The following is a 57,671-nucleotide window of genomic DNA, read 5'->3' as shown; positions in this document are numbered from 1 at the left end:
CGCATCCAGCTCGATTTTTGCCAGCACATTGCGCTTCAAATACGCGTCGCCGTTTTCATCTTCGGCCAGCGCAGCCAAATAATGAAACAACGACTTCAAGCTGGAAATTTTTCGGCTGATCGTCCGGTCGCTGTACTCTTTTTTCGCGCTGCGCGTCGGGTTGGTGAGCAGGGCGGAGCGCTCGTACAAGTGCGACTCCTGCAAATATAAGATGTAGCTTTCCACCGTCTCCTTTTTCAGCTCGTTCAAGTCGGAGAGGGACACGTCCTTGATGTCTGTTGCCGTGGTCAAGCCTTCGGTCATCATCCAGCGAAAGAAAAAGGCGATGTCGCGCAAATAGCCAAGCAAGGTGGAAGGCGAGCTTTTTTTCGTTTTTTTGTGGTCGATAAATTTTTCTACATACCAGGGAAACGATCCGACTGTCTGGAGCAACTGCAAGGCATCCCGCTGTTTGGTTACGGACATGTGATCCACCACCCGTCATTTTTGTAATCGTTGTGTACGAACATATATTCTAGCAAAAAGGCAACGTTCTGGGAATTGCAAATTGCGCTATTTACAGTCATGATGGGAAGCAGGTATAGTAGGAAGGTGTTTAAAACGTAATGATTACGATTTTTTGGCTGGGAGGGATGTAGAGTGGCTACATGGGATTTGTCGCGGACGCGCCACCATATTTTGCTCTGCAATGGCGGAAGCTGTATGCGCAGCGGGGGAGAAGAGGTCACCGTTGCGATTCGGGAAGCGATTGCGGAGGCGGGCCTGGATGATTACGTACATACAAGCCGGACGCGCTGCAACGGACGATGTGAGGATGCCTGTGTCGTGATCGTCTATCCGGAAGGCATCTGGTACCAGAACGTGACGCCAGAAGATGCGGGGCTGTTGGTCGATCAGCATTTTCGCCTGGGGCAGCCGGTCGAGTCGCTGATGACCCATCGGTTTCAAGGCGACGGCTTTGTCCGCACGTCGGACTGCAAGCCAGGCATTCTCAAATCGGAAAAAGTCAAAAAGTAGTCCAGGGCCGCGCTCCGTCTGATAAAGGGGGCGTGGTTTTTTTGTTCTTATCCAGTAGTCGTGCAACATAGCGGGACTTCGAGTGTAGGGGGAAAGCAAGCGTTGGGCCTTTGGGGACAGAGGTTTTTAGCGATTGCTTGGCGATTTGGTGCAGCTAAGGTGGTTTATATTTAGGCGAGAATGAGGTTTTTGTTACGGGCTGCGGGGATCAAGGCGGACTGGCAGCTTGGAATACGGTTGATCGTCGCGATAGTGGTGGGAGGAAACAGGAGAAAGCGCTACAGGTACTTGGGCCTCTAGCGGGGGAGCGGGAACTGTCCGCCTCCGGTGAAAAAGGAAAACCGCGTCAAAAGTAGAGGATTCAAAAGAAGTAGGTTCACGTTGACGCTTAAAAGCGTGTTTTCCTTTTTCCCCTCCTGCTCGGTAGGAGTCCCAAAGACCTTCGCTTGCTTTCTCCTGTTTCCTGTTTCTGTCGTTCGGGGGTGATTTTTGTGCGGAGTTCAAGAAGCAAGATGTCCAAGACAAAACGCGTCTCGAAATCATTTTTGTACGGTTGAGAGCAGGTACATTCATAGCTCTCAAAAAGGTTCGCAAAAGGGCCTATTCCCCTTAGCCCCTGACGAGGAAAGAGACGAAATCCGCGAAAGCTCTTTGGGCTCCCAACCGAGGCTCCGGGAAAAAAGCGAAACACGCTTTTAGCGTCCAACTCTGAGAGGCTACCTGAATCAACCACTTTTGGACGCGGTTTCGCTTTTTCCCCCGGAGCCGGGCAGTGATACCCCCAGCAGGGAGCCCAAGAAGCTACAGCGATTTCGTCTCTTTCCTCGCCACACCAAAGCCCCGATGAAGGAGGCTTTTAAAAGCCAAAGGCCCCACAACGTCATTTTCGAATCATCATGCCACGACACTACACAGCCAAATTTTCTAAGCCGCCGGGATCATCGCCGCTGTTTTGTCTAAGATCGCAGCAAAAGGAGAACTTATGAAAGAGCGCATTAGGCATTTTTGGTGAAAGCGCCACCATTTATGTCTTTGTCATATGGACATTTCGAGTAAATGGTGGTAACCTATCAGTAAATAAGGTTGATTTCATGCGATTTATACAAGAAAAATATGTCCGCATAGGGTGTACATTTGTTTTCGTGGAAATTACTTCCCCGATCGGACAGGTGTAAAGCCCGATGGCTGGATGCTGGAGGGATTCTCGTTGGCGAGCAAAACATTGGAGCACTTTTTACATGAAAATCTGGCTGATTTGAAAAGCAAAGGTCTGTACAACGTCATCGATCCTTTGCAAAGCGCAAACGGCCCTGTCATCACCATTGCGGGAAAAGAACTGATTAACCTGTCCTCGAACAACTACCTGGGACTGGCGACAGACCAGCGCCTGGTAGATGCCGCGATTGCCGCTGCGCAAAAATACGGAGTCGGGGCAGGAGCGGTGCGCACCATCAATGGTACGCTCGATCTGCACGTGAAGCTGGAAGAAAAACTCGCTGCCTTCAAACATACAGAAGCAGCTATCGCTTATCAGTCCGGCTTTAACTGCAACATGGCAGCCATCTCTGCCGTCATGGACAAGGACGATGCGATTTTGTCCGACGAGCTGAACCACGCTTCGATTATCGACGGCTGCCGTCTCTCGCGTGCGCAAATTATTCGCTTCAACCACTCGGACATCGACGACCTGCGCGCCAAAGCGAAGGAAGCAAAAGAGTCCGGCAAATATAAAAAACTGATGGTCATTACGGACGGCGTATTCTCGATGGACGGCGATATCGCCAAACTGCCGGAAATCGTGGAGGTTGCCGAAGAATTTGACCTCATCACCTATGTAGACGATGCCCACGGCTCGGGTGTGCTTGGCAAAGGCGCTGGAACCGTCAAACACTTTGGCTTGTCTGACAAAATCGACTTCCAGATCGGTACGCTCTCCAAAGCGATCGGGGTAGTCGGCGGCTACGTGGCAGGACGCCAGGAGCTGATCGACTGGCTCAAAGTGCGCAGCAGACCGTTCCTGTTCTCGACGGCGCTGACGCCAGCAGATGTGGCGGCTTGCATTACCGCTATTGACATTTTGACAAGCAGCACCGAACTGCACGACAAACTGTGGGATAACGGCCACTACCTGAAAAAAGGCTTGAAGGAGCTTGGCTTCAACATCGGGGACAGCGAAACACCGATCACGCCTTGCATCATCGGCGACGAACAAAAGACGCAGGAATTCAGCAAACGCCTGTACGAAGAAGGTGTGTACGCCAAGGCAATCGTCTTCCCGACCGTGCCAAAAGGAACAGGTCGCGTGCGCAACATGCCGACGGCTGCCCACACCAAGGAAATGCTGGATCGCGCCCTTGGCATCTATGAAAAAGTTGGGAAAGAAATGGGGATCCTGTCATGAAAAAGATTTTAGTAACGGGAGCATTGGGACAAATCGGCTCGGAGCTCATCATGAAGCTGCGCGAAGTGTACGGAGCCGATCAGGTTGTCGCGACCGACATCCGCAAAAAAGAAGACGATCCTGTGGTACAGTCCGGGCCATTTGAGATTTTGGATGTCACAGACGGAAACCGCATGTTCGAGCTGGCAAAAGCACACAAGGTAGATACGATCATGCATCTTGCTGCGCTGCTGTCGGCTACAGCCGAAGCGAAGCCGCTGCTCGCCTGGAACCTGAACATGGGCGGGCTGGTCAATGCGCTGGAGGCTGCGCGCGAGCTGAACTGCCAGTTTTTCACCCCAAGCTCCATCGGCGCTTTCGGGCCTTCCACGCCGAAAGACAACACGCCGCAAGACACGATTCAACGCCCGACGACGATGTACGGGGTGAACAAAGTGTCCGGCGAGCTGCTGTGCGATTACTACTATCAAAAATTCGGCGTAGACACCCGTGGCGTTCGTTTTCCTGGCCTGATCTCGTACGTGGCTCCTCCAGGCGGAGGCACGACCGACTATGCGGTTGACATCTACTACAAGGCGATTCAGGAAGGCGCGTACACGTCCTACATCGCCAAAGGCACGTACATGGACATGATGTACATGCCAGACGCCTTGAACGCGATCATCACCTTGATGGAAGCCGACGCCTCCAAGCTGATTCACCGCAACGCGTTCAACGTAACGGCAATGAGCATCGAGCCTGAAGATGTAGCGGCTGCGATCCGCAAGCACATTCCGGAGTTCACCCTCTCCTACGAGGTAGACCCGGTGCGCCAGGCGATCGCGGACAGTTGGCCAAACTCGATCGACGCGACCGCCGCCATGAACGAATGGGGCTTCAAAGCAGAGTACGATCTGGACAAAATGACCGAAGACATGCTCGCCAAACTGCGGGGAAAGCTGCTGCAGCAAGTCGGCTAAACGAATAGCATCACACACGAGACGAAACCGTCGCTTTGCGCAATGTGCAAAGCGACGGTTTTTTTGTACAGATAAGGCATTGATAAGATTGTTCCAGTATAAGGGCAACGAAGGCTCGCCAAGCCATTGGCGCAGCGAATTTTTCTAATGAAACCGCCATGAAGTCGTCCCCAATAGAGCAGTAGCAGGACTGTCGCCACTGGCGAAAGCAGCTCGAACGAAAGCCAATGGTCAAGCAAGCGAGAAATAACCCATGGAACACCTCCGAAGCGAGACGATCTCGTTACGAAAACATACGAAGCAAACGCAAAAAGGATCGGTTCTGTGACAGAGCAGATCGCAGGCGGGCATGATTCCAGACCGTTTGAGAAGCGGCCTCCGTGAATCTCGATTGCCGATCAGCAAAACGATATTGCATTGCAGCGCGCGTTCTTTTATAGTTGTAATATCTATTACTACTAAAAAGGAGTAGCTATGGAACCGTTACTGGACAAGTTTGAGGAAATCGGTTTTTCCAAAAATGAAGCGAAGGTGTACATGACGCTGCTGAAGGAGCCGCTTTTAAACGGGTACGAGATCAGCAAAAAAAGTGCCGTGCCGCGCTCGATGGTGTATGCGGTCATTGCCAAGCTGGTGAGCAAGCAGGCGATTGTCGAGCTGCGGACGGAGCCGCCGACTTATCGTCCCGTGCCGATCAAAGAGCTGATGACCAACCTGAAAAAGCAGCACGAACAAACGATTGACTATTTGGAGCAAGAGCTGCAAGTCATTGAAAAGCCGGTCGAGGTTCATGTCATCCAGCATATGGAGGAGCGGGCGAACATCTTGGCTGCCATGCAGAGCTTGCTGCGCTCGGCAAAAGAAGAGGTGTGGCTGTCGGCGTGGGAAGAGGAGCTGGACGAATTGCGCGAGGCTTCCGAGGAAGCGGCTGCCCAAGGAGTCAGAATGTTTTCGCTGCTGTTTGCCGACCAGGAAACGCCTTCGTTCGGGCACGCCTTCTATCACCGCCAGGACTCGTCCTCGATTGAGCGGCAGAGGATGGGCCAAAGGCTGACGATTGTCATTCAGGACGACAAAGAGGTGCTGATCGGCAGCTTTTTGGACGGGCGAGTGCCGCAGGCCATTCAGACGACCGACCCGATGCTGATTTTGCTGGCGAAGGAATACATCCGCCACGACATGGTGCTCAAGGTCGTGAGCGCCAAGCTGGGCAACGAATCGCTGGATTCCTTGTGGCAAGGCGACGATTTGCTGACGTACATCGTCCACAACATCAAAAAATAGGCACAGCGGAGCTACAGAGAGGAAAGGGTGGAGAAAGCATGGTGGAGTATCGTTTTTTGACCGAAGCAAACAAGGAAGAGCTCGAGGCAGTGAAGCAACTGTTTCGCGAATATACGGAATCGCTCGGACTCGATCTCGGCTTTCAAGATTTTGAAGCAGAGTGCAAGGCGCTGCCCGGCAAGTACGCAGCACCAGATGGCGCCCTGCTCCTCGCCTTGGTAGACGGGGAGGCGGCGGGCTGCATTGCCGTGCGCAAAAGCGACGAGCGGATTTGCGAGATGAAGCGGCTGTACGTCCGCGATCGGTATCGCGGCTTGAAAATCGGGAAAACGCTGATCCAGATGATTATCGAAAAAGCGGAGCAGCTTTCGTACGACTACATGCGGCTCGATACGTTGGCAAGGATGACCAGCGCGCAGGCGCTGTACCGCGCTTTCGGATTTTATGAAATAGAGCCGTACATCTTCAATCCGCTCGACGGCGCCATTTTCATGGAGCGAAAATTGCGCTAGGCAGCGCATGCCACAAAAGCCGAATGCCTCCGCAGTGCCAGGGAGGGAGTTTGGCTTTTGCTTTGGCGTTCGGCATTGCCCACCACGCTACCAGTACAGCGAGATAGCAAAAACGCCTCCGCAGCGTCTTCGGACAGCGGAGGCGTTTCGTTCGATTTTGTGGCCGTTCCAGCAGCAAGCGTTCAGGACAGCTTTGCCCGCACCTGCTTGAGCTTGATCGCGTTGGCGATCGCGGTCCACATGTCGGTTGACTCGGAGCCGACGTACCAATACGCCAGTCCCGGGATTTGCCACTCCAGACTCGCCTGGACCTTGAGTCCCATGGAGCGGCTTTCTTCCAGCCAGATCGTATGGGTTACGCCTTGCTTTTGGTAGGTCGAGCGGTATTGTCCAATGCTCGCATCCCAGACCGTGCTTGCCCTGTACTGGGAGAGCAACTGGTAGGAGGCAGGAATCGTCAGGTCTGTCGATTGCAGGCTGCCTTTTGCCTGATACCAGTCGCGGGTATAGAGCGGCAGGCCGACAATCAGCTTCTGGGCCGGAACTTTGTCCAACAGGTCGACGATCACTTTTTTCAACCATGGCAGCGAGGCTACTGAGCCTGCTTTCGGGCCACCCACCCAATGTTCCTCGTAGGCCATGACTACCAAATAGTCCGCAGATTTCGCCAGTTTGGCAAAGTCGTAAGGTTCACTCCAATCGGTTTTGGTATCGGGTGGAATGTCGACGGAGACGACAGCGCCTTTGGCGTGCAGGGCAGCCGACAGCTCCTGGATGAACAGGGTGAAGTTGTTGCGGTCGGCCGGGGAAAAGCCTTCAAAGTCGACGTTGATCCCGTCCAGTTGGTACTTGTCCACGTAGGCGGACAGCTTCTGGACGATGGCCTTCCGCTTTGCCGCATCCGCAAGCGCGGCATGCGTGGCGGCGGAGTCGAAGCGGTTCCCGAACAGCGGCCATACCTGCTTGCCGTTTGCATGTGCCCAGTGGATCAGGGCCGTGTCGGACAAGTCGCTGACCGTGCCGTCTTTTTGCAGGAAGTACCAGCGCGGCGACAAGGTGTTGACACCGCTTTTCTTGACCTGCGCGATAAACTCGTCGGTCGTGGACTGGTATTGCCAACCGAGCGAAATCAGCGGCTTGGCCGCCGCGCTTTGCGTCTTCAGCTCATCTGAAATGCGCTGCAAAATCACGGCCGTCTCTTCACGCGACAGCGCTTTTTGCGGGCGGAAGCTGCCTTGGTAGCCGACGAGCCATTTTTTCTGGATCGCTTTGGCGACAGAAGCTTTTGCCCAGCCGGAGACAGAAGCGGCATCTTGCACGGCCGGCGTCGCCTGTGCCGAAACGTTTTGCTCCAGGGCGCGCACCAAAAACGCGGCGGCTTCCTCGCGGGAGATCGTGCGCTTCGGCCCGAACGCCGTAGGACTGATCCCGTTGGCGATGCCGAGCGCAGCCGCAGCCTGTACGGACCCGTACGCCCACGAATTTTTCGGGACATCGGCATAAGCCGCGATATTGCCCGCCACAGGCTGGATGCCGAGCGTCCGCGTGAGCATCGCGACGAACTCGGCACGCGTCACCGGCCGCGTCGGATGGAAGTACCCGTTTTCATCCCCAGCGATCACGCCTGCCTTCTGCAAGGAGCGAATTTGCTCTTTGGCGTAGCTGTTGGCAATATCCTTCAGGCTGTTCGTAGATGCCGTGGACGCGGGAACCCCGACGGCCAGCGTGAGGCAGTATGTCAGAAATGCCAGAGAAACCAACCAAATATGTATGTTTTGTTTTTTCATCATACATCCAGTATAAGGAGGCAGAACCAATCTTTCATTGGTCATTTTTTGGTAAGAGTGGGGGAATGGCTGGACGGGACACACATCAAGATCAACGAAAGAGTGTTGGATATCAGGTCGGAAAAGTATGACAAGAGAACGATGGAGTAGGTGAGGCAAGCTTTTCGAATGTGCCAAGCCATACTAGGTTGGGTGAAGCTTTTTCGATCATGGCGGTGCGGTCAAGCAGGCAAGGGGACGGAACGGGTATGCAAAGCAAACACGGAAAATGATTGGGGGGGAATTCCAATATGGTATGATAAGATTGAAACGTGAGAGAAACAAAAAGCGAGGCGGAAGAGAAATGGAAGACGTACTGATTATCGGCGGAGGTCCTTGTGGTCTGGCGGCAGCGATCTCCTGCAAAAGAGCGGGACTCGATCCGCTCATCATCGAAAAAGGATCGCTCGTACATTCGATATATCGCTATCCGACGTACATGGTGTTCCACAGCACACCGGATTTGCTGGAGATTGGCGGCATTCCTTTTGCCACCGCCAACGAAAAGCCGACGAGACAGGAAGCGCTCAATTACTATCGGCTGGTAGCTTCCCGCGAAAATCTGCGGGTTCATGTTTACGAAACGGTGACCGAAGCGAAGCGGACGGAGGATGGCTTTCAGGTTGCGACGACAGACCGCTTTGCCAAGACGCATCTGTATCAGGCGAAGAAGCTAATCATTGCCACCGGCTACTTTGACAATCCGAACCGGTTGAACGTGCCAGGCGAAGACTTGCCGAAAGTCTCGTCCTTTTACAAGGAAGCGCACCCATACGCGGGATTGAAAGTCGCCATCGTCGGCGGAAACAACTCTGCTGTCGATGCCGCGATGGAGCTGGAACGGGCGGGGGCGCAGGTGACGGTGATTTGCCGCAGAACCGAGCTGTCCGACAAAGTGAAGGCGTGGACCCGGCCTGTCTTCGAGAGCCTGGTCAAAAAAGGGCGCATCCAGATGTTTTTCGGAGCCACTGTCGCTTCGATTGAAGAGCGCGCCATCCACGTCAACACAGCGGAAGGGCTGGTCACGCTTGCAAACGACCACGTGTTTGCCCTGATCGGCTATCGGCCTGACCGGACGTTTCTGCATTCGCTCGGGGTGCACACCGATGAGGAGACGGGCGTTCCGCAGCACGATCCGGAGACGATGGAGACGAACGTTCCCGGCCTCTACATAGCGGGAGTGATTGCGGCGGGCCACCACGCCAATGCCATTTTCATCGAAAACGGCAGATTTCATGGAGAAGGGATTGCCCGCCACATCGTCTCGCAAGGAAACGTTTAGGTTTTGTCTAACGCTAGAACTTCCACTCCAACTGTCTGCCGCCAATGAGGTGGTAGTGCAGGTGGAAAACCGTTTGCTGCCCATGCTGTCCGATGTTTGTCACAACGCGGAAGCCTGGCTCGGTTACTTCCATGATTTCGGCTACCTTTTGCAACGACAGATGCAGGTGGCCGATCAGCTCCTTGTCCTCAGGCTCGATGGCCATGACCGACTGGATATGCTTTTTCGGGATCATCAGGACATGTACGGGTGCGACAGGGTTAATGTCGTGAAAAGCCAGCACATGCTCGTCCTCGTACACTTTTTTGGAAGGAATATCCCCGTTTACGATTTTGCAAAAAATGCAGTCCATTTGCTTCTTCATCCTTTCTCAATCAATCGAAGGTATAAAGCCTACTTCGGCATGGAAGTAGGCTTTACCTGTTTGGGCGGGGGAAGTTTTTGGATGGGGGTGACTTCGGATTTTCAACAGAAACGAAAGGCGTTCGTTTTGGCTGAAACGGCAGCGCGCTGGCTGGCGGACATGCTGGGAACATGGATATATTCAATTCAAGCTATACAACTTAGAAAAGGAAATGCTGCACTATCTCGTGGCAACAAATCATTACAAGGAATCAGACACACTGGAAATAAAAGCAAAATATTCCAAAATGCCTACCTACTCGGTGGATGCCGTGTTCAAGGATGAACCAAATGTGACCTACAATTACACCTTGTATGATGGAAAAGAGTGGTTTCAACTGGGGCCAAGCGATGGAGAAATTGAGGGGAATCAAGACAAATACAAGCATATTGATACAAAAAGATTGCAAGGAACAGAGTAGGAGCCAATCCACGTCAAGAATGTCGGCGAAGTCAGGAGATTATCCTTACAGGGGGACGCTCTCCCTCCACTTGCGGGTTTTCGCAAAACGACATCTTTACGAAAAGCGCATCGGGATGACGTCCAATCGATTGGGAAAAATAATAGAAAGACGAGGAGACTGGCAGCGGAGTCGGAGGCAGTCTTTTCAAAATCATGGCCTCTTTCCTCGTGCGAATGGGGCCTTCTTTCATTCATTGGGGAAATGGTCTGGCAGGGACATCCATCCTAGCTTTTCCCACCAAGGATCACTTGCTTTCTTTCCGAAAAATTTCCTGTTTGGCTCCGAGCGCTGGCTGATAGTAAAGTAATTCTACTATAGCGAAACTCAAGAAGCTTGTTTCGAAAAGCGGCAAAGCTCACCTGCGAGATCGGCCGATCACTTTGGAGGCGAGAGAGCCTTGCCTTTCCTTTACTGGCAAGGCTCATCGGTGCAGTTCGCCCAGGCTTCTTATGAAAAACTCCGCTCCAAAAACCCCAACACCTCCTGCCACGAATGCTCGGAAGCGTGCGCATTGTTTTTCGGCGTTCCGCCGTTCAGTTGCGTCCGCGTGGTGGGGATATACGGAAAACGAATGCTGTGCCCCGTATCCGCGTAGCGCAGATGAACGACGGGGTGGGCAAACTGGTTGGCTTTCAAACGTTCGACCATCCGCTCGCAATGCTCGGCGGCGGGCCACCAGTGATCGTCGTCGGCAGACAGCAACAGAATCGGGCCGTTGATCTTTTCCACGGGAATTTCTGCGTCTTCGAGCCACTCGCAGGCACGCCAGGCCGCTTTGTGGATTTGGTCGATGCGCCGGCCGGCATCCAGCCGTTCGCGGGACTCCTGGCATTGCGCCTCGGTCCAGGTGACAAACGGGAGCGGTTCTCCGCGAAACGACCAGGAGGACTGCGGCGAAAACGTTTCCGCGTCCGTGAACGCCCGGTCTGTGCCGATGTTGACCGTGGAGCTGGGGCTGGACGCGATGACAGCGCGGATGTCCGGTTCGAGCGACGCGGTGACCAGCGCCAGCTCGGCGCCTTTGGAGCGGCCGAAAACGGCGATTTGCCCGGGATGCACCGTAGACTGCCGTTTCAGCCACTGGACGGCGCGCTGTACATATTCGATCGGGATTTGCTGGATGTCTGTCGGCAAGTCATCGCATTGAAAATAGGCGAGCGCCAGCGCCGGATAGCCATGAGAGGCGAACAGGGCGGCAAACTGGGAGCAGGAACCGATCCCGCCTTCGCTGCCGCCGAGCACGAGCACGGCAGGACGCGGCTCAAGATGTGGCTTGCTGAAAAAGAGGCCGACCAAGCCGTCCTCCCTGACTTTTTGGATGGAAACGTCGCGTGAGACGAAGATGCGCTTGACGACAGCCTTGGCGACAGGCTTTTGTTTCACCTCTGCCGTCAGGTGAATCTCTGTGGAGCGTGGGGTAAACTGAAAGTCTTCGAGGGAATAGGAGCTGTAATAGCGGAGCGTCTGCACGTTCATCGACCAGAACAGTCCCATGGGGTCAATGCCTTCGTACGTGCCGAACAGAGGCGCCTGGGACACAAGATCAACAAAGCCGTTCTCGTCTGCCTGGAAAATGGCATGGGAAGAGGCCGACATCTCTCCGCCCGGCAAACCGTTCGTCATGGTGGCATGAAGCGTGATTAATTGATGCGGCATAAAACCGCTTAGTGTAATATGGACAGGTACATCGAGTAAGGCCGTTGCTGGTGAGACATCAATCTGTGGATGCATCATGCAGGCAACACTCCCCATTGAAAATATGGAATCTGATAACAACGTAAATTATAGTAGAATTCACAAATGCGCCACAGGCGGAAATGTGACGGAACGGTTAACTTGACTTCCAAACAGGGATGTAACTATAATCATTACAACGAAAGGGTGACCGACATGAAAATCAGCAGCCGTTTCTCGATTGCGGTTCATATTTTATCTCTGCTCTCCATTGATGCAAATGCTCACCATACATCGGAATGGATCGCCGGCAGCGTGAACACCAATCCGGTTATTATCCGCCGCGTGCTCGGACAACTGAAAAAAGCAGGGCTTGTACACGTCCGGGCCGGGGCGGGCGGCGCAACGCTTGCGAAAGAGCTGGAGCAAATCACATTGCTGGACGTATATCGCGCCGTCGAGGTCGTGGAGGAAGGCCAGCTTTTTCACATCCACGAGCAGCCGAACCCTGCCTGTCCGGTCGGAGCCAATATCCAGTTCGTCCTGGAGCTGATTTTGCATCGCGCGCAGCATGCGATGGAAGCGATTTTGCAGAGCGTAACGATGCACGAACTGGTCACGGACTTGCGGGAAAAAATGACGGAGCAAGCCCGGTAAGCCATCTGCCATGGCTCGTCCAGGTGAAGGTGAGCCGAAGAAAACGCAGTGTACAGTACAGGAGCGGGACAAGGGGCAGGACACGCGAGTTCCCGTATCCAAAAAGGGCAAAAGGGCGGCAGACGATGACGCAAAACACGCTTCGTCCGCCCGGCTTCTCCTGCGAGAGAAGCCGGGAACAGCGGACAGGATTCAGGCTGGAAATGGCGAAAAATAATGGATATAATAAAAGTATTCAAAAAGCTGCGAAAAAGCCGACAACGGCGTCGGTGCAAGCTTGACATTTTGGTGAGCAGTTGGCACGTCCATTCTCTTTGATGGGAGGTGGAGTATTGCGTCATCGTTATCGAATTATCATCATAGACGACGACCCCATCACGCGAATGGACCTGGTCGAGATGTTGCAGGAACAAGGCTACAACGTTGTGGCTGACGGGAAAAACGGCGAAGAAGCCGTTTCTCTGACGCAACTGTGGGACCCGCACCTCATCATCATGGATGTAAAAATGCCCGTCATGGATGGATTGACGGCTACCGGGATTATCAAAGGGCAATCGGACGCTTCCATTTTGCTGCTGACGGCGTACAGTCAAAAAGACCTGGTAGCGAAAGCGAAGACAAAAGGCGTCTGCGCCTACCTGGTCAAGCCCGTCATGGAGGAAGAGCTGCTGCCCGCAGTAGAGACGATCCTGTTGGAAAAACAAAGTTCGCTGGAAAAGTGAATCGCAACAAAAGCAATGGCGCTTGAACGAAGACGGACTGCCGTCTCCTTTTTCAAGCGTCTTTTTGACGTATAAGAGCGAGAAAAAAAGCGCAAAGGAGCGCTCGAACAACTACCGGTTCTATCCCCACCAGGCAAATTTTGGGTCACATCATCTGCATGGCCGCGATTGCTCAACGACGAGCTGGTCCCGCACGAGTTTTTTCCGGGGAGAAACGCGAAAAAGCAGGATGACCGTTTTCGCTCCCATTGTGCCGGGCGGGCAGGAAAGCAAGGAAGCCCTACCAAAGAAAGCGAGTGAAGCGAGATGAAATTGGCATGCGTCATCCGTAAAGAACATTACCAGTTCACATCCGTTCGCGATGTATTGGCGAAAGCGAGCGAAGAGAAGTCTGGCGACCAGATGAGCAAAATTGCAGCCAACTCCGCACTGGAGCGGATGGCGGCCAAAGTCGTCCTGAGCGAGATGCAGCTCAAGGACATCTACGAAAATCCGGTGATTCCGTACGAAAAAGACGAAGTCACCCGCATCATTTACGACGATTTGAATTTGTCGATCTACAACGAAATCAAAAACTGGACGGTCGGGGAGCTGCGCGAGTACATTTTGTCCTTTTCGACAGGCATGCCGGAGCTTACCCGGATCAGCCGCGGCTTGACCAGTGAAATGATTGCCGCGACCGCCAAGCTGATGTCGAGCATTGACCTGGTGATGGCTTCGCAAAAAATGAGGCACCAGGCGTACTGCAACACGCTCATCGGCGAGCCGGGCAGACTGGCGTTCCGGTGCCAGCCGAACCACCCGATTGACGATCCGGAGGGCATTCTCGCTTCGATGAAGGAAGGTCTGTCCTACGGCTCCGGCGATGCCGTCATCGGGATCAACCCGAACAACGACTCGGTTGAAAGCGTTACCAAACTGCTCAAGATGTCCCACGATTTCATGCAAAAATGGGAGATCCCGACGCAAAACTGCGTCCTCGCCCACATTACCACCCAGATGCAAGCATTGCGCGGCGGAGCGCCGATCTCCTTGATGTTCCAGAGCCTGGCTGGCTCGCAGCGGGCGAATGAAGCGTTTGGCGTCTCCAAAGATTTGCTGGACGAAGCGATGGAGTTGATGCTGCGAAAAGGCACGGCTTCGGGGCCGAACGTGATGTACTTTGAAACCGGGCAAGGCTCGGAGGTGTCGCTGGACTCGCACGAAGGCGTGGACATGCAGACGCTGGAGGCGCGTACGTACGGCTTTTGCCGCCACTGGAAGCCGTTCATGGTCAACAACGTCTCCGGGTTCATCGGGCCGGAAACGCTGTACGACGGCAGACAGATGATCCGTGCCGACCTGGAGGATTTGTTCATGGGCAAGCTGCACGGTTTGCCGATGGGAATTGCCCCTACCTACACGAACCACATGTACGCGGACCAAAACGACCAGGAAATTGCCGGGATGCTGACGACGCTTGCCGGAGCGAATTTTTACATGGGCGTGCCCGGCGGCGACGACGTCATGCTGAGCTATCAGGATACGAGCTACCACGACGATGCCAGCTACCGCGAGCTTTTGGGCCTGCGCCCGTTGCGCGAATTTGAAAAATGGCTGGAAAAAATGGGACTGATGGAAAACGGACGGCTGACAGAGCGGGCAGGCGATTTATCGGTTTTCGACTAACGAGCGGGGAGGGCACACACGATGAAACAGATCAACATGGATGACCTGATCCAGCGGGTCATGGATGAGCTTTCCAAAAAGACGGGGGAAGTGATTCACTTTCCCGAGCAAAAGGTGCGCGGCGTAGAAAATCCGCACAATCTGGAAGCATTGGAGCGGGCGATGGCGAGAACGCCGGCGCGCATCGGGATCGGCCGCGCAGGGACCAGAATGAAGACGACGAGCTATTTGCAGTTTCGCATCGACCAGGCGGCGGCACACGATGCGGTCATGAAATCGATCAGCCCGGAATGGCTGCAGCGGCTGCAACTCCCGGAGCTGCATTCGCGGGCGACGAGCATGCAGGAATATTTGATGAACCTCGACTCGGGGCGGCTGCTGTCCGACGAGTCGGTCAGATGGCTGGAGCAGCACGGCGACAAAGGCAAAGACGTGCAGATCGTCATCTCCGACGGACTGAGCACGTCTGCCTGCGAGGCGACGATTCCGGATTTGCTGCCCGCCCTGCAGCAAGGATTGGCGATGCGCAACATCAGCGTGGGCAAGCCGGTGTTCATTCACAAGGGACGGGTGTGGATTCAGGACCAGGTCGCCAAAATCGTCAATTGCAAAGTCGTCATCTCCCTGATCGGGGAAAGGCCGGGGCTTGCGACGGCAGAAAGTCTCAGTGCTTACATGATTTACAAACCGGACGCCCATACGGTAGAATCAGATCGAACGGTTATTTCTAATATTCATCGGGGCGGGACTTTGCCGATTGAAGCGGGAGCCTATCTCGCAGAGCTGCTGGAGGACATTTTGAAGCACCAGGCGAGCGGAGTCAAATATATGCAACTCCGCGCCCAAAACAGTTAGATTCCTACTGGCACATCCTCCCGTCTTGCACTAGAATACATAGAAGATAACCAATTTCTATGAGGAGTTGCTACGCATGACGGAGCCAAACCAAAACGAACTGGAAACAAAAGCGGAAAAGCCAAAAATCAGCCTGCAGGAAGCGATGAAGCGCAAATTGGCGGAAAAGAAGCAGGCACAGGCCCAAGCGAACAACCCTGTGAACCAGAAGGCGAAAAACCAGTCGATGAAAAGCCAGTTGACGAAAAAGCCGAACAACCAGCGCAGACGTATGGGCGTCTAGTCTAGTTTTCAAGTGGAAAGAAACGAACAAAGGAGAATTTGCAGCATGGATTTTTTGCTGCGGATTCTCCTTTTTACACGTAAGAAAGCTCCGGTAGCGGAGCCGCCAAAAGGTGGAACGAGAGTTGAAAGTAGAACGATTGCTGGCGATTGTCATGATGCTGTTGAACAAACGCCGGATGAGCGCTCGCGAGCTGGCCGACCGCTTTGAAGTATCGCTGCGCACCGCGTGTCCACGTCCGGGTACGAGACATGTTTGATCCGCAAACGATTGAAACCGCGCCAAACGGCGAGATGACTGTCCGCACGACGATGGCAGACGATGAGTGGCTGACAGGCATGCTGCTCAGCTACGGCGACAGCGTGCAGGTGCTGGCGCCGGATTTCATCCGCCAGCGGATCGCGGATACGGCGAAAAAAATGTTGGCATGCTACGAGACAGACCAGAAACGTTGACAGACAGGTGTCAAGGTAGGATAGCTATACTAGGCATGTAATCCATTCTTTGAACAGGAGCGTGCAAACAGATGAATCCGACGATCGTCCAACTGGGGGAAATGCGTGTAGCTGGTCTGAAAATTCGGACCACGAACGAGGCTGAATGCGGAGCAAACGGGAAAATCGGGCCTTTGTGGCACCGCTATTACGAGCAAGGGTATCCGGCGCGTACGCCCGGGCAAAAAGAGCCGGGAGTCGTCTATGGCGTCTACTCGGATTACGCAAGCGATGAACAGGGAGCGTACTCGTTGCTCGTTGGCGTTGAGGTGGAAGCGGGGGGCGAGCTGTCTGCCGAGCTGACCGTGAAAACGATCCCGGCAGCTACATATGCGGTCTTTACAACCAGAGTCGGCCCGATGGTCGAGATCATTCAGGAGGCGTGGGCGCGCATCTGGGCGTGGGCGCAGGAGTCAGGCGTCAAGCGGACGTTCGTCTCGGATTTTGAGCGCTACGACGGCGTGCGCTGCGCCGACCCGAATCAGGCGCAAGTCGATATTTACGTGGCCATCGAGCAGAAATAAGGCGCTATTGCCGCCTTCCGCAAACAGTCGCTTCCAGAGAACGGGAGCGATTGTTTGTTTTTTTCCATGATTTCTTCACAATTTTCGTATAGGCTTAAAGGAACAGGCAACAGAGGGGAGTCCGCAAGCGAACATGGATGGATTGACGAATATAGAAGGCTTGGCAGAATGGATTCGCTCGTGGGGAATGCTGGGAGTAATCGGCAGCATCTTGTTGAATATCGCCATCAGCGTGGCAGGCGTCCTGCCGTCCATTTTTTTGTCTGCGGCCAATGCCGTTGTATTTGGCTTGTACGGAGGTTTTTTCCTTTCCCTCACAGGGGAGGTGCTCGGTGCGGGCATCGCTTTTTTCTTGTACCGCTATGTCATTCGAAAAGCCGATCGGCGCAAAAAGCTGGCGTCGTTCCAATGGGTAGCGGCGATTAACGGGGCGACCCGGGTGCGAAAAGGGCTCGCCGTCGTCTTGCTGCGGCTCAATCCGCTGCTCCCTTCGGGGGTAATCAATCTCGGGGCGGCGATGACGAACATGACGTTCGCCGATTTTCTTCTCGCGACACTCGTGGGCAAAATTCCTTCGATGGTGTTTGAGACATTCGTCGGGCACGATCTCGTCTACTTTGGCGAAAACAAGCTCAGGCTGGTGATCGCGCTTGCAGCAGGCGCGCTTGTTTTCCTGCTGTTCTGGAAGCGCGGGAAGGGACAGGCCAGCCAGTCGGAATAAGGGGCAAAAGGAGGCCAGGACATGTCTACGATTTTGCTGGTAGACGATGAACACAAAATTTTGGAGATTTTATCTTCCTATCTGCAAAAAGACGGCTATCACGTGCTGACGGCGATGACAGGCGGGGAGGCTATCCAGATAGCCAGCTCGGCGGCCGTCGACTGCATTATTCTCGATTTGATGCTCCCGGACGTCAGCGGTGAAGAAGTTTGCCAGCGCATCCGCAAGCATTCCCGCGTCCCGATTCTGATGCTCACCGCCAAGAGTCAGGAGGCTGACCGGATTTATGGGCTGGAAATCGGGGCGGATGATTACTTGATGAAGCCGTTCAGTCCGCGCGAGCTGGTGGCGCGCGTGCGGGCCGTCATGCGGCGCTCCGGCGACTATTCGGCGCTCTGCGACGAGTTCGAGGCAGGCCAGCTCACGATTTCGATTCGCGACAAAAAAATTCTCAAAAACAAGGTCGCGCTCGACGTCACCCCGAACGAATACCGGCTGCTCACGACGCTGGCCCGCCATCCCGGCCGGACGTGGAGCAGAGACGAGCTGGTGCGCGAAGTTCTCGGCTACGACTTCGAAGGCTACGACCGCACGATTGATACGCATGTCAAAAATTTGCGGCAAAAAATCGAGGACGATCCGAAGCAGCCTGTCTACATCAAGACGGTGTACGGACTGGGCTATCGGTTTGACGTCCCGGTGAGGAAATGAGGTTTGCGATGAAGCGCATATGGATGAAGCTGGCGCTCGCCTTTATGGCGATGGGCGTCGGTGCCGTACTGATTACGACATGGCTTGCGATCAAGGAAATGGACGAGCATTTCATGATGTACGCAAACGAGGTGAAAAGCCAGCACAACGAAGAAATTTCCCAGGTGGCGCTCGCCTCCTACCGCGCCAGCCAGGCGTGGGACCAATCCGCTTTTTTGCAACTGGAGGCCGTCTCGTCTGTGCTCGGCCTGCACATTGCGCTGCACGACGCGCGGGGGGAAAAGCTGGGCGAATGGGGGCAAGCGCCGGGCGCTGGACGGGAGGGCGAGCACGACACGCACGCCGAACATGCCGAGCGCGCAACCGAAACGATTCCGCTTTATGACGGCGGTCGAAAAATCGGGCAGCTTGTCATCAGCCACGATGACGAAAATGCGTACATGGCTTTGGAAGGCCATTTTCAATGGGCGCATAAAAATACCGCGCTGTGGACGATGGCGGTTTTGCTTGTGATCGTCGTCGTGCTGTGCATTCCGCTGGCCCGCACGATGGTTCGGCCTGTCGTGCAGGTGAGTGCGGCGGCGCAAAAGGTCGCGCAGGGCGATCTGCAAGTGCGCGTGCCTGTACCGGAACGGCAAGACGAAATTGCCGCGCTGGTCGTCGCCTTTAACAACCTGGTGACGAGCCTGCACGAACAGGAGGAGTTGCGCAAACGGCTGACCGCAGATATTGCGCACGAACTGCGTACGCCGCTCAACACCTTGCTGGCCCAGACAGAAGGGATGATCGACGGCATCTGGGAGGCGACGCCTAAGCATTTGGAGAGCACGCGCGCCGAAGTTCTCCGTCTGATCCGGCTCGTGAACGATCTCGATCAGGTGATTCAGGTCGAGGCAGGCGCCCTGCCGATGCGGCGCGAGCAGGTGAATTTGCGGGATGTCGCCGAGGAAGTCAGCGAAGCGATGCACGTCGCTTTTGCGCGCAACCAGATTCGCTTTCAGTTGGAAGGACCAAAAGACGCCTGGATGACAGGCGATCGGCAAAGAATCGCGCAAGTCGTGGCAAACTTGCTGGCAAACGCGTGCAAACATACGCCGCCCGACGGAACGATCTGTGTGACGATCGAAAAAGCGGGCGGACATGTTAAGCTGCAGGTGCGCGACAACGGCGCAGGCATCGCCCCGGACGATTTGCCGCACGTTTTTGCGCGTTTTTACCGGGGGGACCGCTCGCGGGCGAGAGAGCGCGGAGGGGCTGGCCTCGGGCTGACGATTGCCAAAGGCATCGTGGAGGCGCACGGCGGACAGATCGCGCTGGAAAGCAGCCTGGGCAAAGGAACGACGGTCACGGTGCGCTTTCCGGGCGGGGACGAGGCCCGGACATGATCTTGTCGCCACGAATGCCAGGGCGCGCTATAATGGGAGCATCCATAGACAAACAAGAGAAGAAGGAGAGGAGAACATGTTTGATCTGGCGACGTTGAGCACGTTTTTGGCTGTCGTGATCGGCCTGTTTTTAATTCCCGGCCCTGCCGTGCTACTGACGGCGACACGCACCGTTCAGGGCGGCAGACGTGCGGGAATCATGGCGGGGCTTGGAATCGCGACAGGCGACTTCATCCATACGATTTTTGCCGCTGTCGGCTTGTCGGCGATCTTGATGACATCCGCCTGGGCGTTCCAGCTTGTCAAATTCGCCGGGGCCGCCTATCTCATCTACCTGGGGATAAGGGCGCTGCTGGAGAAACCGACAGACCCCGAGTTGCCAAAAGTATCGCCGCTGCCGCCGGGGAAGGCGTATGTGCAAGCGATCATCGCGGAAGTGCTGAACCCGAAGACGGCTTTGTTCTTTCTGGCGTTTTTGCCGCAGTTCGTCCACCCGGAGCGGGGAGCGTCCGTGATGCAGTTTGTTGTGTTGGGCCTGATTTTTTCCATTCTCGGCTTCTTCTACACGTCGCTGATCGCCCTCTCTGTGCGGCCGCTGGGGCATCTCGTCAGACGCATCTCCTGGATCGGTCGTTGGAGCGGCAAAATGATCGGGTCTGTCTACATTTTGCTCGGGTTAAAAGTAGCGCTGCAGCAAAAGTAAAGCAGGAAAAAAGCGGCATCGTCCATACGAGAAACTCCCTTTTGCCACCGCCAGGCAAGCGTTGTCTGACGAAGCGAAAGGGAGTTTTGTTTTTGGGCGTGCGCTGCGTTATTTCGCAGCCAGTTGCGGATCGGAAGACTGCTGTTGGGCTTGCTTCCCGGCCAGGCCCGGTTTTTTCGAGCGAATCAGGATGGCGGTAGCGAGCAGGGCGATTCCGTTGATAATGAACACGTAGCGGATCGGGATGGCGCCACCGAGCACGCCGCCGAGCACAGGGCCGAGCATCGTCGCGAGCTGGTTGGCGGACTGGTTCAGGCTGAAGGCTCTGCCGCGAAACTCGGGTTCGGTCACTTTGACGATCATCGCGTTAATCGAAGGGTAAACCGCCGCGAAAAACAGGCCGTAGGCGAAGCGCAAAACCCCGAAGCCGTACAGGTTGGTGAAGAAAAATTGCAGCAGGTTGCCGAAGGCGCCGCCGAGCAAGCCGATGAACAAAATTTTCGTGTAGCCGACCTTGCCGCCGAGTTTTCCCCATTGCGGAGCGGCGATCACGGTGGCAATACCGACGGCAGCGAAAATGATCCCGGCGCTGAGCGAGGCTTCCTGCTGCGAGGCCCCGAGCTGCAACACGTAGACGGTCAACAGCGGTTCCAAGAGCATGACGGAGATCGTGACCATCAGGCTGAGGCCGAGAATCGTCATGAGCGAGCGGTTGGCGATGGCAGCCCGCAAGTCTTCCCGCACGTTGGAGCGGCTGCCGGAGCGGTTCATGTTTGTCTCTTTGACGAGGAAGGTCGCGATCAGCGCCGCTACGAGCACGACACAGCCGGAGAAAAGAAAAGCCTCTGCGTTTCCCCAGAGGTGACTGACTACCCCGCCGACGAGCGGCCCGACAATCCCGCCCGTGGCTCCAGAGGTTGCCATCACCCCGAGAGCGTACCCGACGTTTTTTTCCGGTGTATTCGTCGCTACCAGCGCGATCGCGGCAGGCACGTAGCCGGCGAGCAGCCCCTGAAACACGCGCAGCACCAGGAAAAGGTAAGGATCTGTAATGAAGTAAGTCAGGAAGTACAACAAAGCCAGGCTAAAACCGGATCGGATCAACATCGGTTTTCGCCCGTATTTGTCGGCGAGCGAACCCCAGTACGGCGAGATCAGGGCGCTTGCCAAAAAGGTAATGCCAAACGAGATACCAGACCAGGCTTCCAAATGCTCGTGAACACCCAAAGATGTATGGAGGAAGATGGGCAAGAATGGTATGGAGATCGAGTAGGCTGTGCTGCAGAAGAAGACGCCGACCCATAACACAAACAAATTACGCTTCCATGAAAACTCCATCTTTCTGTTCACAACCTTTGCAGTAGAAAAGCCGGAAATTTGATATTGATTATTCTAGCACTGGTTTTTGGCGCTGACCAATAAAGAAATGTGATCGTACTATTGCAAAAATGAAATAAGGAAAAAACGAAACGGGCACAAGCAACGCGTCTGGCGCATACAAAAACCCCTTTTGACGGAGCGAAAAGGGGGAGTTGCTGTCTGTCAATGCCCGGCAGGAACCGTGATTCCAAGCCGATCTACAAGCTGTTTGCTTTCTTCATTCAATCCCGTGATGAGCACGAATTTATCGGCATCGCGGTATTTGGCGACTACTTTGGAGATGGCGGTTACGGCTGACATATCCCAGACATGCGAGCGGGAAAAATCAATGACAATCTGGCCGAGATCGTTTGGAACATCGAATTGCTCGACAAAGTGCGTCATCGTACCGAAAAACAGTTGCCCGGAAATCGCGTACACGTTTTCACCTGTTTCCCTCATAATAGCTGGTGGAGTGCAAGCGTGCCCGCCAGCATCGCGTACATGGTCCCCGAAGCTCCGACGAAATGCGGAAGCTGTGCCATGAAGATGAGGATCGCGTTTTTTTCACAGGAGGCGATTGTCCAGTCTATGGCGATTCGCCGTGCCACTTTGCGGACCGAAAGTATATTGGCAAAAGAGGCCGTGATCTGTCCAAACAGAAAGGGGTGGCCTTTTGCAGCCGCAAGCGGGACGAGCCGTGCTGCAAACTGCAAGGGACGCGTTCTTTTGCAAAATGATGATCGATCTTGCCAACCAATCCAGCTATAATGAAAATGATTTTCAAAAAAAGCGTGAGGAGCTGTGTCATGTAGCTTGTCAATGAAAAAGGAGGTGCTGCTGCGATGCTTCGCAGATTTTTTTCTTACTACCGGCCTTATCGTGGATTGTTCGTACTCGATTTCACCTGTGCGATCTTCGTGGCTGTTCTGGAGCTGGGATTTCCGCTCGCGGTAAACATGGTAGTCGATCAGCTTCTGCCGAGCAAAGACTGGGAGCTGATTGTCTGGGCCTGTCTTGGGCTGCTTGCGCTTTATGCCATCAATGCGGGAATGAACTACGTACGAAGACATGGCGGATTTCAATGCGCGCGTCGAGGACAATGTCGGCGGCATGCGCGTCGTACAGGCGTTTGCCAACGAGAGCTTTGAAAACAAGCGCTTTGCGGAAAACAACCAGCGTTTTCGTCTGACCAAGCTGTTGTCCTACAAAATCATGGCCCAGAACGCCTCGGTCAGCTATATTCTGATGCGGCTCGTTATTTTGTTCGTGCTGATCTGCGGCAGTTGGTTTGTCATCGAAGGCTCTCTCACCTACGGGGAGTTCGTCGCCTTCCTGCTGTTGACGAACGTCTTTTTCCGTCCGCTGGAAAAGATCAACGCGATTATCGAAAGTTATCCGAAAGGCATTGCCGGCTTCAAGCGCTACATAGAAATTATGGATACGGCGCCAGACATCGCAGACGCTCCGGATGCGGTCAAGGTAGAGGCGCTGAAGGGCGATATCGAGTACAAAGGCGTCTCGTTCGGGTACGAGCAAGGCTCGCGCGTTTTGCAAAACATTGATTTGCGCATACGCGCGGGAGAGACGATTGCCTTTGTCGGTCCGTCCGGCGCGGGGAAAACGACGCTGTGCAGCCTGCTGCCGCGGTTTTACGAGATTGACGGAGGCAGCATCACGATTGACGGACTGGATATTCGCAACATGACGCTGGCTTCGCTGCGCAGCCAGATCGGGATCGTGCAGCAGGACGTGTTTTTGTTCTCCGGCACCATTCGGGAAAATATCTCTTATGGCAAGCAGCACGCAACAGAAGAAGAGATTTGGCAAGCGGCGCGCCGGGCCAAGCTGGAAGACTTTATCCGTGCGCAGCCGACAGGGCTGGATACGATCATCGGGGAGCGCGGGGTGAAGCTGTCTGGCGGACAAAAGCAGCGGCTCGCGATTGCCCGGATGTTTTTGAAAAACCCGCCGATCCTGATTTTGGACGAAGCGACGTCCGCTCTCGATACGGAGACGGAAGCGGCGATTCAGCAGTCGCTCGCGGAGCTGTCGCAAGGGCGCACCACGCTGGTGATCGCGCACAGGCTGGCGACGATCAAAAACGCGGATCGCATCGTCGTCGTGACAGAGCAGGGCATTACCGAACAGGGGAACCATGAGCAACTGCTGGCACAGGATGGCATCTACAGCCGGCTGTATCAGGCGCAGTTCGGCTCGTATCTGGAGCAGCCGCAAAACGCTTTTTCCAGCTAGCGCCCGTCCTTGTGCTGGCGGAGGCGTTTTGGAAGCGAGCTTTTCAATCAAAAAACGGGGGGAGAGAGTCTCTTGCAAACATGGAATGAACCGTTTTTGGCGGAACAGTTTCACCTGACGACTACGCACCGAACAGACGCGCTGCTCTCGATCAAGGCAAGCGATCTGCTACAAGCCAGACATGCGGAACAGTTGGTGCAGACGTACGCGCCGCTTATCAAGGCACATGACCAAAAGCCTGTCGGCACTTATGCGGCCAGTTGGCTGTCTGGGCTCGGGCTCGGCTTGCAGTACGCGCTGTCTGTATGGAACGTAGCGATTCGCATACCGCTCGACCAGTTGACGATTGAGCTGTACGACGCGGATGGCTACGTCCAGTTCTCTTTCGTCGTGGACGAGTGGCACAAGGCGGAGGGTCCGAGCACAAGCACAGCGCGTTCTGCCTGGCGCGCCGAGCAGTATCGGCAGTTTTACGGACATACGCTCCGGCCGTTGTTCCAGGTGCTGGCTGATGCGACTGGCAATCCGCTGAAAATGATTTGGGGCCAACTGCCGACGAGATTTAACTATTATCTCGATACTTTCGTCCAGGAGGCCCGGGAAGAGGCGATCCGCCAACGGCTGCGCGACGATTACGCGGCGCTTTGCGACGAGCTGGACGGGGAGTGCTTCGGGCTGCCCAAAAATCCGTTCGCGGTCAAAGTGCGCTGGGTGGAGGACATGCGCGACCCGAACAAGCAGGTGCGCCTGAAAAATCAATGCTGCCTGTACTATCAAACCGGGGATGGACAGTACTGCTACACCTGTCCACGGCTGAAGGAAGACGAGCGCGCAGCCCGTCGCCAGGCGGCGCTGCAGGCGTGAGTTCCCCCCCTCCAGCCAGAAGAGGGGGATTGTGCTTTTTCCTTCTCTGGACAGGGGGCGCATTCTTCCTATAAAGTAGAAAGAGAGGAAGTATCAGAATAGTTCGGAATTGTGGGACTTGCTGTCGCTGTCCCGTTTGATGACAAACTTTAGGAGGGACGTGGTTCGTATTCAAACAATCGACCAGGATGAGCTGAATCAGACCGATGAAGATCTGTTTCAAGCCATTGTGAACCAGCAGCTCACACTCTATTACCAGCCTTTTTTCGATTTGCGAACAACAGGGATGACGGGGGTCGAGGCCCTGGTTCGCTGGCATCATGAAAAGTGGGGACTTTTGCCGCAACAGACATTGCTGCTGCTTGCCAAAAAAAGCGGCGTGATTCATTTGTTGGAGGAATGGGTCCTGCGAGCCGCGTGCACGCAATGCAAGGAATGGATCGACATCGGCTTCGGGCCGCTGGTCGTATCGGTCAACCTGTCCGCGCATGCTTTCGAGTCTGTCGGATTCGGGGATACGATCCAGACGTTTTTGCGGGAAAGCCAGTTGCCGCCGCGCTATTTGGAGCTGGAAATAACGGAATTGGCCGGGGGCGATATGGAGCGTACGATTGGCGTCCTCGCCCAGCTCAAGCAGTTCGGTGTGCAGGTGAGTCTGGACGAGTTCGGAAAAGATCCGGTTTCGATCCCGTATTTATCGCGTGTTCCTGTAGACAAGCTCAAGCTCGATCCAACCTTGATCCAGCAAGCGCTGACCGACGCTGCGCAAGAGGCTGCGCTCAAAACCGCATTGGCGATCGCGCAGACAATGGGCCTGCAGGCGACGGCTGCAGGAGTCGAGAGTCGCGAGCAAGCAGAGTTGTTGGGGGAGCTTCTGTGCGACCTTGCCCAAGGAAATTACTTTTGCGAGCCGCTGCTGGCAGAGGGGCTTGTCGCGAAGATGAGCTCACAGGGCAAGGCGTTTGCCGATGCGCCAGCGCGCGCAAAGCAGGGAGCGGGCGAGAACCACAACTGTTTGCGCGAGGTGCTGCGCAATCAGCAAGGAATGACGTTTACATTTCGCAAGCAGGACGAGCGGTTTATCCATACGTTTTGCGCGGGGGAGTTGATCTACCGGATCGGCTTGACGCCGGAGCAGGTCGTAGGGAACGAGTTGTGCGACATCTTGCCCCGCAAGGAAGCGCTGCGCAAGACAGAGCATTACGAGCGGGCCTGGGGCGGCGAAGAAAACGTCACCTATGAGGGCGTCGTCAACGGCGTTTGCTACCTGGCTGTCATGCACCCGATCTTCCGGGATGGGCGGGTGAAGGAAGTGATCGCTTCCTGTGTCGACATCACGGAACTGAAAAAAGCGGAGGAAGCCCAGCGGGTAAGCGAAGCGAAATACAGGCTGATTGCGGAAAACATTTCGGATATGATCGTGGTCATTGATTGCCATGGATATGTTACATACGTGTCGCCGTCCGTTCACACCGTCTTGGAGGTATCCCCGGAGGTGTTTTTGCATCAGCATCTGCAAACCATTTTGCCGAGCGAACAGCTCAAACGCGTCTGGCAGACGTTTCAGGAAATTATGGAGTGGAAGCTTCCCAGGGCGGTTACCTTTTCCTGCCAGCACCGCAATGGCAGCAAGCTGATTTTGGAAACAAAAGGAACGCCTGTGCAAAACGAGCAGGCCGAGGTGGAGCAGATCGTCTTCATCATCCGCAACAGTACGGCGCAGGTGCAGGCAGAGGAATTTTTGCGCAAAATGGACAAGATCGACGTCGTCGGGCAGCTCGCAGCAGGAGTCGCACATGAAATCCGAAACCCGGTGACCTCGATCAAAGGCTTCGTGCAGTTGCTGCGGCGCGACCAGTGGAAAAGCGAATACTTTGATATCATGCTCGCCGAGTTTCACCAGCTCGAAAGCATTTTGCGCGAATTTGTCTTTTTGACCCAGCAAAGGTCCCACCAGTTTGAGTCGCAAAATCTGGCGCAACTGCTGCGCAGCGTCACGCAGGTCGCGCAGGAGGAAGCGCCGGCACATCAGATGGTGCTCGAGATCGACGATGTCGAAGAGACGTGTCTGTGGTGCGATCAAAGCCAGATCAGGCAAGTGTTCATCCACTTGCTCTCCAATGCCGTGGAGTCCATGCCGGACGGGGGGACGATACGCATCCGGGCGCTGCGCTCGGGGCACGATCAGGTCATGATCCAGATTGTGGACAAAGGCTGCGGCATGTCCGAAGAGCGATTGAAGCGGCTCGGGGAGCCTTTTTACAGCACGAAGGAAAAAGGGACGGGGCTTGGCCTAATGATTACTTATAAAATTATTCAGTACCATGACGGGTACATCCATTTTTCCAGCGCCCCCAACCAGGGAACGAAGGTCGAAGTGTATTTGCCGCTGAACAGGCCGACGGATACCGCTTGACGCGCTGCGGCGACAGCAACAAAAAAAAGTCCGATCGGCTGGCGAGGCGGATCGGACTTTTTGGCGTGGTTTATTTGGCGGATGGCGGCTTTTGTGCGGAGAACTGGCTTTGGACTGCCTGTAAAAAGCGTTTCCACGCTTCGGGCAAGTCTTTGCTCTCGTGTTCTGTAGCCGGGGGAGAAGAGGGCTTGGTTTCCTTCACAGGCTCCATCTGACACTATCCTTTCGTATTGCTCCAGTCGTGGCGCAGGGCGAACAGCTCGCGAAGCTCGGCCGTCGACAACTCGGTAATCCAGCCTTCCCCGCTGCCGACGATCTGTTGGCTGAGCGAGAGTTTGCGCTCCATCATTTCGTCAATCCGTTCCTCGATGGTGCCGAGCGAAATGAATTTGTACACCTGCACGTTCCGCCGCTGACCGATGCGGTGCGCCCGGTCGGTTGCCTGGTTTTCCACGGCGGGGTTCCACCAGCGATCGACGTGAATGACGTGGTTCGCTTCCGTCAAGTTCAAACCTGTGCCGCCTGCGCGCAGGGACAGAATGAAAATGGCGCCGCGCTCCTCATCCGGGAGGGAGGCATCCTGAAAACGGGCGATCATCTCGTCCCGTTTTTCTTTTTTGGTGGCGCCGTTCAAAAAGTAAACGGGGCCGTAGCCTTCGCGCGTCAGCACGCGCTGGAGCAGGTTGCCCATCTCAATGTATTGCGTAAAGATCAGGCAGCGCTCCTTTTTTTGCCGAATTTCCTCGACCAGTTCCAGCAGTCGCTCCAGCTTGTGCGAGCGGCTTGCTTCATCCGCCGTAGTGATCTCGTTTAAGATCAACGCGGGATGGTCGCAAAGCTGCTTGAGCCGCGTCAATGTCGTGAGGATGAGGCCGCGCCGTTCCATGGCGGAGACGTTTTCCATCCGGGCGAACATGTCCTGGATCGCGGTTTCGTAGAGCGCGCCTTGCTCGGCGGTCAACGGCACGTATTCCTTGCTTTCGTTTTTCTCCGGCAAGTCGAGCTGAATCGCCGGGTCCGTCTTGGTGCGGCGCAGCAGGAACGGCTGAATGAGCCGTTGCACCGTCTGGATCAGCGCCTGGTCGCGGTCGCGCTCGATCGGCAGGACGAAACGCTGGGTAAAGTCGCCGAGGCTGCCCAAGTAGCCGGGATTGAGGAAGTCAAAAATCGACCAAAGCTCGCTCAGGCGGTTTTCGATCGGCGTTCCGGTGAGCGCGATCCGGTGCCACGCCTTCAGGTCACGGACGGCGGACGCTTGCTTCGTATAGGCGTTTTTAATGTTTTGCGCCTCGTCCAGACAGATCGTATTCCAGGTGATGGAGGACAGCTCCTGTTCGTCGAGGTGGGACAGCGCATAGGACGTAATGACCAAATCGACCCCCTCGATGGCCGGAGCAAAATCTTCTTTTTTCGGACGGGTATTCCCGTAATGAATGAACACGTTGAGCGAAGGGGCGAACCGCTGCAGCTCCTTTTGCCAGTTGCCGATGACGGAGGTGGGACAGATGAGCAGCGAAGGGGACTGGGCGGTTTTTGTCGCCTTCACATGCAGCAAGTAGGTGATAAACTGCACGGTTTTCCCAAGGCCCATGTCGTCGGCGAGACACGCTCCCAGACCGAACTGGCGCAAAAACAGCATCCACGAGCTTCCTTCCAACTGGTAGTTGCGCAGCGTGCCGCAAAACGTGTCCGGCTGCGGCAAAATCGGGATGTGCTTCGTTTCCTGCAGGCGGTGCATCAGCTCCAGCAAATGCGCGTTGAGCTGGACTTCCACCGTCAGCGGGTAAGGTTCAGCGAGATCGTCGTCGTCCGCTGGTTCTTCGGCTTCGACATTTGCGGTCAGGTGCATGCTCATCACGTCGCGCAAGGTCATGCCGTTTTTTGCGTTCGTTTTTTTCAGCGCTTCCTGCAGCTCGGCGAACAGGTCAGGCGTGAGCTGCACCCAATGCCCCCTGATTTTCAGCAGCCGCTGCTTCTGGCGGATCAACTGCGCAAACTCTTCCTCGCTCAGCTCGACAGGACCGAGCGCGAGCTTCCACTCGAAATCCATGACCTGCGAAATGCCCAAAAAAGACTGTCTGCTCGCCCCGACAGAGGAAGAGACTTTCGCCCGGAGCTTCGGTCTGACTCTGCGCACCTGCTCCCACCACGCCGGCAAAAAGACGTGAATGCCAGCCTGGACGAGCTGCAGGCTGCAGGACGTCAGGAAAAGCCACGCTTCCTCATTGGTAAGCTGGGTGCGCAGCCCGTCCGGTTCGTCAGCGCCGGACGTTTGCCAAGGGAAAATGTCGCGGCATTTGGCCAGGTCGCTTTGAAAACGCCGCCAGTGCTCTTTCCATTCCAGAGGGATGCGCGCGGTGTGCGCGTCTGGAGCGCCGAACTGATGCGGCTCGATCACAAACAGCCGATCCGGTTCTTCCCGATCCTGCAAATAAACCTGGAGCAGCCATTCGCTGGCGGCGTGCGCAGGCTCGACAATTTGCAAACAGGTGCGAAACGGCGTCACATCCGGCAGCCAGCCAATCGATTGCAGCCATTCCGTCTCCTGCAAATGGACGGACAGCTCGTCGCCCATGACGTGCAGCGCCGGAAACTGGGCAGTGAGCTGATCCCAGGCGCGGCCGACCTCACCAAAGGCGTGGACAGCTTCCTCCAACACATGCGAAAGCCACCTGTTGCCGTAGGGCGCAAACGAAGCCGGGGCCTGCTTCGCCCTCCAGCCGAATCGTCCTTGCTTCCATGCGGCAAAGTCTGGGACGATGGCGCCTGCGGCCAGCGTTTTTTGCAGGAACACGGCGACGCCCTGGTATTCCAGAAAACGCTTGTCGACGGAATAAGCCCGGTGCAAAAGCCACGGCGGCGAGGCGAAAAAGGCCAGCGCCTCTGTCGGGCCGAGCAGCAAGCCTTGCTCGTTTTTTTCCACGAACGTGCCGTAGTAGGAGGCTTCATCCCAGGCAAAAAGCGCTCCGGCGAGCTCATCCGGGTCGAGCGCCTGCCCGCTTGGGTCTGCTCCCGCAATAAGGAACTGGCCGTCTGCCAGAAGCTTTGCGGTTAGCACCATGGTTGTAACAGTGTTCATAGGTTCAGATTTCCTCTCCTTAGCTCCTCCTGAAATGCCCGCAGGCGGTTGTGCTTGGCGGACAGTTTGTCCACGAAGCGCTCCCAGTCGGACTCCTGCTCGGCCTTGGCGTAAGTGGCCCGCGCTTTTTTCAACAGCTTGATCGCCTCTTTGTAGGCGGGGCGGTTGCGCTCGCGGATCAGGCGGTTGATCTCGCGCACATAGTACGGATACAGCAAGGACGGATCGGCGTCCTCGATTTCTTTCAGGTGCACAGACGAGATGTCGGCAAGCGGCACCTGATAGGACATTTGCAAATCGACCCATTGCTTGAACTGCTTTTCCTCGTACAAATGCAGGGCGTACTCGGAATAGCTGCTCGGCAGGAAGTTTTTCAGCATGGCTCCGCACTCGTCGGAGCGGCCGACCTGCTTCATCGCTTCTTGCCAGATGGCGATGACCAAGCGATATTGTGCGGCCTCCGCCGACCCGATCAACTCGGTCAGCGCCTCCGTCCAAAACAGAAAGCGCTGCCACTCCTGATTGCGGGCGAAAGCTTTCATGTAGGGCAAGTAAAAACTTAAAGGCAAGCGGCGAATCGGCTTCCAGACTTGCAGGGCGAGCGCGTCCTCGTTTTCCATGACTGAAAAGTGGGCGCGCAGCAGGCGGTATTTTTCGCTTTCGGCTGCGGGCGCATTCGGCGTCTGCATGGCTTGTTCCAGCTCCGCCACCTCTTGTTTGATCCAGTCCGGGTCGGTGAGCAGCGACCACCAGATCATGCGATAGGCGTAGACCCAGTAGAGGGAGGACGTGTCGTTTTCCTTCCATTTTTGGATGATCGTCACCGTTTCAGCGAGCGCCGGGCGATGGTCGGCCCACAATGCCTGGCGATCGGCAAAGTAGATGGCCCCCTCCAACTGCTCGAGCAGCCGTTCCGCCGTCTGCGCCAAGTCCGGATACCAGTTGGACTGGCGGTAGCTCTTGACGTATTGCTGCAACTTTTGCAGGTGAAACAAATTGGCGTGGATGTGAAACAACTGGGCCCGTTCCCGTGGCCATCCCGCGGCGACGGACTGGACGTTTTGGTAGCTGGAAAACATTTCGGAGGAAGCGCGGTACGATTCCATCGCGGATAACAAATTGCGCGTCCAGCTTTCGAAAAACGCCCACCAGTCGGAAACGGAGCTGGCTGCGGTCAGCGGGGAGGAAACGGGGGCGGCCTCATTCCCGTGCAAATCGCTTGCCACTGGCCGATAGCTCGGGATGAGCATGGCGGGAGTGAAGCTCACCCGACGCGGTTGCTGCGCCCTGGATAAAAAGTGGCGCGGGTTTTCGAAGACGCTGTACATTTGAAAAAAAGTAGCGGCGATATGCTTGCAAAGACGGGTGTACGGACAGGTACAGGTGCTGTCCTGCACATCTTCCAGGTCGAGTTGGACGTGGTACACCTGGGTGCCTTGCACATCGCTGCACAGGATGCGGTTGTTTTCGACGCGTGTATTAAAGACAACCCCATCGGAAAAGTACGAATAGCCACGCTCGATGATCGCACTCTCCATTCCTTGCAGGACTTGCTCTCCAGCCGCTACTGCCTGTTCCCGTGTCAACTCTCTTTGCAACATGTGTTCTGGTCCTCCGAACGAAGTGTCATCCCTCCATTATAACGCAAAAGTCGGGGAATGGAAAAAGCAAGAATCGTTACGGCGGCGCGATTCCGTTTAAAAAGGAGAAAAGCTCGTCGTAAAGCGGATCGCCTGACTGGTACAAGCTGACGAGCGCCTGCTTGCGCCCGTTTTTGCCGAAAAACCAGCCGCCCGTGTACCAGGCAAGCGGCGCGTCGTATTGAAAAGGCCCGAAAGCATTGCCATGCCCGTCTGTCCCGCCGGAAGCTCCGGCCCGCAAGTACGCCAGCAGCCGCTCGCGTTTTTCCCGATCGTAGGTGACTCCGAGGTCAAACTCGATTTCGACGCCCATTCCGGCTGCCTCGCTTGCGGCGGCGGAAGCATCCACGCTTTTTTTCGGGTTGAAGTAGTAGTTCGGTTGCAAAAAAGCGAGGTCGAAGCCAAGCTGTGCCCACTCGTTCCAGCCAGCCGCCTGTTGATACGGAATCCAGATGCTCCGAAGCATCCGTCCGGCGTGCGTGCAGCCGTGGATCGCGTCGTTGACCGCCCGGATGACTTGGCGGTCGTCGTGCTTGGGCCCTTGGAAGTACAGGCTTTCCTGTAGCCAGTAGAAGCCTTTTAGGCAGAGGCAATCGTTCCACGGCTTTTTGGCCCACCTCGTAAGAAACAGGCACATCCACTCGATGACCGCCTCGATCCGGTAGGCGTCGTCGCCAAACTGCTGCGGATTCGGGTAAGGCAGGGCCACCCACACATTCGTGCGCGACAGCGGCGAGCAACGCACCGCCTGGCAGAGCGCGTCGAGATTCCGGTCGCCAAGGAACAGCTCATCCATGTAGCGCAACCATTCGTTCCAACCAGCGGGAGCCTTGTCGATGCGCGCCAAAAAGCGGCCTTCCCCCGACTGATTCAAAATCCCGAGAGCCAAAAACAGAAAATCGGTGAACATGCCGCCGTCCGCCAATCCGGTCACCGGATCGGTATGGAAGAGCAAGGGCAAAAAGTCGGTGCACTCCCAAAACTGGTAGTGCGGAGTGCCGTCCGTGCCGATGCTGTAGCCTGTGTACGCGAGAAACAGTTGATTGATCGGGCTTTTTCCGAGCGAGGGATAGGGAGCCATGCCAACACACCTCTTCTTCTAACGGTTTGATCGCGAAAAGGTCCTTCGCTAACACGTATGTCAGAAAGCGGGCGTATATACAGCCAGCCGCAGGACTTACTAGCCGCTGAAAGCAGGCTGGCTATTTTTGGAGCAAGCGGGGAAAGCTGAATGCAGAAAAGAAAAAAACGGGTAAGGATGATTTTTATGGAAGCCGCAAAAACGGGTCCGATTACCCACAAGCGGGCCAAAAAGCGAAGAATCGTCACAAGGGCGCTTGCGATTATCGTCGGAGCGCTGATGGTTGCCGTCGGCCTGGAAATTTTTCTCGTGCCGAACAAGATCATCGACGGCGGGGTCACAGGTCTGTCGATCATGATGTCACACCTGACCGGAATCAAGCTGGGGATTTTCCTCTTTCTGTTCAACTTGCCGTTTTTGTTGGTCGGCTACAAGCAGATCGGGAAAACGTTCGCGATCTCCACGCTGTTTGGGGTAGCCGTCATGTCGCTCGGGACGAATTTTTTGCACCACGTTCCCAGCTTGACCGACGATTTGCTGCTGTCTGCCGTCTTTGGCGGCATCATTATCGGGATTGGCGTCGGACTGGTGATTCGCGCAGGCGGGTCGTTGGACGGCACCGAGATCGTCGCGATTTTGCTGACGCGCAAAAGTCCGTTTTCCGTCGGGGAAGTCGTAATGATTTTCAATATTTTCATCCTCGGCAGCGCGGGCTTCATCTTTGGCTGGGACCGGGCGATGTACTCGCTGATTGCCTACTATATCGCGTACAAAATGATCGACTTGACGATGGTCGGCCTCGAACAATCGCGCTCGGTCTGGATTATTAGCGACTATCCGAACGAAATCGGGGACGCGCTGTCTGCCAGGCTGGGACGGGGGATTACGTATTTGCGCGGAGAGGGCGGCTACTCCGGGGACGACAAAAAAGTCATTTTCTGTGTCATCACCCGGCTGGAGGAAGCCAAGCTCAAATCAATCGTGGAGGAGATCGACGCATCCGCGTTTCTCGCGATCGGCCATATTCACGACGTATCGGGAGGGCGGTTCAAGAAAAAAAATATTCATTAACGGCGAGCGTGGCCGGCTAGGCCAGTCAGGCGCAAACAGGACAGGCAAGCAGCAGATGCTTGCTTTTTTCTGCGTGTCGGCCATTCCTAACTGATTATCTTTTCTGAAACTTGAAAATGATCTATTGATTTTTAAGCATTATGAATTTATGATTTGTTTACTGAATATGAAATAGTAGTTCCGAAATTCGGAACAAAATGAGAAAGACGGGTGAGGCAAGGTGAGGATAGACGAGCTGTGGAGTACGAACGGCTTTTTTCGGGCCAGCAAAGGGAGCAGCGCCCCTGACGGAATCGTCTCGAAAATCACGGTTCCGTCCGAGCGCACGAGCTGGGAATCTGCCGCGATGGCAGAGCTGGCCAGTCGGATCGGTTTGCACCTGACCGACTTGCCGCTGCCGATTTTTGAGCACTTGTTCATTTTCGACCAGCTTGATGAACAGGCTCTCCCGGTACAGGGGGACAAGCCGCGTACTTTGCGGATCGTCGTAGGGTACGAGCAGGCATGGCTTGCTTCGGTTTTGGGCGAACGCAAAGCGGCGCTACTCGCTCTGCACAAGCTGCGGGACAACGGCGAAAAAGAGGCAGGCATTCTGTATGTGAGCGAGGGCGAAGACGAGTCGATTCTCGTCATTACAGGCACATCGCCGCAAATGACGTTGCTTTCGGCACGCGCGCTCGTATCCGGGGAGTACAGGCAAGATGCAATAGAGCAGGCGGGCTTCGGCCATCAGCGCGCGATTTTGATTGCGCCAAAACCGGCGGCTCCGTTGACCGCCGAAAAGACGGCGACCAATCCAGGCAACAACCGCTCCCGGACTTTTTCGCTGCACGAACTGTTTACGACAGAAGGGCTGTACGAGCAAAACGACGGGGAGCTGCTGCCGACGCTGGACGTGTTGTTGTCCATGCCGGATGGCTCGCTGGAGAAGACGGTGGCGGCCGTGGAGCTTGGCGCGCGCCTCGCCTTGTCTGCGGGCTATGTACGCACGCCTGTGACGCGGTGTGCAGGGGAAGAAAACGAGGCGGGGCGGTTTGAGATTGTCTTCGAAACAAAAACGGCTCCGGCTGCTCATGGAGAGAGCCGTATGGAGCTTTTCGAGGACGGCAAGCAGTTGCGGATCGAGAGCGATGCTTTGCATCTGGTCGGTTTTGTGCGCGAGCTGCTCGCAGACGGATTTGCGCCGCTTTCCGCAGGACAGCATTTCGGCTGGCGCCAGCGGTTGTTCGCCTTAAAGAGCGACAGCCAAGATTTGTCGTTGCGCGCGTCTCTTGGCTTGCAAACGTTTTCGCTGCGGGAGCGCACAGAGATCGCGCGCCTGGAAGTACCGGAGCATTTGGCTCGCCCCACAGAAGTATGGGAGCAGTATGTGGGCGGCGGTGGACGAGCGGGTGGCCCCGTGCCGCTTGCGGTTACGGAAGAGCTGCCTGTCTGGACGGCGGAGTGGAGCGATCCGGGCGAATTAGCAGAGATGGAAGACTATTTGCTGGCCGTTGTGCAAAAGCATGCCGAACATTCCGGGGGAGCCGCTTTGGAGATCGAAGTGACGACCACGGCGAGCGAGCAGACGTTTGCGGCGTGGGCGAAAAAGCTGGCCGGGCAATGCAGGGAGCGCTACGGCGTCGAAGTCTGGTTCGCGTTTCGCGACGCAAACAAGTCGGGGCTGAACTGGGCCATGCAGGAGGTGTTGCCGCAAATCGTCCAGCTCAAAGACGTGCACAGCGTCGAACTGCGGGCGAGGGCGTTTCGGCCAGCGGACAAGCACTTCGACCTGGTTCACCGCTTTTTGCAGGAGCTGTATCCGTTTGATGCGATTTTGGCCGACAGCCTGTCGCTTCCGCTCGAACGCATTCGCCTGCAGCTTGCAGAAGATTCTGCCGCTCCGATGTTTTCCGTGTGTGCTTTTGCCGAGTCGAAAGAGGTGCTTGCCGACTGGAGCTGGGAAGGCTGGGCAGAGAGCAGGCCGTACATGCCGGATCAGCCGCAGCGCGGTCGTGTGCTCGTTCCGTTTGCAGGCGTCCGGGTAAAGGAAGCGCAGACGCAAAACGAGCTTGCGAGGAAACCGTTTGCAACCAATCCGTATCGCTTTTGGCAATGGTACCAGGAGCAGGTGCTGCCGATGATTTTCCGGCAGGTAGGGGGCAATCCTGGCGTGCCGAAGTTTTCCCGGCTGGAATGCCACGTCGGGATGGATGCCGTGGAGAAAAAGCTGCCGCATCTGGAGGAGAACAGCTCCGTCCTGGAAGCGTTGCACGAAGATATTTACTTTTACACGTTGCACGCCATGCACAACCACGGGAAAAAGGTCGGGGACCCGGAGTGGGACGCACCTGGCGGAATCGTGCCGTTCATGCACGTCGAACAGGGCGGCAAGCCGTGGGCGCGGATCGCTTTGTACGCCTTTCCGACGGAGCATGCGATCACGGCGGTCGACGCGAGCGGCGCGGCGACGGTCATCCGCCCGTTTGCGGGGATGCCGTTTCGGGATGCGGTAGCGACCGGGCTTTGCCGCAAAGAAACCGACTGGTCGGTTACGCTCGAAGGGATTGCGGACGCTACGCTGAGAGAGCAGTGCCAGGCATGGCTGGGCTTTTCCATGGCGCAATCACAAGCGCAGCCTGCCGACCAGCAGCCAATCGCGCAGCAGGCTACTACAGAAGCTTCCAAGGGAAAGTCGCTTTGGGAGGACGTTTTCACAGGCGAGGACGTGGAGCAGTGGCTCGCACAACACCGCGAGCAAGTGCCCGGACAGGTCGTGCCGCTCGATTTTTCGCTGAACGGCCGCTGGATTTGGGCCGTCGAGCTGTTCGCCGGAAAAGCGCAGCACAGCTTTGCGACGAGCACGGCCAAGCACGCGCTGTACAAGCCGACGTTTTTCATCAACGCAAGGCACCACGCCAACGAAGTATCGAGCACGAACGCCGCTTTGCAAATGATCGCCCAGCTTGCAGACGATCCTTCTGTCCTGGAGGCGGTCAACCTCGTCATCATCCCGCTGGAAAACGTCGACGGAGCCGCGCTGCACGCGCAGCTTGCGCAGGACAACCCGTGCTGGAAGCACCACGCCGCCCGCTACAACGCATGCGGACTGGAATTTGCCAAGTATCGGTTTCAAAGCGGCGTGCCGTTTGGCGAGAGCCGGATTTATCCGAAAGTATGGGAGCGCTGGGCGCCTGACATCGTGCTCGACGACCACGGGATTCCGTCGCACGAATGGATTCAGCCGTTCAGCGGCTACAACAGCCCGCCGCGCTTCCCGGTTTCGTACTGGATTCCGAGCGCGCGGATGTACACGATCTGGCGCGCGCTGACAGAGGCGACCCCCGAGCAGCGCGAAGCCTACACTTCGCTGCGCGCAGCCCTCACCGCTTCGCTGCACCAGGACGCGGCTGTCGCGCAGGACAACGTCGATTGGCTCGCCACATACCGCAGATGGGGCCATGACTTTGACCCGCAGCATTTTCCGATTGAGCTGTCGAACGGAAGCATTGCCTACACTCGGGACAGCCCGATTAACCGCAACTCTCATGATCTGATCGAGCGCTTCCCGGAGTGGGTGACAGCCGACCTGATGACAGAGGTCAACGACGAGACGGTGTATGGCAAAGAATTGCAAGCGTGCCGACACGCCCACCATGTGGTCCACCAGGCGATTGCCGACTGGATGAAAAATCGGAAAGTAACAATAGAGGAAATCCGGGAGCACGAGGCAGATGGCACCATTCGCATCGGCCTCATCCGCAAGCGCCCGCTTTAGATTAGCGCTCATTTGAGAGGAGACTACCAACATGGTTTTGATTGGTGTTGCAATCGTGATTATCGGCTTCATCGTGCGGCTCAACCCGCTACTGGTGGTGACGGTCGCGGGGCTTGCCACCGGACTGCTCGCCAAGCAGCCGCTGTATGAGATCATCGAGCAATTTGGCAAGGCGTTTACAACGAACCGCTACATGGCGATTTTTATCGCCACCTTGCCCGTCATCGGGCTATTGGAGCGCTTTGGACTGCGCGAACAGGCAGAAGCGCTCGTCTCCAAAATCAAGGCCGCCACGGCAGGCCGCATCATTAACGTCTACTTTTTTATCCGCGAGGTCGCTGCCGTGTTTGGCCTGACCTCGATCGGCGGCCATGCGCAAATGGTGCGGCCGCTCGTCGCGCCGATGGCAGAAGGAGCGGCGGAGGCGAAGTACGGCAAAGACCTCCCCGACGACGTGCGGCAAAATATTCGCGCGCACTCTGCAGCGGCCGACAACATCGGCGTGTTTTTTGGCGAGGACGTGTTTATCGCGATTGGCGCAATTTTATTGATGAAAGGCTTTTTCGACCAGAACAACATTCCGTCCGATCCGCTGCAAATGGCGATGTGGGCCATTCCGACCGCGATTGCCGCGTTCGTCGTGCACAGCATCCGCCTGATTTTGCTCGACCGCAAGCTGGACCGACGGCTGGGACAGCGCAACAGCAAGCACACATCGACAGGCAAGGGGGAATAACCGATGTGGATTTCGATGGAAGCGATCTATGTATTTCTCGGTTTGATTGCGCTTGGCGGCAGCCTGTTTACGTTTGTGGACAAGAAAAATCCGCGCCGCTTCACCTCTGGCCTTTTTTATGCGCTCTACGGGATTTCCTTGCTGCTCGGCAGTATCATCCCGCCTTTTGCCATGGGACTTTTAGTCATTGTGATGGTGCTGATCGTCGGCTTGGGCGGCTTGAAGGTGGGAAGCTACGGCGAAGCCTCCGCTGAGGAGCGCAGGCAGAACCGCCAGCGGCTGGGCAACTGGCTGTTCGTGCCAGCGCTGTTGATTCCGCTGTTGACGATTGTCGGCAGTCTCGGCTTCAAGGACGTGAAAATCGGCGAGCTGTTCGTGCTCGACCAGAAAAACATTACGCTCGTCTCGCTGGGGCTTGCGACGTTGATCTCGCTGCTCGTCGGGATGGCGCTGACCAAAAGCAACCCGTTGACACCTGTCAAAGAATCGCGGCGCTTGCTGGAAGCGATCAGTTGGGCGGCTGTGCTGCCGCAGATGCTGGCTACGCTCGGAACGATTTTTACCAGCGCAGGTGTCGGGACGGTCGTCTCTGATCTGGTTGCGCACGTTATTCCGACGCATTCCTTGTTCTGGGTCGTCTTCGCCTACTGCGTAGGCATGGCCCTGTTCACGATGATTATGGGCAACGCGTTCGCGGCTTTCCCGGTCATGACGGCGGGCATCGCCATTCCGCTATTGATCGGCCAGTTCGGCGTCGATGCGAACCATCTGGCGGCAATCGGGATGTTCGCGGGCTACTGCGGCACGCTCATGACGCCGATGGCAGCGAACTTCAACATCGTGCCCGCCGCGCTGCTCGACTTGAAAGACAAAAACCACGTCATTCGCGTGCAGTTCCCGACAGCGCTCGTTTTGCTTGCGTTCAACATCATCCTTTTGTATCTGGTCTCGCTGTAGGCAAAAACCATCTGTTGTTTTTTCCTCCTGGCAACAATAATGATAAAATATGGACAAAAACAACCAGATCGCGGGGATGGAGAAGTCCATGATACAAAACCAGAACAAAACGGTCGTGAAGTCGATGGAGCTGCTCAATCTGTTCATCGACCACGACAGATTGAGCTTGAACGAGATGGTCGAGCTGACGAACATGCCGAAAACGTCGATCCATCGCATGATCGGCTCGCTCGAAGGAATGGGCTTTTTGCAGAGGGGCGAGGACGGCAAATTTTCGCTCGGGCTGTTGTTTTTGCAGTTCGGCCAGTTGGTGTCCGAGCGGCTGGATATTCGCCAGCTCGCTTTGCCCGTGATGAGCGCCCTGCGGGACGAAGTGGAAGAGGCGGTCAATCTCATCGTCCGGGACGGAAAAGAAGCGATCTATATCGAAAAGCTCGATACGCCACACCCGGTACGGCTCTATACGAAGATCGGGCGCAGATCGCCTCTGTACGCCGGGGCCTGTTCGCGAATTATTTTGTCTTTTCTGGAAGAAAAGGAAAGAGAGCAGTATTTGCGCGAAGTGGAGCTTGCGCCGATTGGACGCGGGACGATCACGGACAGGGACGAGTTGCGCAAAGCAGTGGCGGATGCGCGGGAAAAAGGGTACACGATCAGCTATTCGGAGTTGGAAAACGATACGGTAGCGGTCGCAGCGCCCATTTTTGACCACATGGGTCGTCTGCATGCAGGCATCAGCATCGCTGGACCGCAGGAGCGGTTCACCGAGGAGCGGCTGCCAACGCTGATCGCCCATTTGACGGCTGCCGCAGAGCGCATTTCCACGGCGCTGGGCTGGAGGCGAGCGAGGCGAAGCTGATTCATAAAACAGATAGCAGGGACAGGGGAGAGCGACGATGAAAACCATTTTGGTAACAGGCTTTGACCCATTTGGCGGCGAGCCGATCAACCCGGCGTGGGAATCGGTCAAGCGACTGGCTGACGTCCGGTCGGAACGGTATCGCATCGAAACAAGACAAGTGCCAACGGTGTTCGGCAAGTCCATCGAGCTTTTGCAGCAAGCGATTCGCGAGACGGAACCTGATCTCGTGTTCTGCATTGGACAGGCTGGCGGCCGGCCGGACATTACCGTCGAGCGCGTGGCGATCAATGTTAACGATGCGCGGATTCCCGACAACGAAGGAAACCAGCCGATCGACACCCCGATTGTGGAAGGCGGGCCAGCGGCTTACTGGTCCACGCTGCCGATCAAAGCGATGGTCAAGGAAATGAGGGCGAACGGCATTCCCGCTTCCGTTTCCCAAACGGCAGGAACGTTTGTGTGCAACCACCTTTTTTACGGACTGATGCATACGCTCGCGCAGCAAAACGCGGCGATCCGCGGCGGCTTTCTCCACATTCCGTACTTGCCCGAGCAGGCAGCGAAGCACCCCGGCCAGCCGAGCATGTCGGTGGAGACGATCGCCAAAGGACTGCAAGTCGCGATCGAAACAGCGGTGCGCCTGGAGCAAGACATCGTCGAAGGCGGCGGACAAATCAGCTAATACGAAGAGGAGGACAACTCCTCTTTTCCTTTACTCTAAAATTCGGAATGATTATACCGATTATCGGAACAAAAATGGAATAGGAGGGGAGCAGGTTGGAGCAAGTCGCGTTTTTTCCACTCGGCGACTCGGGAATTGTCATCAAGCTCGGAGACGCCATTGACCAGGCGACACAGCAAAAAGTAAAGGCGCTCGCCGACTATTTCGAAGAGCACCCGCTTCCGGGAATGGTCGAATACGTACCGGGGTACACGTCTGTCACGGTGTATTACGATCCGGTGGCGTGGTACGATCCGCGCGCAGCGGACATGCCGTACGAGCGGTTCAAGGCGCTGCTCGCGGGGCAGCTTGTGCACATTCGCGCGGATGAACAGACGAAGCCGCGGCTGGTGGAGATTCCCGTCTGCTACGGCGGCGCGTTTGGCCCTGACCTGCTGGATGTGGCCGCGTATCACGGCATCACCCCGGATGAACTGATCCGCATTCACTCCGGGCAGGAGTATCTCGTGCACATGATCGGCTTTGCTCCTGGCTTTCCGTATTTGGGCGGACTGGACAAACGCATTGCCACCCCGCGCAGGCAGTCGCCGCGAACCGCGATTGCGCCGGGAAGCGTCGGAATCGGGGGAGAGCAGACGGGCGTCTACCCGATTGAGAGTCCGGGGGGCTGGCAGATTATTGGCCGGACACCGGAGCGCCTGTTCCGCCCGGAAGAACAGCCGCCGAGCTTGCTGCGCGCAGGCGACAGAGTCCGCTTCTGTCCGATCTCGGAGGAACAATACGGGAAATGGGGGCAGATCGGGCCATGACCATGAGCATCGAAGTCCTATCACCAGGCTTGTACACGACCGTTCAAGATTTGGGCCGATACGGGTACCAGCGGCACGGGGTGATCGTCGGCGGGGCGATGGACACGCTGGCGATGCGCATGGCAAACATGCTCGTCGGCAACGAGCCGGACGCCGCCGTTCTGGAGCTGACGGTAAAAGGGCCAGTGCTGTTGTTTCACCAGGATGCGCTCTTGGCCGTGTGTGGAGCGGACATGCAGCCTGCTATAGACGGCGTGCGCATCCACAGCAACCGTCCTGTCTGGGTGAAAAAAGGCAGCACGCTGAAGTTTGCCCATGCCAAAAAAGGCTGTCGCGCCTACCTTGCCATTGCGGGCGGCTGGGAGGTTCCGCTCGTCATGGGCAGCCGCAGCACGAATGTCCGGGCGGGCTTTGGCGGGGCATGGGGCAGGACGCTCCGGGAAAAAGACCGACTCGAGCCAGGCAAGCCGAGCGAGCTGGCGCTGTTTTTCGCAGAGCAGTTGCAAGCGAAAAGCAAAGCGCGAAACGCTGGTTGCGGCGAGATGGACTGGTTTGTCCCGCAGCATGTTTTTCCGTACCAAAAAGACGCGGTCGTCCGGGTCATGCGCGGAGCGGAGTTCGGCTATTTTTCCGAGGAGAGCCGCCGACAGTTTTTCGCGACGCCGTATCAGCTCGCGGCGCAATCCGACAGAATGGGCTATCGTTTGGAAGGGCCGCAGCTTGCGCTGGAGTCGCCGCTGGAACTGATTTCCGCCGCCGTCTCTACGGGCACGATCCAGGTCCCGCCGAACGGCCAGCCGATCATTTTGCTCGCGGACAGGCAAACGGTTGGCGGCTACCCGAAAATCGGCCATGTGGCGACCGTTGACTTGCCGATTTTGGCGCAGTTGCGGCCGGGCGATAGCGTGCAGTTTCAGGAAGTGTCTTTGCGTAAAGCCCAGCAGGCGCTGTACGAGCAAGAAACCGAGCTGCAACAAATCAAGCTGGGAATCCAAATCAACGCGGGATGGAGGCAGAGCAAATGAAGGTTGTCGATTTGAACTGTGACATGGGGGAGAGCTTTGGGGCGTATCGACTGGGCAACGATCAGGCGATTTTGCAGCATGTAAGCTCCGCGAACATCGCCTGCGGCTTTCATGCGGGCGACCCTTCCACGATGCGAAAAACGGTGAAGCTGGCCATCGAGAGCCGGGTGGCAATCGGGGCGCATCCCGGACTGGCCGATCTGGTCGGGTTCGGCCGCCGCAACATGGACATCTCCGCCCAGGACGCCTACGAGCTGGTCGTCTACCAGATTGGCGCGCTGCAAGCGTTCGTCCAGGCAGAAGGAGGCGTCATGCAGCACGTCAAGCCGCACGGAGCCTTGTACAACATGGCAGCGACGCGTCCCGCGCTGGCCGAGGCGATCGCCGAGGCGGTTTACCGGGTCAATCCGGAGCTCGTTCTGTTCGGACTGGCTGGCAGCGAATTGACGCGGGCCGGGGAAAAAATCGGGCTGTGCACCGCGCACGAAGTGTTTGCAGATCGGACGTACCAGGCGGATGGCACGCTGACGCCGCGGACGCAGCCAGACGCGCTGATCGCCGACGAAGCCGAGTCGTTAGCCCAGGTCGTGCGCATGGTGACAGAAGGCAAGGTGCAGTCGCTGCAAGGCGTCGACGTGCCGATTCGCGCGGACACCATCTGCATTCACGGGGACGGTGCGCACGCGCTTGCATTTGCAGAGAGCATTCGCCAGGCGCTGCAAGCGGCGGGCGTCTTTATTCGCTGCATCCGCTCGTCATAAGGAAGGGTAATCCGCCTGTTTTTCTGGGAAAAAGGGCGCTTTCCTCCATCTGACCCGCTTTCTTTTGCGACGAGGCGCGCCAGGCTCTTTCGCATGAGGATAGCAGGATGAAAGCGCACGGGATGGGGAACAATCAAGGCAAGGAGCAGTCGGGTAGTCGAGAACACAGGAGGGAGAGGTTTCCTGCGTGCACGTAAACTGCGATTCATCTTCCTTGAAAGCCGAGCTGAAGCAAGAGCTGCTCAGCATTTCCCAGGCGATGGAGCAAAGTCTGCTCGCCCTCGACCAAGAGGAAGGCTGCTTGCTCGGTACGTTCGACCATATACGCAGCAGATTTAGCCGGCTGGAGACAGTGGCTGCCTCGTTTTACTTGCAATGCTATCTCGCGCCGTACACGGAAAAATACATAGACTTGACGATTGCCGTGCAGCATTTGGCCGAAAAACGCCAAGGGGCCCTGATCGTCATCGAGCGCGACGACTCCCTGGCCGAGCATTTGCAGGCGGGCATTCCCATCGGGGCTGTTTTGAGCTATTCGCTCCTGGAGTCGATCTTTTTTCCGGGCAGTCCGCTGCACGATGGGGCGGTGTACGTGCGGGACAATCAGATCGTTTCTGCGGCGAACGTCCTGCCGTTGTCGCACATTGCCGTCGGCGAAAAAAAGCTCGGGACACGGCACCGCGCCGCCCTGGGCCTGAGCGAGCAGAGCGACGCGCTGGTGATCGTCGTCTCCGAGGAGACGGGAAAGGCGTCCTTTGCCATGCAAGGCAGGCTGTATCCGATCATCACGCCTGCGTAGGCAACCAAAAAGAGGATCATGGCTCCCGACAGGGCCTGATCCTCTTTTTGGTTGGCTGAAAGCGTGCCGTTCGGCTCATTTGGCTTACGCCCAGTTGCCGTTGCGGAACAGCGGCTCACGCACGCCGTCCGCTGTCTCGCCGTCGATGTTCATCTCTGCGGAGCCGATCATGAAGTCGACGTGCACCAGGCTCGTATTGATGCCGCGGGCTGCCAGCTCTTCCTGGCTCATCGCTGCGCCGCCTTCGATGTTGACCGAGTAGGCGCTGCCGATCGCGAGGTGATTCGAGGCGTTTTCGTCAAACAGCGTGTTGTAAAAAATGATGTTGGACAACGAGATCGGAGACTGGTGCGGAACCAGCGCGACTTCGCCGAGATAGTGCGAGCCTTCATCGGTCGCAACGAGTTGCTTCAAAGCTTCTTCGCCCTTTTCCGCGCTGACCGAGACGATTTTGCCCTGCTCGAACGTCAAGGTGAAATTTTCAATCACATTGCCGTGATAGCTCAAAGGCTTCGTGCTGCGGACGGTTCCGTTCACGCCGTCTTTTTTCGGCGCGGTGAACACTTCCTCGGTCGGCATGTTCGCCATGAACGACGCGCCTTTTTCGTTCACGCTACCGCCGCCGATCCAGATGTGACGGTCAGGCAGCTCAATGGTCAATTGCGTGCCCGGCGCCTCGTAGTGGAGGTAGCGGTACTGCTTGGCGTTCAGTTGCTCTACTTTGCTGTTCAGCGTGGCATGATGCTCGTGCCACGCCTGAACAGGATCGTCCGTGTCCACGCGCGTCGCCCGGAAAATCGCGTCCCACAGGGCAGGCACCTGTTCGTCGGCGGGCAAGTCAGGAAACACCATGGCCGCCCATTCCGGCGACGGGACAGCAATTACGCTCCAGCTTACCTTGTCCGACATGGTGTAGTTGCGGAACGTCCGCAACGCTTGTCCCGCTGCCTTGTTCGCAGTCGCGATTCGCTCCAGCTTGACACCTTTGAGCAAATCCGGGTTGGTCGAGTTGATGTACAAAAACGCCGCTCCGTTTTCGGCCATCTCCTCCAGCCCTTTTGCCTTCCACTGCGGATAATCGGCAAAAGCTTCATCCGGCGCGAGATCGTATTTCATGCGGGTCAGCTCGTCATCGGTCCAGTCGATATGTACGTGTTTGGCTCCTGCTTCATACGCTTTGCGCGCCACCTTGCGCACGAACGGAGCAGCGGAGAGCGGAGCAGTCACAACCAGTGTTTGCATCGGCTGTACATTGACGCCGACTTTTACGGCGAGATCGGCATAGCGGTCAAACAAAAGCTCGAAAGACATAGGAAAGCCTCCTTTTCACTTGCGTTCAGCACCTCTCTATTATACCTGCACAACGGGAGTTGCTCGCTAGTCATTTTGAAAAAATTTCCTTGGAAAGCGCAGAAACAGACAGATTACGGAAGTTTTCGCGACATTTTTCGTTTATTTATTTTTTGGAATGGGAGGAAAATTCAAACGAGAATCAAACTTGAATAATAGAAAACATTTTATTGTAGGAATCATAAGGAGGCAGACACAGTGAAGACGAGACAGACGCGTGACCAGGTAGCCGTGGAATATACATGGAACCTGGATGACTTATTTGCCAGTCAAGCAGCGTGGGAGCAGGAGCTGGACGAGATTATCAGCCAACTGCCGGCCGTAACGGCTTTCAAAGGGCAACTGCACACAGGCGCAGAAACATTGCTGGCCTGCCTGGAAGCAAAAGAAGCGATCGAGGTTCGCGCCAATCTTGCGGCTACCTATGCCCGTCTGCGCTCATCCGAGGACGGAACCAATCCGCAAAATCAGGCAAATTCCGCGCGTGTCGGTGACGTCGTCTCCAGGCTGAACGCAGAGCTATCGTTTGTGCCGTCGGAAATTTTGGCCTTGCCGGACGGCACGATCGAGAAGTTCCTGCAAGAAGAGCCGGGTCTTGCGCCTTTCCGCAAAAGCCTTTCCGATCTGCTGGAAACCAAGCCGTATCGGCTGTCTGCGGAAACCGAAGCGTCGCTTGCCGCACTCGGCGAAGTATTCGGCGCTCCGTACACGATCTACCAGCGCGGGAAGCTGTCCGATATGTCATTTGCGCCCGTGCAGGACGGGGCCGGAGCAGAGCGCCCGGTGTCTTTTGCCCTGTTTGAAGCCGACTACGAAATGTCTGCGGACACGACGCTGCGCCGGGCTGCCTACGAATCGTTTTCAAACACGCTTGCTGCCTACCAAAACTCGTTTGCCGCTGTGTACGCCACTGAGGTGAAAAAGCAAACCGTGCTGTCCAGGCTGCGCGGCTTCGAGACAGTGACTGACATGCTCTTGCACACGCAGCAAGTAACACTGGACATGTACCACAACATTCTCGATATCATCGGCACAGAGCTGGCGCCGCACATGCGCCGCTACGCCAAGCTGAAGGCGCGCGAGCTGGGGCTTGAAAAGCTGAAATTCTGCGACCTGAAGGCGCCGCTTGATCCGGAATTCAGCCCGCCGATTACGATTGAGGAAGCGGGCCGCCTGATTCAGTCTGCTTTGCAAGTAATGGGACCGGAATACTCCGCAATCATGGAAAAGGCGTTGAACGAACGCTGGATCGACTACGTGGACAACGTGGGCAAATCGACAGGAGCGTTTTGCACGACACCGTACGGCAACCACTCCTACATCCTCATTACGTGGTCGGGCAACATGCGCAGCGCCTTCACGCTGGCTCACGAGCTGGGGCACTGCGGCCATTTCACGCTGGCGACCCGCGAGCAAAGCTATACCAATTCGCGTCCGTCCTTGTACTTTATCGAAGCGCCGTCGACGATCAACGAGCTGCTTCTGGGGCAGCACATCATGGCGCAGTCCGACGATCCGCGCCTCAAGCGTTGGGTGATTTTGCAACTGATGAATACGTACTACCACAACTTCGTGACGCACCTGCTGGAAGGCCGCATGCAGCGCAAAGTGTACGAGGCGGCGCAAAACGACGTGCCGCTGACGGCAAAAAAGCTGTCGGAATGGAAAGGGCAAGTGTTGGCGGAGTTCTGGGGAGACGCCGTGGAGCTTGACGAGGCAGCCAGCTTGACGTGGATGCGCCAGCCGCACTACTACATGGGGCTGTACCCGTACACGTACGCGGCGGGCTTGACCGCTTCCACCGCGATGGCAGCGAGCATCAAAGAGGAAGGACAGCCAGCCGTCGATCGCTGGCTGGAAGTATTGAAGGCGGGCGGCACCTTGAAGCCGCTTGAACTGATGCAAAAGGCGGGAGTGGACATGTCCCAGCCGCAGCCGATCCGCGACGCTGTCGCCTACGTGGGCAGCCTGGTAGACGAACTGGAAAGGCTGTTCTAGTTGTAGCCGGGCCAGCCGTTCGCGCAGGCAAACAGGAAAAAAGGCTTGTGATGGCGAAACCGTCACAAGCCTTTTTCAACGTCATCTTTTTACAAGAAAGATAGGAGCGCAGGAAATGACCGAATTTACAGAGCGAGCCGTAAAAATCATCGCCAGCATCCCGCCGGGTAGCGTCATGACGTACGGACAGATCGCCGCCTTGGCGGGAAGTCCGCGCGGAGCCAGACAAATTGTGCGGATTCTCCACTCCATGTCGCAAAAATACAAGCTTCCGTGGCATCGGGTCATCAATGCCAAAGGCAAAATCGGATTGCAGGACCGCGATTCCATGAATTTGCAAAAAATGCTGCTGGAAGGCGAAGGCGTAGCAGTCTCCGAGGCAGGGGAGATTGACCTCGAACGCTATCAGCACCATCCCGATTCGCTTTAGGCAGCTTGACCGCCTTCGTGTCGCCCAGCCCAGCCCAATCCGGCTCGGCCTAGCCTAGTAGCCTACTTCCACAGAGGCAATGACGACGTAAGCCAGATCGTTCTTGTCATCCTTTTCCGCGATCACGACGCCGCTTGACGTCAGCATGCCGCCGTCCACGACCTCAAACGACACTTCTCCGTACGGCAATTCGGCGCGCACGGTGTCCAGATCGAGCTTGTCGCGGTCGGCTGGCACAGCGAGGCGGACGTTGACCTTCATATTGTGAATATCGTTTCCGGGCAGCACGGAGCGCAGCCCTGGCATTGAATTGTGATGGATCGCGTTTTGGACAGCGCGAACGGCTGCTTTCGTGACGTTTTGCCCGTGGAGATCAATCCCCATTCCGATTTCGATAAACATGACCTTGTCCATTGTCGCATTCACTCCTACATTTTCCTTCGGTGTTCCTCTTTCATCTTACCACGAATCGCGATTTTTTCGCTCCTGACGTCTTGTGTTTCTCCACAAGTCATGTCATCATTACACTTTGGCATCATTGCTCGATGATTCTTTTACCATAATGGAGGCAGGTCTGAAGTGGAACGGTATCCTTTTGCCCACGATCCGGCCCAGCCGTTCATCCCGCAGGTGAGCGACTGGGTAGCGGACGTTTTTTACGATACGTTGCCAGAGGCGGGCTTCGAGGTCCGCGATGAGCAAATCTACATGGCGTTTCAGCTTGAACGGGCCTTCCAGGAAAAGCGGACGATTTTCGCCGAGGCGGGAGTCGGGACGGGCAAAACGCTCGCCTACCTGCTGTACGCGGTCTGCTATGCCCGCTATACGAGAAAGCCGGCGATCATCGCCTGTGCCAACGAGTCGCTGATCGAGCAGCTCGTGAAGCCGGAAGGGGACATCGCCAAGCTGGCCAGGCACCTCAACCTGACGATTGACGCGCGACTGGGAAAATCGCCGGACCAGTATATTTGCTTGCGGAAGCTGGACGAGGCCCGTCACCAACTGGATGGCGATGAAGTTTTCCAGGAAATTTACGAGGGGCTGCCGTCTTTTGTGCACACGCACGAAGCGCTCCAGTCGTTTTATCCGTACGGGGACCGCAGCGCTTACGCGGCATTGAACGACCAGCAGTGGGCGAAGATGAACTGGGATGCGTTCCAGGACTGCTTTGTCTGCGACAGGCAGCATCGGTGCGGACAGACGCTGTCGCGCGACCACTACCGCAAGTCTGCCGATCTCATCATCTGTTCGCATGATTTTTACATGGAGCACGTCTGGACGTACGAGGCGAGAAAGCGGGGCGGACAGCTTCCGCTTTTGCCGAGCCACAGCTCCGTCATTTTTGACGAAGGGCATTTGCTGGAGCCTGCCGCGCAAAAGGCGTTGACCTACAAGCTGAACCACGCCGTTTTTGAAGAGATCATTACGCGGCTGCTGCAAGGAGAGATCAGGGAGTCGCTGGCCGTCGCCATCGAAGAAGCGATCATCCAGAGCGAGGAACTGTTTTCGCGCTTGAACGCCGAGAGCAAGCCAGTCGCGGGCTCCGCGCGCAAGGAAATCGTGTTTCATCCCGAACTGATTGCAGCCATTCACCGCTTTACGAGCCTGATTGGCTCGATTGAAGAGGAGCTGGCGCTGGAGAGCGGCCTGTACACGCTGGACGACTTTCAGTTGCGGATCGTCGAGGAGCATCTGGAAATGATGCAGCTCGCTCTCGGCCTGTTCCAGCGGCCCGATCACGTCATTTCCTGGATGAGCGAAGAGTGGACAGGCCCGACCTTGGTCGTCATGCCCAAAATGGTGCAGGAAGTGCTCCGGGAGCGCGTTTTCTCGCAAAACATGCCGATCGTTTTCTCGTCTGCGACTTTGTCGGTAGAAAATTCGTTTGCCTACATCGCGGACAGCCTGGGCATTGAAGACTACTTGTCGTTTTCCGTCGCTTCCCCGTACGACTACGCGGAGCAGATGGAAGCTTTCGTTCCGCCGCTGTCCTGTACGCAGCCGTTCGCCGAAAAAATGGAGCTGGCTGTCGCCTTGCTGCAAAAAACCGGGGGACGCGCGCTGCTTTTGTTTTCCTCCCTGGAAGAAATGCGGGAGTTCAAAAACGCGGCGGAAGCGTACCCTGCGTGTGCCTCGATGCGCTTTTTGTACGAAGGCGACGCGGAAATCAGCCACCTGATCTCCTGTTTTCAAAACGACGAGGAAAGCATCCTGTGCGCCGTCTCGCTATGGGAAGGGCTGGATGTGCCGGGGCCGTCTCTCTCGAACGTCATCATCTGGTCGCTGCCGTTTCCGCCGAACGATCCGGTGTTTGCCGCCAAGCGAAAAAGCGCAGCGTCGCCGATGGAAGAGGTCGACCTGCCGTACATGTTGCTGCGACTGCGCCAAGGGATTGGCCGCCTGATTCGCACCCGCGAGGACAGAGGCATCGTCTCCATACTGAGCCCGGAGTTGTGGAGAGACGAACAGTTGCGAAAGCACGTGCAGAGCGTCTTTCCCGCAGGCGTGCAATGGCGCGAGACGCTTGCGAGCGAGGTTGTGTAAGCGAGCTCAAGCTTTGGGCAAGACCGCTTTTGGCTAGGTGCAAAAGTCCAGCGGGGCGCACGTGCGGCGCTTTGCGAAGAAACGGCGCTTCCGTCGTTTCTGTTCCAAAAAGCAAAAAGGCAGGAGCCAGATGGATGGCGTCCTGCTTTTTTTGTGCGTAGCGGTTTTCGTTTTTGCCGTAGCGGGTGCAAGCGCGAATGTTGTTACTCCGGCATGTTGCCGACGGTCGGATCGACGACGAAGTCCCGCTGGAAGCCCGCGTATTTGACCTCGGACACCATCCCTTTGGCCGCATGCCCCAGGTCGTGGCAGTGGAACATCCACTCGCCGGGATTGTCAGCCGCAAAGGCGACGACGTAGGACTCGCCTGGCAGCACATTCAAGGTGTCCTTGACCAGCGGCGAGCCGGACACGGGCTGGCCGTTTTTGCTCAGCACCTGGAAGAAGTGTCCGTGCAAATGCATCGGGTGGACGTCCTCCGGCGAGTTGTTGACGATGGTCACCTTGACCCGGTCGCCTTTTTTTACATCCAGCGGAGGGACGTTCGGGAACGTTTGGCCGTTGATCGTAAACACCATCTGCCCGTCGCGCGAGTCGGTGTTCAAGTCCATTCGGTATGTGATATCGTACGGCTGCTCCAGCGAAAAGCTGCTTTGGGCCGCTTCGCCGTATCGGGTGAGATCAATGACCGGGAGTTGACCCGACTCCGGTTTGGCCTGCGCCGCTTCGTAGCCTTCGTAGACGATAGGCACGGCAAGCGATTTGGCGCCAGGGTTGTCGCTTCGCTCCTCCAGCAGCCATGTTCCCGGGTTGTTCGCTACAAATTCGAGATCGTAGCGCTCGCCGGGGGCGATGTTGAGCAACTGTCCGCTCGTGAGCGGCGGATTGTGCAACGGCTGCCCGTCCGTGGAAACGATTTGGAACGCATGTCCTTGCAGGTTCAGCTTGTGCGACAAATACCCGGCATTGATGAGGCGGATGCGGACTTTTTCGCCTTCCTTCACGCGCAGCGGAGCGATGGCAGGTCCCGTCTTCCCGTTGACGGAAAAGATCGTGTACATGAGCGGCATCATTTTCGCGTCGCTCATGTTCGCCATGTCGTGGCCGCTCGCAGCAGAGGTGGCGGGAGCGGCGTGGTCAGCACCGTGGTTCATGCCTGCCATCGAGCCGCCGCCACCGTGCATTTCGGCCATGCTGTCGTCCTGCATCCATTCGTCGAGGACGAGCGTGACGTCTTTGTCTGCTGGCTCCGGCGTTTTCGGCTCGACGACGAGCGAGCCGTACAGCCCTTTGTCGACCTGCCTGGAGCTGTTTTGATGCGAGTGGTACCAGTACGTTCCCGCCACGTCGACCTTGAAGCGGTAGGTGAAGCTTTCGTTTGGCTTCACCGCATTTTGCGTGACACCGGGGATGCCATCCATGTTGTTTGGCACAGGCAGCCCGTGCCAGTGGATCGTCACCGGCTCCGGCAGTTCATTTTTCAAGGTGACGGAAATCGTCTCGCCCTGCTTGACGCGAAGCTGCGGTCCAGGGACGGTTCCGTTGTAGGTCCAGGCTGTTTTCATCGTCTGGTCGTCGAGGTGCAGCATGCTCTCTTTTGCCGTGAGGGTGAACGTATTGCCCGTCAGCACCTCCATGGCATTGTCGCCTGACGCAGTCATCGGTTGGGAGGGAGCAGCCGGTTGCTGCGTCGCGCTTTGGTCGGCTCCCATGTCGTGCCCGGCGTGGCCCGCGGTCGTCGCTTGCTCGGTCGAGCAGGCGGACAGAAGCAGCAGACCGCCCAGCAAAAGCGGGAAGGCTGTGCTTCGTAACGATGATTTGTTCATGATTCTGGCGTCCTCCTTTGCGCACTTTCGAAAAAAGCGTAGCAAAGGAATGTGGAGAAACCATGAAGGCGCGAGGGACGGGGAGGAAAAAAAGCGGCTTTTTCTGCGGCGGGAAAAGCGGGAAAGTGGCAAAGCGTCAAATCACCAAATCACCAAAGCACAAAAGCGTCAAAATACCAAAATACCAAAATACCAAGGCGCCGCCCAACGGCCAGTCCAACGGCCAGTCCAACGGCCAGTCCAACGGCCAGTCCAACGGTCAGTCCAACGGTCAGTCGCCGCGCCTGTTTGAATCGGCGCTCGCCAGCGCGTGCTTTTGCGCGTCGCGTTTTGGCCGTCCCAGGCCATGAACAGCGATCAGGCGAAAAAAGACAGCGGCATCCCGGCAAGTGAGCCATGGTGCAGGCAGCTCATGCCGCTCGTAAGCAGTCTGACCAGCACGCAGCAGCCAAGCCCCGGCACAGCGCCAACCGTCCCGCGCCATGAACAGCGACCAGGCGAAAAAGGACAGCGGCATCGCGGCAAGCGAGCCATGGTGCAGGCAGCTCATGCCGCTCGTAAGCAGTCTTGACCAGCACGCAGCAGCCAAGCCCAGGCACAGCGCCATCCGTCCCGCGCCAAAAACCCCGACGGCGAAGCCGAGAAAACAGAGCCGGAAAAACAAGGCTTGCTTTTGCAAATGTATGACACTTCTGTTACGATCTGAGCGAAACCGGCGAAGAGAGCGTGAAAAATGCTATAATGGAGTATCCTCCATGCAAAAATGAAAGTAGATTGGGACAGGGATGGTGTTCACTTTTGGGTAACGTGGATTTTGCAAGCTTACCTTGGAATTTGTTTTGGATCGGAATCTCCTATTTTTTGGTGACCGGCGCTTTCTTCTGTATTGGCTTTATGCGTCTTGTATCCCAGCGGGTGAAAAGCGGCATCGTCTGTATGGTCATCGCGGTCATCAGCGGGGGACTATTCCTGAACTATTTGTTTACTCATCACATTTAATTTTCGAAACCATGGCTCTGCCAAGCCATGGACGAATCCTGGTTGCACCTATACCGGATCAGAATGATCTGGACAAAACATCCCATGCGGGCCTGATGTGTATCGGACATCCTGATTCGATAGCAGTACATAGTGGAGCTGACGGTGGAAACGCGCCGTCAGCTTTTTGCGTCTGTCCGGCCCGGAAAAAAGAGGCATGCCGCCCGGAAAAATGCGCATAAAACCAGGCCATTTGGCTGAAGACAGAAGCGCTGCTCCCTGTCTTTTGCCGCAGCTTTTGGCGCCTGTGATTTCCCGGAAAAAATCGGCAGGGAATGTAAACAATTTGTAACGCGTTTTTGTCTTTGTGCGTCTTATAATCAGGATACAAGAGGTTGCCGGGCACAAAGCAGAAGGCATGAAAAAGGTGACCGGGCAACTGATTTGGGCCGATCAGATTTTCTTGCAAAAATCCGGTCGGCACCGATGCAGCGAAGGCTTCGTCCACATCATTGGAAAAGTCTGGTTTGCGCACAAAAATCAGGAAGGAAAGAGGGGAAACAGCCATACATAAGAAGAAGGCGCACACATTACGGAAAGTACGTAGGGCACCACATCCTGAATACGGGCAATGATGATTGGAGGATTCATTTTCCATTGCAGATAATGAACGAGACCAACCCCCGTTTTCTTCAGCCAACCTTTAAGAAACCTGGGGTTTTTGCATTCATATAGCACGCAATTCCCGATGTGTAATGACTGCCCCCGTCAACTAATAACGAAACAGAACGGAATTAAAAGGGGAGAGTGCAGATGAGCTGCATGGCGAGCACGGTAAGCAAGAACAAAGCAATGGTTTTTTCGAATGGCAAGGATCTGACGCACAAGCAAGTGGAAGTACGGACTCGCCAAACAAACAGCAGAGGAGGCCGCCACCATGCCTGAACCGATCAAGGCTTCCAACAGCCGTTACATGCCCGGAATCGACGGGCTGAGGGCACTGGCGGTACTCGCAGTCATTATTTATCACTTGAATTACAATTGGGCGCCGGGAGGACTGCTCGGAGTCGGGATCTTTTTCGTCCTCTCGGGTTACCTGATTACTGATTTGCTGATTGCCCAGTGGAGCAGGCACGGGCGATTGGATATGAAAGACTTCTGGCTGCGCAGGGCCAGACGGCTGTTGCCGGCACTGTTGCTGCTGATGGTCGTCGTCGTGATGAGCGTCGCGCTGTTTGTCCCGGAGCAAATGGGACGCTTGCGCGGGGATGTGTGGGCGGCTGTTTTTTACGTCAGCAACTGGTGGCTGGTCTTTTCCGAAGTATCGTATTTTGAAAAGTTTGGCCCGCCTTCGCCGCTCGGTCACCTCTGGTCGTTGGCTGTAGAGGAGCAGTTTTACTTGATCTGGCCTCTCCTGGTCGCGCTCGGGCTGTCCGTGGTCAAACGCCGCGGCCCGCTCGTGATGCTGACGCTCGGCCTGGCTGCACTCTCGGCAATCCTGATGGTCGTGCTGTATGTGCCGGGAGAAGACCCGAGCCGGATTTACTACGGAACCGATACACGGGTGTTCGCCCTTTTGATCGGTGCTGCTCTGGCCATGATGTGGCCGAGTCGCAAGCTGACCACGAACATCTCCGGCAAGGCGCGTCTGACGCTGGACGTGGTCGGAGCCGCGAGTCTCGCGATTTTGCTTCTGTCGATCTGGAAAACGAACCAGTACGATGACTTTTTGTATCAGGGCGGGCTGGTGCTGCTGTCGATTGTAAGCGCGCTTTTGGTAGCCGTCCTCGCCCATCCGGCAAGCGCCCTGGCGAAGGTGATGGGCTGCAAGCCGCTCAAATGGCTCGGCGTGCGCTCGTACGGCATTTATTTGTGGCATTATCCCGTAATCGTGCTCACGAGTCCGACTGGTATGGAGGACGGAGGCGTGATCGCGGTCGTGCGCGCCGCTCTGCAACTTGTCGCTTGCATCGTGCTGGCCGCCTTGTCCTGGAAATACGTCGAGGAACCGATTCGCCACGGCGCGCTGGGCAGACTGTGGGCGAACGTCGGCTCGGGCAAAAAGCGGGGGGCTTCCAAGCGTTCTACCCGCATCCTCGCCACAGGATGCGCCTTCGCGCTGTGCGTCATTTACTTTGGAGTCGCGACCTTGACTTCCGGCGCTACCGCTGGCAACAGCTCCCCGCAGCCAAAGCCGGTGGAGTCGGCCTCCGCCGCAGACGCTGCGGGACAAAAGGAACAGGCTGCCGAGCGCGCCGGAAAACCGTACGGCCCGGAAGTGCCAGCCGTTGTGAAGAAGCCGGACCCGGCACCGAAGCCAGACCCGGCACCGAAGCCAGATAGCCAGACGGCGGCAAAGCCGAAAAACGAAACAAAGCCAAACGCAACCAAGCCTGCTGCGGACAGCACCAAGCCCGCGCAAAATCAGGACAATTCCGCCGATTCCAAACAGCCGAAAGCTTCGGATGCGCCAGCCGTCGCTGTCCAATCCGGCAAAGGAATTACTGCCATCGGCGACTCGGTCATGCTCGACGTGGAGCCGTATCTGGAAAAGCTTTTGCCCGGGATCGTAATTGACGGCAAGGTCGGTCGGCAAATGTCGCAAGCGCCTGACACGATTGCCGCCTTGAAAGCGCAAGGGCGGCTCGGCAATCGCGTCATCATCGAGCTGGGGACGAATGGCTCCTTTAGCAAAGGCCAACTGGATAAGCTGCTAAAGGCATTGAATGGCGTGGAGCAAATTATCGTCATCAACACGCGGGTTCCGAAGCCTTGGGAAAGCGTTGTCAACCAGACTTTGGCAGATGTGGAGGCAACCCATCCGAACGTCAAGCTGATCGACTGGCATGCGGCCAGCGCCGGGAAAAACTCGTACTTTTACAAGGACGGCGTGCATCTCAACTCCGAGGGCGCACGGGCGTACGCGCTGCTCGTAGCCAGCGCGCTCGCTCCGACCGAAGCGGACAAGGAGAGCGAGGCGCAAGCACCGAAGCCAAATGAGGAAAAGCCGCAACAGCAACAGCCAGCGGCTCAGGAGGACAACAAGCAGGAGCATGCGCAAAAAGAACCGCAGGAAGCGGAAGAAGCGCAGCCATAAACGGAATCGCACAAAACAGGCCAGTCTGCCGAAAGGGGGCTGGCCTGTTTTTATGTTGTGAGAGTTGCTAGTAGTAGTATTCACGCCAACGTTCACGTCAGCATCCAGACTGGCAGGCAAACAGCCGGACGCCGCATTTGTCGAAACAGTTGCCATCTGGATCGTTGTGGAATCGCACCGGATAGCGCTATAGTGAACAAGACAGGCCCGATCGCTGGAACGTCATAGGCGGCAAGCAGTCCCATCGACTTTGCTGCCAAAACATAGAGGCGCCTGGCAAAAGAACAAGGCAGTTAGGTGGAATGCACATATGACTTTAGAAAAACTAAGCGTGCTGGATTTGTCGCCCATCTACGGGGGAGTCGATCCGGCTGTTGCCCTGCGGCAATCAGTGCTGCTGGCCCAAACCGCTGAAGCGCTCGGCTACTGCCGTTACTGGGTGTCCGAGCATCACGACATGCCCGGATTGGCTTCGTCTGCGCCGGAAGTTTTGCTCGCGCATATCGGGGCACAGACGAGCAGCATCCGGATTGGGTCGGGAGCGGTGCTGCTGCCGCATTACAAGCCGTACAAAGTGGCCGAAGCTTTTCATCTGCTTTCGACCTTGTACCCTGGACGAATCGATCTTGGCGTCGGCCGCGCGCCGGGAGGCTCTGCGCATGCGACGATGGCGTTGAACGACCATTTTTTGCAGCAGGTTGGCCGGATGCCGGAGCTTGTCGCGCAACTGGCTGCCTTGCTGGGCCACGC

Annotated in this window: 51 protein-coding genes and 2 pseudogenes (2 of these 53 running past the window's edge); 37 read left to right on the top strand and 16 right to left on the bottom strand. The window is 56.4% G+C overall.

Annotated features, from left to right (window positions below; genetic code table 11):
• On the bottom strand, positions 1–465 hold the 5' portion of the coding sequence (xerS, locus tag BA6348_RS16095; protein ID WP_005833472.1) for a tyrosine recombinase XerS. Its footprint begins 648 nt before the window's first position; 465 of the gene's 1,113 nt are visible here — the first part of the coding sequence; its start codon is at positions 463–465; its stop codon lies off the left edge, out of view.
• Between the two features lie 174 nt (positions 466–639).
• Between xerS and BA6348_RS16090 the strand changes: the two genes are divergently transcribed.
• From BA6348_RS16090 to BA6348_RS16070, 5 genes are all read left to right on the top strand, one after another.
• Complete coding sequence (locus tag BA6348_RS16090) at positions 640–1,017, top strand: (2Fe-2S) ferredoxin domain-containing protein (RefSeq protein WP_122953434.1); 378 nt, start codon at positions 640–642, stop codon at positions 1,015–1,017.
• Positions 1,018–2,206: 1,189 nt separating this feature from the next.
• Positions 2,207–3,418: a glycine C-acetyltransferase gene (locus BA6348_RS16085; RefSeq protein ID WP_007783508.1), complete on the top strand. Its 1,212-nt coding sequence runs from the start codon at positions 2,207–2,209 to the stop codon at positions 3,416–3,418.
• A complete protein-coding gene (locus BA6348_RS16080) occupies positions 3,415–4,377 on the top strand; it encodes an L-threonine 3-dehydrogenase (RefSeq protein ID WP_005836528.1) in 963 nt (320 codons plus the stop codon). Before BA6348_RS16085 ends, BA6348_RS16080 begins: the two co-directional genes overlap by 4 nt.
• 474 nt (positions 4,378–4,851) lie before the next feature.
• Positions 4,852–5,661 (top strand): TrmB family transcriptional regulator, encoded by an 810-nt coding sequence (locus BA6348_RS16075; protein WP_005836526.1) that lies wholly within the window; start codon positions 4,852–4,854, stop codon positions 5,659–5,661.
• A 38-nt stretch (positions 5,662–5,699) separates the two neighbouring features.
• On the top strand, positions 5,700–6,173 hold the full coding sequence (locus tag BA6348_RS16070) for a GNAT family N-acetyltransferase (protein WP_122953433.1): 474 nt from the start codon (positions 5,700–5,702) through the stop codon (positions 6,171–6,173).
• 182 nt (positions 6,174–6,355) lie between these two features.
• On the opposite strand, the gene BA6348_RS16065 is transcribed toward BA6348_RS16070, so the two are convergent.
• Positions 6,356–7,960 (bottom strand): S-layer homology domain-containing protein, encoded by a 1,605-nt coding sequence (locus BA6348_RS16065; protein WP_242507362.1) that lies wholly within the window; start codon positions 7,958–7,960, stop codon positions 6,356–6,358.
• 343 nt (positions 7,961–8,303) lie between these two features.
• On the opposite strand from BA6348_RS16065, the gene BA6348_RS16060 reads away from it, so the two are divergent.
• Positions 8,304–9,281, top strand: a complete 978-nt coding sequence (locus BA6348_RS16060) for a YpdA family putative bacillithiol disulfide reductase (RefSeq protein ID WP_007783520.1) — start codon at positions 8,304–8,306, stop codon at positions 9,279–9,281.
• Between the two features lie 13 nt (positions 9,282–9,294).
• On the opposite strand, the gene BA6348_RS16055 is transcribed toward BA6348_RS16060, so the two are convergent.
• A complete protein-coding gene (locus BA6348_RS16055) occupies positions 9,295–9,633 on the bottom strand; it encodes a histidine triad nucleotide-binding protein (RefSeq protein ID WP_005836518.1) in 339 nt (112 codons plus the stop codon).
• A 238-nt stretch (positions 9,634–9,871) separates the two neighbouring features.
• Between BA6348_RS16055 and BA6348_RS16050 the strand changes: the two genes are divergently transcribed.
• A complete protein-coding gene (locus BA6348_RS16050; protein WP_238502101.1) occupies positions 9,872–10,105 on the top strand; it encodes a DUF3139 domain-containing protein in 234 nt (77 codons plus the stop codon).
• 489 nt (positions 10,106–10,594) lie between these two features.
• Here the strand turns inward: BA6348_RS16050 and BA6348_RS16045 are convergent, their stop codons facing one another.
• Positions 10,595–11,881, bottom strand: coding sequence for an acyl-CoA thioesterase/bile acid-CoA:amino acid N-acyltransferase family protein (locus BA6348_RS16045; protein ID WP_122953430.1), 1,287 nt, complete (start codon positions 11,879–11,881; stop codon positions 10,595–10,597).
• Between the two features lie 156 nt (positions 11,882–12,037).
• Here BA6348_RS16045 and BA6348_RS16040 point away from each other — a divergent pair, with 156 nt between their 5' ends.
• The 12 genes and pseudogenes from BA6348_RS16040 (at position 12,038) to BA6348_RS15980 (ending at position 20,544) form a co-directional block, all read left to right on the top strand.
• Positions 12,038–12,478, top strand: a complete 441-nt coding sequence (locus tag BA6348_RS16040; protein ID WP_005836512.1) for an Rrf2 family transcriptional regulator — start codon at positions 12,038–12,040, stop codon at positions 12,476–12,478.
• Positions 12,479–12,810: 332 nt separating this feature from the next.
• Positions 12,811–13,200 (top strand): response regulator, encoded by a 390-nt coding sequence (locus BA6348_RS16035; RefSeq protein WP_005836508.1) that lies wholly within the window; start codon positions 12,811–12,813, stop codon positions 13,198–13,200.
• A 306-nt stretch (positions 13,201–13,506) separates the two neighbouring features.
• The gene (locus tag BA6348_RS16025; RefSeq protein WP_007783529.1) at positions 13,507–14,868 is read left to right on the top strand and encodes an ethanolamine ammonia-lyase subunit EutB; all 1,362 of its coding nucleotides are present in this window, start codon (positions 13,507–13,509) and stop codon (positions 14,866–14,868) included.
• Between the two features lie 21 nt (positions 14,869–14,889).
• Positions 14,890–15,723 carry an ethanolamine ammonia-lyase subunit EutC gene (eutC, locus tag BA6348_RS16020; protein WP_005835358.1) on the top strand — a complete coding sequence of 278 codons (834 nt, stop codon included), beginning with the start codon at positions 14,890–14,892 and terminating at the stop codon, positions 15,721–15,723.
• A gap of 76 nt (positions 15,724–15,799) precedes the next feature.
• Positions 15,800–16,006, top strand: a complete 207-nt coding sequence (locus BA6348_RS16015) for a hypothetical protein (RefSeq protein WP_005835356.1) — start codon at positions 15,800–15,802, stop codon at positions 16,004–16,006.
• A gap of 124 nt (positions 16,007–16,130) precedes the next feature.
• A pseudogene (locus BA6348_RS16010) lies at positions 16,131–16,232 on the top strand (HTH domain-containing protein); the annotation flags it as partial.
• A 25-nt stretch (positions 16,233–16,257) separates the two neighbouring features.
• Positions 16,258–16,461, top strand: a complete 204-nt coding sequence (locus BA6348_RS16005; protein WP_005835352.1) for a helix-turn-helix transcriptional regulator — start codon at positions 16,258–16,260, stop codon at positions 16,459–16,461.
• A gap of 71 nt (positions 16,462–16,532) precedes the next feature.
• Positions 16,533–17,024 (top strand): GyrI-like domain-containing protein, encoded by a 492-nt coding sequence (locus BA6348_RS16000; RefSeq protein WP_026557132.1) that lies wholly within the window; start codon positions 16,533–16,535, stop codon positions 17,022–17,024.
• A 133-nt stretch (positions 17,025–17,157) separates the two neighbouring features.
• The gene (locus tag BA6348_RS15995) at positions 17,158–17,745 is read left to right on the top strand and encodes a TVP38/TMEM64 family protein (RefSeq protein ID WP_005835348.1); all 588 of its coding nucleotides are present in this window, start codon (positions 17,158–17,160) and stop codon (positions 17,743–17,745) included.
• Positions 17,746–17,766: 21 nt separating this feature from the next.
• A complete protein-coding gene (locus BA6348_RS15990; protein WP_005835347.1) occupies positions 17,767–18,456 on the top strand; it encodes a response regulator transcription factor in 690 nt (229 codons plus the stop codon).
• Positions 18,457–18,464: 8 nt separating this feature from the next.
• On the top strand, positions 18,465–19,841 hold the full coding sequence (locus BA6348_RS15985; protein ID WP_122953428.1) for a sensor histidine kinase: 1,377 nt from the start codon (positions 18,465–18,467) through the stop codon (positions 19,839–19,841).
• Between the two features lie 76 nt (positions 19,842–19,917).
• A complete protein-coding gene (locus tag BA6348_RS15980; protein ID WP_005835343.1) occupies positions 19,918–20,544 on the top strand; it encodes a LysE family translocator in 627 nt (208 codons plus the stop codon).
• A gap of 108 nt (positions 20,545–20,652) precedes the next feature.
• Here BA6348_RS15980 and BA6348_RS15975 read toward each other — a convergent pair whose 3' ends face one another.
• The 3 genes from BA6348_RS15975 to BA6348_RS27385 all read right to left on the bottom strand — a co-directional run bounded on the left by BA6348_RS15975 (position 20,653) and on the right by BA6348_RS27385 (position 22,784).
• On the bottom strand, positions 20,653–21,882 hold the full coding sequence (locus BA6348_RS15975) for an MFS transporter (RefSeq protein ID WP_007783547.1): 1,230 nt from the start codon (positions 21,880–21,882) through the stop codon (positions 20,653–20,655).
• 204 nt (positions 21,883–22,086) lie between these two features.
• Entirely contained in the window at positions 22,087–22,344 is a 258-nt protein-coding gene (locus BA6348_RS15970) for an STAS domain-containing protein (RefSeq protein WP_005835339.1), read from the bottom strand.
• 17 nt (positions 22,345–22,361) lie between these two features.
• Positions 22,362–22,784, bottom strand: coding sequence for a hypothetical protein (locus BA6348_RS27385; protein ID WP_375371918.1), 423 nt, complete (start codon positions 22,782–22,784; stop codon positions 22,362–22,364).
• Between BA6348_RS27385 and BA6348_RS15960 the strand changes: the two are divergent.
• The 3 genes and pseudogenes from BA6348_RS15960 to BA6348_RS15950 all read left to right on the top strand — a co-directional run bounded on the left by BA6348_RS15960 (position 22,749) and on the right by BA6348_RS15950 (position 27,439).
• Positions 22,749–24,159, top strand: a pseudogene (locus BA6348_RS15960) (ABC transporter ATP-binding protein). The gene BA6348_RS27385 and the pseudogene BA6348_RS15960 sit on opposite strands and share 36 nt — an antisense overlap.
• A 72-nt stretch (positions 24,160–24,231) precedes the next feature.
• Positions 24,232–25,023, top strand: coding sequence for a (2Fe-2S)-binding protein (locus BA6348_RS15955; RefSeq protein WP_122953427.1), 792 nt, complete (start codon positions 24,232–24,234; stop codon positions 25,021–25,023).
• A 160-nt stretch (positions 25,024–25,183) separates the two neighbouring features.
• A complete protein-coding gene (locus BA6348_RS15950) occupies positions 25,184–27,439 on the top strand; it encodes an EAL domain-containing protein (protein WP_122953426.1) in 2,256 nt (751 codons plus the stop codon).
• Between the two features lie 217 nt (positions 27,440–27,656).
• Here the strand turns inward: BA6348_RS15950 and BA6348_RS15945 are convergent, their stop codons facing one another.
• The 3 genes from BA6348_RS15945 to BA6348_RS15935 all read right to left on the bottom strand — a co-directional run bounded on the left by BA6348_RS15945 (position 27,657) and on the right by BA6348_RS15935 (position 33,239).
• On the bottom strand, positions 27,657–30,518 hold the full coding sequence (locus tag BA6348_RS15945) for a DEAD/DEAH box helicase (RefSeq protein WP_025847637.1): 2,862 nt from the start codon (positions 30,516–30,518) through the stop codon (positions 27,657–27,659).
• Positions 30,515–32,119, bottom strand: a complete 1,605-nt coding sequence (locus BA6348_RS15940; protein WP_025847639.1) for an SWIM zinc finger family protein — start codon at positions 32,117–32,119, stop codon at positions 30,515–30,517. The genes BA6348_RS15945 and BA6348_RS15940 overlap by 4 nt, the downstream gene beginning before the upstream one ends.
• Before the next feature lie 76 nt (positions 32,120–32,195).
• Positions 32,196–33,239 carry a DUF4855 domain-containing protein gene (locus BA6348_RS15935; RefSeq protein ID WP_122953425.1) on the bottom strand — a complete coding sequence of 348 codons (1,044 nt, stop codon included), beginning with the start codon at positions 33,237–33,239 and terminating at the stop codon, positions 32,196–32,198.
• 186 nt (positions 33,240–33,425) lie between these two features.
• Here BA6348_RS15935 and BA6348_RS15930 point away from each other — a divergent pair, with 186 nt between their 5' ends.
• The 10 genes from BA6348_RS15930 to cdaS all read left to right on the top strand — a co-directional run bounded on the left by BA6348_RS15930 (position 33,426) and on the right by cdaS (position 44,698).
• A complete protein-coding gene (locus BA6348_RS15930; protein ID WP_007783572.1) occupies positions 33,426–34,310 on the top strand; it encodes a YitT family protein in 885 nt (294 codons plus the stop codon).
• A gap of 220 nt (positions 34,311–34,530) precedes the next feature.
• A complete protein-coding gene (locus BA6348_RS15925; protein ID WP_122953424.1) occupies positions 34,531–38,067 on the top strand; it encodes a M14 family metallopeptidase in 3,537 nt (1,178 codons plus the stop codon).
• A 31-nt stretch (positions 38,068–38,098) separates the two neighbouring features.
• The gene (locus BA6348_RS15920) at positions 38,099–38,803 is read left to right on the top strand and encodes a DUF969 domain-containing protein (RefSeq protein WP_005835315.1); all 705 of its coding nucleotides are present in this window, start codon (positions 38,099–38,101) and stop codon (positions 38,801–38,803) included.
• A 3-nt stretch (positions 38,804–38,806) separates the two neighbouring features.
• The gene (locus tag BA6348_RS15915) at positions 38,807–39,760 is read left to right on the top strand and encodes a DUF979 domain-containing protein (protein ID WP_007783579.1); all 954 of its coding nucleotides are present in this window, start codon (positions 38,807–38,809) and stop codon (positions 39,758–39,760) included.
• A gap of 88 nt (positions 39,761–39,848) precedes the next feature.
• The gene (locus BA6348_RS15910; RefSeq protein ID WP_007783581.1) at positions 39,849–40,619 is read left to right on the top strand and encodes an IclR family transcriptional regulator; all 771 of its coding nucleotides are present in this window, start codon (positions 39,849–39,851) and stop codon (positions 40,617–40,619) included.
• 37 nt (positions 40,620–40,656) lie between these two features.
• The gene (gene pcp, locus BA6348_RS15905) at positions 40,657–41,304 is read left to right on the top strand and encodes a pyroglutamyl-peptidase I (protein WP_005835309.1); all 648 of its coding nucleotides are present in this window, start codon (positions 40,657–40,659) and stop codon (positions 41,302–41,304) included.
• Between the two features lie 95 nt (positions 41,305–41,399).
• On the top strand, positions 41,400–42,113 hold the full coding sequence (gene pxpB / locus BA6348_RS15900) for a 5-oxoprolinase subunit PxpB (RefSeq protein ID WP_005835308.1): 714 nt from the start codon (positions 41,400–41,402) through the stop codon (positions 42,111–42,113).
• Positions 42,092–43,138, top strand: a complete 1,047-nt coding sequence (locus tag BA6348_RS15895; protein ID WP_122953423.1) for a 5-oxoprolinase subunit C family protein — start codon at positions 42,092–42,094, stop codon at positions 43,136–43,138. The genes pxpB and BA6348_RS15895 overlap by 22 nt, the downstream gene beginning before the upstream one ends.
• Complete coding sequence (locus BA6348_RS15890; protein ID WP_005835304.1) at positions 43,135–43,899, top strand: LamB/YcsF family protein; 765 nt, start codon at positions 43,135–43,137, stop codon at positions 43,897–43,899. The genes BA6348_RS15895 and BA6348_RS15890 overlap by 4 nt, the downstream gene beginning before the upstream one ends.
• Before the next feature lie 187 nt (positions 43,900–44,086).
• A complete protein-coding gene (gene cdaS / locus BA6348_RS15885) occupies positions 44,087–44,698 on the top strand; it encodes a sporulation-specific diadenylate cyclase CdaS (protein ID WP_005835302.1) in 612 nt (203 codons plus the stop codon).
• An 84-nt stretch (positions 44,699–44,782) separates the two neighbouring features.
• Here cdaS and BA6348_RS15880 read toward each other — a convergent pair whose 3' ends face one another.
• Positions 44,783–46,009 (bottom strand): aminopeptidase, encoded by a 1,227-nt coding sequence (locus tag BA6348_RS15880; RefSeq protein ID WP_122953422.1) that lies wholly within the window; start codon positions 46,007–46,009, stop codon positions 44,783–44,785.
• A gap of 237 nt (positions 46,010–46,246) precedes the next feature.
• On the opposite strand from BA6348_RS15880, the gene pepF reads away from it, so the two are divergent.
• Positions 46,247–48,046: an oligoendopeptidase F gene (pepF, locus tag BA6348_RS15875; RefSeq protein WP_005835298.1), complete on the top strand. Its 1,800-nt coding sequence runs from the start codon at positions 46,247–46,249 to the stop codon at positions 48,044–48,046.
• A 115-nt stretch (positions 48,047–48,161) separates the two neighbouring features.
• Positions 48,162–48,476 (top strand): MGMT family protein, encoded by a 315-nt coding sequence (locus tag BA6348_RS15870; protein WP_005835296.1) that lies wholly within the window; start codon positions 48,162–48,164, stop codon positions 48,474–48,476.
• 54 nt (positions 48,477–48,530) lie between these two features.
• Here BA6348_RS15870 and BA6348_RS15865 read toward each other — a convergent pair whose 3' ends face one another.
• Positions 48,531–48,890 (bottom strand): Lin0512 family protein, encoded by a 360-nt coding sequence (locus BA6348_RS15865; protein WP_005835290.1) that lies wholly within the window; start codon positions 48,888–48,890, stop codon positions 48,531–48,533.
• A gap of 165 nt (positions 48,891–49,055) precedes the next feature.
• Here BA6348_RS15865 and BA6348_RS15860 point away from each other — a divergent pair, with 165 nt between their 5' ends.
• Positions 49,056–51,020, top strand: coding sequence for an ATP-dependent DNA helicase (locus BA6348_RS15860; protein ID WP_025847660.1), 1,965 nt, complete (start codon positions 49,056–49,058; stop codon positions 51,018–51,020).
• A 203-nt stretch (positions 51,021–51,223) separates the two neighbouring features.
• On the opposite strand, the gene BA6348_RS15855 is transcribed toward BA6348_RS15860, so the two are convergent.
• The 3 genes from BA6348_RS15855 to BA6348_RS15840 all read right to left on the bottom strand — a co-directional run bounded on the left by BA6348_RS15855 (position 51,224) and on the right by BA6348_RS15840 (position 54,524).
• Positions 51,224–52,846 (bottom strand): multicopper oxidase family protein, encoded by a 1,623-nt coding sequence (locus BA6348_RS15855; protein WP_005829521.1) that lies wholly within the window; start codon positions 52,844–52,846, stop codon positions 51,224–51,226.
• A gap of 271 nt (positions 52,847–53,117) precedes the next feature.
• Positions 53,118–53,525: a hypothetical protein gene (locus tag BA6348_RS15850; protein WP_122953421.1), complete on the bottom strand. Its 408-nt coding sequence runs from the start codon at positions 53,523–53,525 to the stop codon at positions 53,118–53,120.
• A 378-nt stretch (positions 53,526–53,903) separates the two neighbouring features.
• The gene (locus tag BA6348_RS15840) at positions 53,904–54,524 is read right to left on the bottom strand and encodes a hypothetical protein (protein ID WP_141333630.1); all 621 of its coding nucleotides are present in this window, start codon (positions 54,522–54,524) and stop codon (positions 53,904–53,906) included.
• A gap of 237 nt (positions 54,525–54,761) precedes the next feature.
• On the opposite strand from BA6348_RS15840, the gene BA6348_RS15835 reads away from it, so the two are divergent.
• Positions 54,762–56,921 (top strand): acyltransferase family protein, encoded by a 2,160-nt coding sequence (locus BA6348_RS15835; protein ID WP_122953420.1) that lies wholly within the window; start codon positions 54,762–54,764, stop codon positions 56,919–56,921.
• Positions 56,922–57,013: 92 nt separating this feature from the next.
• Here the strand turns inward: BA6348_RS15835 and BA6348_RS26780 are convergent, their stop codons facing one another.
• On the bottom strand, positions 57,014–57,181 hold the full coding sequence (locus BA6348_RS26780; RefSeq protein WP_157797549.1) for a hypothetical protein: 168 nt from the start codon (positions 57,179–57,181) through the stop codon (positions 57,014–57,016).
• A gap of 50 nt (positions 57,182–57,231) precedes the next feature.
• Between BA6348_RS26780 and BA6348_RS15830 the strand changes: the two genes are divergently transcribed.
• On the top strand, positions 57,232–57,671 hold the beginning of the coding sequence (locus tag BA6348_RS15830) for an MsnO8 family LLM class oxidoreductase (RefSeq protein WP_005829526.1). It continues 487 nt past the right edge of the window; 440 of the gene's 927 nt are visible here — the first part of the coding sequence; the start codon lies at positions 57,232–57,234; its stop codon lies off the right edge, out of view.

The organism is Brevibacillus agri (assembly GCF_004117055.1).
GTDB classification, from domain to species: Bacteria; Bacillota; Bacilli; order Brevibacillales; family Brevibacillaceae; genus Brevibacillus; species Brevibacillus agri.
This window is presented reverse-complemented; position numbering and strand designations above follow the sequence as displayed.

Bases quoted from the DNA above. Each gene is read 5' to 3' on its own strand.
- BA6348_RS15935 (WP_122953425.1), bottom strand. From the start codon at position 33,239: ATGGCTCCCTATCCCTCGCTCGGAAAAAGCCCGATCAATCAACTGTTT.
- BA6348_RS16025 (WP_007783529.1), top strand. From the start codon at position 13,507: ATGAAATTGGCATGCGTCATCCGTAAAGAACATTACCAGTTCACATCC.
- BA6348_RS16055 (WP_005836518.1), bottom strand. From the start codon at position 9,633: ATGGACTGCATTTTTTGCAAAATCGTAAACGGGGATATTCCTTCCAAA.
- BA6348_RS15865 (WP_005835290.1), bottom strand. From the start codon at position 48,890: ATGGACAAGGTCATGTTTATCGAAATCGGAATGGGGATTGATCTCCAC.
- BA6348_RS15985 (WP_122953428.1), top strand. From the start codon at position 18,465: ATGAAGCGCATATGGATGAAGCTGGCGCTCGCCTTTATGGCGATGGGC.
- BA6348_RS16000 (WP_026557132.1), top strand. From the start codon at position 16,533: ATGAATCCGACGATCGTCCAACTGGGGGAAATGCGTGTAGCTGGTCTG.
- pcp (WP_005835309.1), top strand. From the start codon at position 40,657: ATGAAAACCATTTTGGTAACAGGCTTTGACCCATTTGGCGGCGAGCCG.
- BA6348_RS15920 (WP_005835315.1), top strand. From the start codon at position 38,099: ATGGTTTTGATTGGTGTTGCAATCGTGATTATCGGCTTCATCGTGCGG.
- BA6348_RS15975 (WP_007783547.1), bottom strand. From the start codon at position 21,882: ATGGAGTTTTCATGGAAGCGTAATTTGTTTGTGTTATGGGTCGGCGTC.
- BA6348_RS15870 (WP_005835296.1), top strand. From the start codon at position 48,162: ATGACCGAATTTACAGAGCGAGCCGTAAAAATCATCGCCAGCATCCCG.
- eutC (WP_005835358.1), top strand. From the start codon at position 14,890: ATGAAACAGATCAACATGGATGACCTGATCCAGCGGGTCATGGATGAG.
- BA6348_RS15835 (WP_122953420.1), top strand. From the start codon at position 54,762: ATGCCTGAACCGATCAAGGCTTCCAACAGCCGTTACATGCCCGGAATC.
- BA6348_RS16080 (WP_005836528.1), top strand. From the start codon at position 3,415: ATGAAAAAGATTTTAGTAACGGGAGCATTGGGACAAATCGGCTCGGAG.
- BA6348_RS15855 (WP_005829521.1), bottom strand. From the start codon at position 52,846: ATGAACAAATCATCGTTACGAAGCACAGCCTTCCCGCTTTTGCTGGGC.
- BA6348_RS15895 (WP_122953423.1), top strand. From the start codon at position 42,092: ATGGGGGCAGATCGGGCCATGACCATGAGCATCGAAGTCCTATCACCA.
- BA6348_RS16065 (WP_242507362.1), bottom strand. From the start codon at position 7,960: ATGAAAAAACAAAACATACATATTTGGTTGGTTTCTCTGGCATTTCTG.
- BA6348_RS15915 (WP_007783579.1), top strand. From the start codon at position 38,807: ATGTGGATTTCGATGGAAGCGATCTATGTATTTCTCGGTTTGATTGCG.
- BA6348_RS15995 (WP_005835348.1), top strand. From the start codon at position 17,158: ATGGATGGATTGACGAATATAGAAGGCTTGGCAGAATGGATTCGCTCG.
- BA6348_RS15930 (WP_007783572.1), top strand. From the start codon at position 33,426: ATGGAAGCCGCAAAAACGGGTCCGATTACCCACAAGCGGGCCAAAAAG.
- BA6348_RS16005 (WP_005835352.1), top strand. From the start codon at position 16,258: ATGTTTGATCCGCAAACGATTGAAACCGCGCCAAACGGCGAGATGACT.
- BA6348_RS15990 (WP_005835347.1), top strand. From the start codon at position 17,767: ATGTCTACGATTTTGCTGGTAGACGATGAACACAAAATTTTGGAGATT.
- BA6348_RS16040 (WP_005836512.1), top strand. From the start codon at position 12,038: ATGAAAATCAGCAGCCGTTTCTCGATTGCGGTTCATATTTTATCTCTG.
- BA6348_RS15910 (WP_007783581.1), top strand. From the start codon at position 39,849: ATGATACAAAACCAGAACAAAACGGTCGTGAAGTCGATGGAGCTGCTC.
- BA6348_RS15945 (WP_025847637.1), bottom strand. From the start codon at position 30,518: ATGAACACTGTTACAACCATGGTGCTAACCGCAAAGCTTCTGGCAGAC.
- BA6348_RS16060 (WP_007783520.1), top strand. From the start codon at position 8,304: ATGGAAGACGTACTGATTATCGGCGGAGGTCCTTGTGGTCTGGCGGCA.
- BA6348_RS15890 (WP_005835304.1), top strand. From the start codon at position 43,135: ATGAAGGTTGTCGATTTGAACTGTGACATGGGGGAGAGCTTTGGGGCG.
- BA6348_RS16070 (WP_122953433.1), top strand. From the start codon at position 5,700: ATGGTGGAGTATCGTTTTTTGACCGAAGCAAACAAGGAAGAGCTCGAG.
- BA6348_RS16015 (WP_005835356.1), top strand. From the start codon at position 15,800: ATGACGGAGCCAAACCAAAACGAACTGGAAACAAAAGCGGAAAAGCCA.
- BA6348_RS15940 (WP_025847639.1), bottom strand. From the start codon at position 32,119: ATGTTGCAAAGAGAGTTGACACGGGAACAGGCAGTAGCGGCTGGAGAG.
- BA6348_RS16045 (WP_122953430.1), bottom strand. From the start codon at position 11,881: ATGATGCATCCACAGATTGATGTCTCACCAGCAACGGCCTTACTCGAT.
- BA6348_RS15980 (WP_005835343.1), top strand. From the start codon at position 19,918: ATGTTTGATCTGGCGACGTTGAGCACGTTTTTGGCTGTCGTGATCGGC.
- BA6348_RS15880 (WP_122953422.1), bottom strand. From the start codon at position 46,009: ATGTCTTTCGAGCTTTTGTTTGACCGCTATGCCGATCTCGCCGTAAAA.
- BA6348_RS16085 (WP_007783508.1), top strand. From the start codon at position 2,207: ATGCTGGAGGGATTCTCGTTGGCGAGCAAAACATTGGAGCACTTTTTA.
- BA6348_RS16075 (WP_005836526.1), top strand. From the start codon at position 4,852: ATGGAACCGTTACTGGACAAGTTTGAGGAAATCGGTTTTTCCAAAAAT.